Annotated in this window: 49 protein-coding genes and 1 tRNA gene (1 of these 50 running past the window's edge); 20 read left to right on the top strand and 30 right to left on the bottom strand. The window is 53.9% G+C overall.

Annotated elements, in window-relative coordinates:
- A protein-coding gene (locus DOQ08_RS05725) for an L-threonylcarbamoyladenylate synthase (RefSeq protein WP_114333961.1) crosses the window boundary here: on the top strand, positions 1–484 show its 3' portion. 140 nt of this gene lie to the left of the window's left edge; 484 of the gene's 624 nt are visible here — the last part of the coding sequence; its start codon lies off the left edge, out of view; it ends in the stop codon at positions 482–484.
- A 34-nt stretch (positions 485–518) separates the two neighbouring features.
- Here the strand turns inward: DOQ08_RS05725 and DOQ08_RS05720 are convergent, their stop codons facing one another.
- Positions 519–1,181 carry a hypothetical protein gene (locus DOQ08_RS05720; RefSeq protein ID WP_114333960.1) on the bottom strand — a complete coding sequence of 221 codons (663 nt, stop codon included), beginning with the start codon at positions 1,179–1,181 and terminating at the stop codon, positions 519–521.
- A 249-nt stretch (positions 1,182–1,430) separates the two neighbouring features.
- On the opposite strand from DOQ08_RS05720, the gene DOQ08_RS05715 reads away from it, so the two are divergent.
- Positions 1,431–3,044, top strand: coding sequence for a methyl-accepting chemotaxis protein (locus tag DOQ08_RS05715; protein ID WP_114333959.1), 1,614 nt, complete (start codon positions 1,431–1,433; stop codon positions 3,042–3,044).
- 16 nt (positions 3,045–3,060) lie between these two features.
- On the opposite strand, the gene DOQ08_RS05710 is transcribed toward DOQ08_RS05715, so the two are convergent.
- On the bottom strand, positions 3,061–3,708 hold the full coding sequence (locus DOQ08_RS05710) for an MBL fold metallo-hydrolase (protein ID WP_114333958.1): 648 nt from the start codon (positions 3,706–3,708) through the stop codon (positions 3,061–3,063).
- Between the two features lie 107 nt (positions 3,709–3,815).
- On the opposite strand from DOQ08_RS05710, the gene DOQ08_RS05705 reads away from it, so the two are divergent.
- From DOQ08_RS05705 to DOQ08_RS05675, 7 genes are all read left to right on the top strand, one after another.
- Entirely contained in the window at positions 3,816–4,598 is a 783-nt protein-coding gene (locus tag DOQ08_RS05705; protein ID WP_114334698.1) for a hypothetical protein, read from the top strand.
- Positions 4,591–7,530 carry a coiled-coil domain-containing protein gene (locus DOQ08_RS05700; protein ID WP_114333957.1) on the top strand — a complete coding sequence of 980 codons (2,940 nt, stop codon included), beginning with the start codon at positions 4,591–4,593 and terminating at the stop codon, positions 7,528–7,530. The genes DOQ08_RS05705 and DOQ08_RS05700 overlap by 8 nt, the downstream gene beginning before the upstream one ends.
- Entirely contained in the window at positions 7,523–8,959 is a 1,437-nt protein-coding gene (locus tag DOQ08_RS05695) for a hypothetical protein (protein ID WP_114333956.1), read from the top strand. The genes DOQ08_RS05700 and DOQ08_RS05695 overlap by 8 nt, the downstream gene beginning before the upstream one ends.
- On the top strand, positions 8,952–9,557 hold the full coding sequence (locus DOQ08_RS05690) for a condensin complex protein MksE (RefSeq protein WP_114333955.1): 606 nt from the start codon (positions 8,952–8,954) through the stop codon (positions 9,555–9,557). Before DOQ08_RS05695 ends, DOQ08_RS05690 begins: the two co-directional genes overlap by 8 nt.
- The gene (locus DOQ08_RS05685) at positions 9,544–10,533 is read left to right on the top strand and encodes a hypothetical protein (protein ID WP_114333954.1); all 990 of its coding nucleotides are present in this window, start codon (positions 9,544–9,546) and stop codon (positions 10,531–10,533) included. Before DOQ08_RS05690 ends, DOQ08_RS05685 begins: the two co-directional genes overlap by 14 nt.
- 191 nt (positions 10,534–10,724) lie before the next feature.
- Positions 10,725–11,333, top strand: a complete 609-nt coding sequence (locus tag DOQ08_RS05680; RefSeq protein ID WP_114333953.1) for a PEP-CTERM sorting domain-containing protein — start codon at positions 10,725–10,727, stop codon at positions 11,331–11,333.
- Positions 11,334–11,545: 212 nt separating this feature from the next.
- Entirely contained in the window at positions 11,546–11,848 is a 303-nt protein-coding gene (locus DOQ08_RS05675) for a monooxygenase (RefSeq protein WP_114333952.1), read from the top strand.
- Between the two features lie 9 nt (positions 11,849–11,857).
- Here the strand turns inward: DOQ08_RS05675 and DOQ08_RS05670 are convergent, their stop codons facing one another.
- The 10 genes from DOQ08_RS05670 to DOQ08_RS05625 all read right to left on the bottom strand — a co-directional run bounded on the left by DOQ08_RS05670 (position 11,858) and on the right by DOQ08_RS05625 (position 21,733).
- A complete protein-coding gene (locus DOQ08_RS05670) occupies positions 11,858–12,358 on the bottom strand; it encodes an ureidoglycolate lyase (RefSeq protein ID WP_114333951.1) in 501 nt (166 codons plus the stop codon).
- Between the two features lie 81 nt (positions 12,359–12,439).
- A complete protein-coding gene (locus DOQ08_RS05665) occupies positions 12,440–13,105 on the bottom strand; it encodes a FadR/GntR family transcriptional regulator (RefSeq protein ID WP_114333950.1) in 666 nt (221 codons plus the stop codon).
- A gap of 87 nt (positions 13,106–13,192) precedes the next feature.
- Positions 13,193–14,242 (bottom strand): tartrate dehydrogenase, encoded by a 1,050-nt coding sequence (locus DOQ08_RS05660; RefSeq protein WP_114333949.1) that lies wholly within the window; start codon positions 14,240–14,242, stop codon positions 13,193–13,195.
- Between the two features lie 40 nt (positions 14,243–14,282).
- On the bottom strand, positions 14,283–15,251 hold the full coding sequence (locus tag DOQ08_RS05655) for an asparaginase (RefSeq protein WP_114333948.1): 969 nt from the start codon (positions 15,249–15,251) through the stop codon (positions 14,283–14,285).
- Positions 15,252–15,261: 10 nt separating this feature from the next.
- Positions 15,262–16,521: a TRAP transporter large permease gene (locus DOQ08_RS05650; RefSeq protein ID WP_114333947.1), complete on the bottom strand. Its 1,260-nt coding sequence runs from the start codon at positions 16,519–16,521 to the stop codon at positions 15,262–15,264.
- On the bottom strand, positions 16,518–17,063 hold the full coding sequence (locus DOQ08_RS05645; protein WP_165823620.1) for a TRAP transporter small permease: 546 nt from the start codon (positions 17,061–17,063) through the stop codon (positions 16,518–16,520). The genes DOQ08_RS05650 and DOQ08_RS05645 overlap by 4 nt, the downstream gene beginning before the upstream one ends.
- Before the next feature lie 70 nt (positions 17,064–17,133).
- Positions 17,134–18,108, bottom strand: a complete 975-nt coding sequence (locus DOQ08_RS05640; protein WP_114333945.1) for a TRAP transporter substrate-binding protein — start codon at positions 18,106–18,108, stop codon at positions 17,134–17,136.
- A gap of 336 nt (positions 18,109–18,444) precedes the next feature.
- Positions 18,445–18,521 (bottom strand) — tRNA-Arg (locus DOQ08_RS05635).
- A gap of 42 nt (positions 18,522–18,563) precedes the next feature.
- Positions 18,564–21,401, bottom strand: a complete 2,838-nt coding sequence (locus tag DOQ08_RS05630; RefSeq protein WP_114333944.1) for an insulinase family protein — start codon at positions 21,399–21,401, stop codon at positions 18,564–18,566.
- Between the two features lie 35 nt (positions 21,402–21,436).
- Complete coding sequence (locus tag DOQ08_RS05625) at positions 21,437–21,733, bottom strand: hypothetical protein (RefSeq protein WP_114333943.1); 297 nt, start codon at positions 21,731–21,733, stop codon at positions 21,437–21,439.
- 389 nt (positions 21,734–22,122) lie between these two features.
- On the opposite strand from DOQ08_RS05625, the gene DOQ08_RS05620 reads away from it, so the two are divergent.
- Complete coding sequence (locus DOQ08_RS05620; protein WP_114333942.1) at positions 22,123–24,108, top strand: SDR family oxidoreductase; 1,986 nt, start codon at positions 22,123–22,125, stop codon at positions 24,106–24,108.
- A 71-nt stretch (positions 24,109–24,179) separates the two neighbouring features.
- Here the strand turns inward: DOQ08_RS05620 and rnt are convergent, their stop codons facing one another.
- Positions 24,180–24,836 carry a ribonuclease T gene (gene rnt, locus DOQ08_RS05615; protein WP_114333941.1) on the bottom strand — a complete coding sequence of 219 codons (657 nt, stop codon included), beginning with the start codon at positions 24,834–24,836 and terminating at the stop codon, positions 24,180–24,182.
- Positions 24,837–24,873: 37 nt separating this feature from the next.
- Positions 24,874–25,905 (bottom strand): dihydroorotase, encoded by a 1,032-nt coding sequence (gene pyrC / locus DOQ08_RS05610; protein WP_114333940.1) that lies wholly within the window; start codon positions 25,903–25,905, stop codon positions 24,874–24,876.
- 154 nt (positions 25,906–26,059) lie between these two features.
- On the opposite strand from pyrC, the gene DOQ08_RS05605 reads away from it, so the two are divergent.
- Positions 26,060–26,986, top strand: a complete 927-nt coding sequence (locus DOQ08_RS05605; RefSeq protein WP_206074797.1) for a flagellar protein MotY — start codon at positions 26,060–26,062, stop codon at positions 26,984–26,986.
- A gap of 12 nt (positions 26,987–26,998) precedes the next feature.
- Here the strand turns inward: DOQ08_RS05605 and DOQ08_RS05600 are convergent, their stop codons facing one another.
- Positions 26,999–27,925, bottom strand: coding sequence for a histone deacetylase family protein (locus DOQ08_RS05600; protein WP_114333939.1), 927 nt, complete (start codon positions 27,923–27,925; stop codon positions 26,999–27,001).
- Positions 27,926–28,145: 220 nt separating this feature from the next.
- Between DOQ08_RS05600 and DOQ08_RS05595 the strand changes: the two genes are divergently transcribed.
- A complete protein-coding gene (locus tag DOQ08_RS05595; protein WP_114333938.1) occupies positions 28,146–30,890 on the top strand; it encodes a bifunctional acetate--CoA ligase family protein/GNAT family N-acetyltransferase in 2,745 nt (914 codons plus the stop codon).
- Between the two features lie 27 nt (positions 30,891–30,917).
- Here DOQ08_RS05595 and rdgC read toward each other — a convergent pair whose 3' ends face one another.
- The 8 genes from rdgC to DOQ08_RS05555 all read right to left on the bottom strand — a co-directional run bounded on the left by rdgC (position 30,918) and on the right by DOQ08_RS05555 (position 36,744).
- The gene (rdgC, locus tag DOQ08_RS05590; protein WP_114333937.1) at positions 30,918–31,844 is read right to left on the bottom strand and encodes a recombination-associated protein RdgC; all 927 of its coding nucleotides are present in this window, start codon (positions 31,842–31,844) and stop codon (positions 30,918–30,920) included.
- 98 nt (positions 31,845–31,942) lie between these two features.
- Positions 31,943–32,143: a DUF2788 domain-containing protein gene (locus DOQ08_RS05585; RefSeq protein ID WP_114333936.1), complete on the bottom strand. Its 201-nt coding sequence runs from the start codon at positions 32,141–32,143 to the stop codon at positions 31,943–31,945.
- A 44-nt stretch (positions 32,144–32,187) separates the two neighbouring features.
- A complete protein-coding gene (gene yaaA, locus DOQ08_RS05580; RefSeq protein WP_114333935.1) occupies positions 32,188–32,961 on the bottom strand; it encodes a peroxide stress protein YaaA in 774 nt (257 codons plus the stop codon).
- A 13-nt stretch (positions 32,962–32,974) separates the two neighbouring features.
- Positions 32,975–33,208, bottom strand: coding sequence for a glutaredoxin family protein (locus tag DOQ08_RS05575; protein ID WP_114333934.1), 234 nt, complete (start codon positions 33,206–33,208; stop codon positions 32,975–32,977).
- On the bottom strand, positions 33,208–33,960 hold the full coding sequence (locus DOQ08_RS05570; protein ID WP_114333933.1) for a YciK family oxidoreductase: 753 nt from the start codon (positions 33,958–33,960) through the stop codon (positions 33,208–33,210). The genes DOQ08_RS05575 and DOQ08_RS05570 overlap by 1 nt, the downstream gene beginning before the upstream one ends.
- A gap of 65 nt (positions 33,961–34,025) precedes the next feature.
- Complete coding sequence (locus DOQ08_RS05565; RefSeq protein WP_114333932.1) at positions 34,026–34,706, bottom strand: HAD-IA family hydrolase; 681 nt, start codon at positions 34,704–34,706, stop codon at positions 34,026–34,028.
- The gene (ubiG, locus tag DOQ08_RS05560) at positions 34,681–35,397 is read right to left on the bottom strand and encodes a bifunctional 2-polyprenyl-6-hydroxyphenol methylase/3-demethylubiquinol 3-O-methyltransferase UbiG (RefSeq protein WP_114333931.1); all 717 of its coding nucleotides are present in this window, start codon (positions 35,395–35,397) and stop codon (positions 34,681–34,683) included. The genes DOQ08_RS05565 and ubiG overlap by 26 nt, the downstream gene beginning before the upstream one ends.
- Before the next feature lie 18 nt (positions 35,398–35,415).
- Positions 35,416–36,744 (bottom strand): TRZ/ATZ family hydrolase, encoded by a 1,329-nt coding sequence (locus DOQ08_RS05555; protein WP_114333930.1) that lies wholly within the window; start codon positions 36,742–36,744, stop codon positions 35,416–35,418.
- Between the two features lie 171 nt (positions 36,745–36,915).
- Between DOQ08_RS05555 and mtnA the strand changes: the two genes are divergently transcribed.
- Positions 36,916–37,974, top strand: coding sequence for an S-methyl-5-thioribose-1-phosphate isomerase (mtnA, locus tag DOQ08_RS05550; protein ID WP_114333929.1), 1,059 nt, complete (start codon positions 36,916–36,918; stop codon positions 37,972–37,974).
- Here mtnA and DOQ08_RS05545 read toward each other — a convergent pair.
- The 5 genes from DOQ08_RS05545 to DOQ08_RS05525 form a co-directional block, all read right to left on the bottom strand.
- The gene (locus tag DOQ08_RS05545; protein ID WP_114333928.1) at positions 37,963–38,727 is read right to left on the bottom strand and encodes a helix-turn-helix domain-containing protein; all 765 of its coding nucleotides are present in this window, start codon (positions 38,725–38,727) and stop codon (positions 37,963–37,965) included. The genes mtnA and DOQ08_RS05545 overlap by 12 nt on opposite strands.
- Before the next feature lie 4 nt (positions 38,728–38,731).
- Entirely contained in the window at positions 38,732–40,906 is a 2,175-nt protein-coding gene (locus DOQ08_RS05540) for a carboxy terminal-processing peptidase (RefSeq protein ID WP_114333927.1), read from the bottom strand.
- 238 nt (positions 40,907–41,144) lie between these two features.
- A complete protein-coding gene (locus tag DOQ08_RS05535; RefSeq protein WP_114333926.1) occupies positions 41,145–43,295 on the bottom strand; it encodes a 3-hydroxyacyl-CoA dehydrogenase NAD-binding domain-containing protein in 2,151 nt (716 codons plus the stop codon).
- Positions 43,296–43,322: 27 nt separating this feature from the next.
- Complete coding sequence (locus DOQ08_RS05530; RefSeq protein WP_114333925.1) at positions 43,323–44,531, bottom strand: acetyl-CoA C-acetyltransferase; 1,209 nt, start codon at positions 44,529–44,531, stop codon at positions 43,323–43,325.
- Between the two features lie 192 nt (positions 44,532–44,723).
- Positions 44,724–47,189 carry a DUF349 domain-containing protein gene (locus DOQ08_RS05525; protein ID WP_114333924.1) on the bottom strand — a complete coding sequence of 822 codons (2,466 nt, stop codon included), beginning with the start codon at positions 47,187–47,189 and terminating at the stop codon, positions 44,724–44,726.
- Positions 47,190–47,331: 142 nt separating this feature from the next.
- Here DOQ08_RS05525 and DOQ08_RS05520 point away from each other — a divergent pair, with 142 nt between their 5' ends.
- Positions 47,332–47,829, top strand: a complete 498-nt coding sequence (locus tag DOQ08_RS05520) for a regulatory protein RecX (RefSeq protein WP_114333923.1) — start codon at positions 47,332–47,334, stop codon at positions 47,827–47,829.
- On the opposite strand, the gene mltF is transcribed toward DOQ08_RS05520, so the two are convergent.
- On the bottom strand, positions 47,826–49,355 hold the full coding sequence (gene mltF, locus DOQ08_RS05515) for a membrane-bound lytic murein transglycosylase MltF (protein ID WP_114333922.1): 1,530 nt from the start codon (positions 49,353–49,355) through the stop codon (positions 47,826–47,828). The genes DOQ08_RS05520 and mltF overlap by 4 nt on opposite strands.
- A gap of 268 nt (positions 49,356–49,623) precedes the next feature.
- Here mltF and purL point away from each other — a divergent pair, with 268 nt between their 5' ends.
- Positions 49,624–53,529 carry a phosphoribosylformylglycinamidine synthase gene (purL, locus tag DOQ08_RS05510; RefSeq protein ID WP_114333921.1) on the top strand — a complete coding sequence of 1,302 codons (3,906 nt, stop codon included), beginning with the start codon at positions 49,624–49,626 and terminating at the stop codon, positions 53,527–53,529.
- A 430-nt stretch (positions 53,530–53,959) separates the two neighbouring features.
- Complete coding sequence (locus tag DOQ08_RS05505; protein ID WP_114334696.1) at positions 53,960–54,271, top strand: Nif3-like dinuclear metal center hexameric protein; 312 nt, start codon at positions 53,960–53,962, stop codon at positions 54,269–54,271.
- Here the strand turns inward: DOQ08_RS05505 and DOQ08_RS05500 are convergent.
- Positions 54,241–54,819 carry an NUDIX hydrolase gene (locus DOQ08_RS05500; RefSeq protein WP_114333920.1) on the bottom strand — a complete coding sequence of 193 codons (579 nt, stop codon included), beginning with the start codon at positions 54,817–54,819 and terminating at the stop codon, positions 54,241–54,243. The two genes, DOQ08_RS05505 and DOQ08_RS05500, sit on opposite strands and share 31 nt — an antisense overlap.
- Before the next feature lie 95 nt (positions 54,820–54,914).
- Here DOQ08_RS05500 and DOQ08_RS05495 point away from each other — a divergent pair, with 95 nt between their 5' ends.
- Genes DOQ08_RS05495 through purT form a run of 4 tightly spaced genes read left to right on the top strand, consistent with a single transcriptional unit; the run spans position 54,915 to position 57,446 of the window.
- Positions 54,915–55,496 (top strand): NUDIX hydrolase, encoded by a 582-nt coding sequence (locus DOQ08_RS05495; RefSeq protein WP_114333919.1) that lies wholly within the window; start codon positions 54,915–54,917, stop codon positions 55,494–55,496.
- A 17-nt stretch (positions 55,497–55,513) separates the two neighbouring features.
- The gene (locus DOQ08_RS05490; protein WP_114334695.1) at positions 55,514–56,047 is read left to right on the top strand and encodes a gamma carbonic anhydrase family protein; all 534 of its coding nucleotides are present in this window, start codon (positions 55,514–55,516) and stop codon (positions 56,045–56,047) included.
- Positions 56,044–56,226: a DUF1289 domain-containing protein gene (locus tag DOQ08_RS05485; protein WP_114333918.1), complete on the top strand. Its 183-nt coding sequence runs from the start codon at positions 56,044–56,046 to the stop codon at positions 56,224–56,226. Before DOQ08_RS05490 ends, DOQ08_RS05485 begins: the two co-directional genes overlap by 4 nt.
- Before the next feature lie 20 nt (positions 56,227–56,246).
- A complete protein-coding gene (gene purT, locus DOQ08_RS05480) occupies positions 56,247–57,446 on the top strand; it encodes a formate-dependent phosphoribosylglycinamide formyltransferase (RefSeq protein ID WP_114333917.1) in 1,200 nt (399 codons plus the stop codon).
- Positions 57,447–57,671 lie beyond the last annotated feature (225 nt).

Here is a 57,671-nt window from a genome sequence, read left to right as displayed (position 1 = left end):
GCAAGCTGCTGACCGAATCAAGCGCATTCGCAAGTTGGACGACAAACACAACTTCACCTTGGTGTGCCGTGATCTCTCTGACATCGGCGTGTACGCCAAAGTCGATAACACCCAATATCGACTCCTGAAAACCTTCACCCCAGGGGCTTATACCTTCATTTTGGATGCCACCAGTGAAGTGCCTCGCCGTTTGTTGCACCCCAAGCGCCGTACCATTGGTGTTCGTGTGCCCGACAACGCCATTGTGCGGGAATTGCTGGGTGAGCTGGGTGAGCCCATCATGAGCAGCACGCTGATGTTGCCGGATGAAACCGAGCCCATGACCGATCCCGAGGATATCCGAGACGCGTTGGAGAAGGAGTTGGATCTGATCATCGATGGCGGGTTCTGCGGTATGGAAGCCACAACTGTGGTGAACTTTACCGGCGATGTGCCTGAGGTGACTCGGGTCGGTAAAGGTGACCCGGCACCGTTTCAGGGGTAACTTTTAGCGGTGTGTTTGAGCGCCCGGCTTGGGATCAGGCCCGGGCGTTCAAATTAAAGGCATAGCGCTGTGAGTCGCCCGTCGCCATGGCTTGAGTGGCGCTGGTGTTTCGGCGAAGGCTATCGTAGCGATGAAGTACGTCCTGCAGGCCGTTAAATTGCTGGTTTTCACTCACCAGCGCGCTTAACAGAGAGTTGCGAACGCCATAAGCCTGATTCAGCTTCAGAGCGTTATCCATAAAATGCAACGTTGGCTCGCTGACGCTCAGACGATTGAACGCATCTGCGAAGTCCCGATTATTATTCAGGTCTAGTTCTATTTTGCCCCGGATCTCATCGGGAACCTTTCCTTCGACAAGCGTTTTTCCATCTTCGCCTTTGCTTACGTTCAGGGCGGTAGCGGGGTGTAAGTTGTACTCGGCAAGTTTGTGCCGCAGCGTGTCTCTGATGTACGAAAGGTCCTGCGCCACCGTTTGCTTATATTGATGCAACGGGATTTTTTGAACCTTCACGTCTGCAGGATCTTGTGCCGTTTGCTCCGATGGGGTGAAGCGGTCTCCGCCCGGACTACCCGCCGCTTCCAGCTTTTTGGGTTCATTGGTCACTCCGTCATCGGGCTTGCCCGAAGGTGTTTGACGGGTGTCCATGGCTTGCTGAAAGCGAGTGCTGGCTTGAATGAGAGATGTCAGCAAAGACATGGCGGGTTTCCTCCTGAGCGGCAATAATCTGCCGGAATTCTGTTGCTATGCAGTCCTAGTAAAGGGTTCAGCAGTTATCGTGCCAGCTCGTTGTGGGGGCGTTGAAATGTAAAACTTTGCACGGTGGCTAACGAATTAAGGGAAGGAATGATCTAGGTCACTGAAAAGCCGAATCATCACTATAAAGTTATGGGTCAGCTTGCCGTCATATCTCTTAGCCTCTTATCAATAACGCTCCGCCGGAGAATCATGAAAAAGCCTTATTCCATCCGTATTCTTTTGCTGGCCGCGCTGGCAACAGCGTTTTCGTTGATATTGGTTTTTACTGTGATTTTCAGCGCGCAATCTCAAAGGGCGCACTTGGAAGAGTACACTCAAAAATACGTTGATGGTTTGGCGAAATCGTATTTTGATGGCCTCAACACCATGATGCTCACGGGCACCATCAGTAATCGCGATATGCTGCGTGATAAAGCGATAGCAGCTGAAGATGTGCTGGATGTTCGTGTGATTCGAAGCGACCAGTTAAATGCCATGTTTGGTGCGGGTAGTTCTTCGGAGCGTCGGCGAGAAGCGCTGGATAAGCGAGCGCTGGCCGGGGAACGTGTGGAACAGTTCTCCAGTAACGAAAATGGCCGGGTGTATACGCTGGTTGAACCGGTGATCGCTCGATCAGATTACCAAGGTGTGAACTGCCATAGCTGCCACCAAAGCCAGGAAGGGGATGTGCTGGGCGCCATTCGGGTTGATTACTCTCTGGCTAAAAGTGATGCCCGGCTTCAGAAACAGCTGCTCTTAGGCGGTGGGGTACAGATCGTTATTTTGTTGGCGATCTTCATTCTGACGGCATTGGTGTTGGGGCGGTTAGTCTTTTCGCGTTTACGTCGTTTGCACGACAGCATGGATGAAATTTCCCGCAACTCCGATTTGTCGGTTGAGCTGGACGTGGCCCGGAATGATGAAATTGGCTCCGTCTCGCGGGCTTTCAATCGAATGATGACTAAGATTCGCGAGAGCATGCACACGGTCATGGAAAATGCGGCGGAAGTGGAGGCTGCGGCACGCTCCATATCTGCCAAAGCAGAAACCACTGAGCATGAAGTGCTTGCTCAGAAAGACAACACCGATCAAGTTGCCAGTGCGACTACTGAGATGGCGGCTTCTGCTGTTCAGGTACGCGAAAATGCCGCCGATACGGCGCGCAAGTCTGCGGATACTGCCGGTTCTGCGGAGGCGGGGGAGCAATTGGCTCGTGCCGCTGTCCAGGGCATTGAACGGCTGAACGCTGAAGTGCAGAACGGAGCCGGGCGTATTGAGCAGCTTGATCAGCGCACTAGCGAAATGGCATCACGCTTGGAGCTGATTTCTGAAATTGCCGATCAGACCAACCTTCTCGCTCTAAACGCAGCGATTGAGGCGGCTCGAGCGGGGGAGCAGGGGCGAGGCTTTTCTGTGGTGGCAGATGAGGTACGGGCTCTGGCCTCTCGTACTCAGGATGCCACGGAAGACATTCGCAAAACCATTGATGGTCTGAAACAGGAAGTTGTGGATTGCGTGGGCACGATGCGCCATGCCTCAGAACTGGCGCAGAACCAGGTAGACGCCATTCTTACAGTCGAAAGTGAGTTGCAAAGCATTGCCGCTGCGGTGCGAGAAATCACCGGCTTGAACGAGCAGATGGAAAACGCTTCGTACGAGCAAAGCTCTGTCTCTGAGTCGATCAATCAGAACGTCATCGAAATCAGCCGTTCAGCCGAGCAAACCTCCAGCGATGCGCAGGACACCGCCCGCATAGCCGGGGATCTGCTGAACATGGCGGAAACCCTGCGCAAAACCGTAGAACAATTCCGTTTGTCCCGGTAATAATCTGGCCGGGGTATTAACCCCGGTGATCAGAGACGAACGGATTCGTGGCTTTTTCGTGGCCAAATGTGGACATGGGGCCGTGGCCCGAGATGAAGCTCACACGGTCGCCCAGCGGGAAAAGCTTTTCGCGGATAGAACGGATTAACGTGCCGTGATCGCCTTTCGGGAAGTCGGTTCGGCCAATGGATCCGTTAAACAGCACGTCTCCGACCAGCGCCAGTTCAGAATTCCGGTGGTAGAATACGACATGACCCGGGGTATGGCCGGGGCAGTGCAGAACTTCTAATGTATGGTTGCCAACGGTGGCCGTGTCGCCATCCTCCAGCCAACGGTCAGGCGTGAACACTTCCGGCGTTGCGAACCCGAACATCTGGGCTTGCATGGGCAGCCCTTGAATCCAGAAATTATCTTCTTTCTGAGGCCCCACAATGGGAATGTCGGCGATCTTGGCTAACTCGGCCGTGCCGCCGGCATGATCAATATGAGCATGGGTTAGCAGGATCTTTTCAACGGCCACGCCTTCTTCTTCAATTGCTGCCTGAATACGGTCAAGATCCCCGCCGGGATCAACCACGGCGGCTTTCATGGTGTCTTCGCACCAGATCAACGTGCAGTTTTGTTCGAACGGCGTTACCGGCACAATGCGGTACTTAAGGGACATAATCGGCCTCAATTTGTATTTTGACGCTATGGTAATGGTATTTGGCCGCTGGCTCGAGTTTTCAAGTTGAAGCCGTGGCTGCGTTAACTTCGATAGTAGGTGCAAACTTGAAGACTTATCTGGACAAGATACGGAGAGGCGAGCCGGTTAACTACCCCGCGCTCCTGAAAAAGCTACCTGAACGAGCGCGTCGGGTGCACCGGGACCTCTTCGAGACTCGGAAGGTTTCGGTGAACCGGTGGTTAGTGACGGTGATCGATGATGCAGCTTTTTCTAAACTAGTTGAGACTGCAGAGGCGCCTGTCAATCGCTTGGAAGCGGCCAAACAGGGCGACTCTCACTGCCATGTAACGGCAGTGAGCTTTGTGCTTGCGTATCATCAGAGGCAACCCGGCCCTCGGCCAGATACAGTCGTCGTTGTCGGCGGCGACGTGGATATGGGTTTCGTGTCAGCCACCAATGTATTGGTGATCGAAAATGAGGAAAACTTCTATCGTTACCGGCGCATGCTCGAATTTTCCAGCGAGGTACTGGGTATTCCATTAACGCTGGCCAACTGTGATGTCGTGTTGGGTGGAGGTAACCGGATTACTCAGCCTTCTAGCCTGCAATGGTTGGCTGGGTATCGAAAGGTATATTGCGCCTTTGACTACGATATGGGTGGCTTGCAGATGTTCACTACCATGGATCGTGTGCTGGGCGACAAAGCGTGCTTTGTCCAACCGTCAGCGTGGAAGCCTTGGCTGAGCCGTTTCCGAATGCTGCCTAAAACCACCGAACGGTTTACAAAAGCCGTCTCGCTGGCGGAAGATCTGGGGTTTATTGGTTTGGCTCGGGCATTTCGCAGCACGGGTAAATTTATGGAACAGGAGATGATTCTGGATGACTGATTCACAGGCGAGCCCTAGCGCGTTCAACTTTGGTGTACGCCGCTTGGTGTTGGTGGATTCGGCCGGCTTCTGTTATGTGGAGATTCCCGTGACTCATCACGGCCTGATTTTGGGGCCGGGGAACTTGGGTAAGTCCAGTCTGTTGAATTCTTTACGGTTGTTCCTGTTGCCTGAAAACAACTTCAAGAACAGCCGGAAGAAGTTTGCGTTCCGTAATGCCAGCGCCGGTAGTTTCTACAGCAACGAAGAAAGCTATCAACACTATTTCCCCGGCAAGTTCAGTTTTCTGATCATGGAAGCTGAGAACCCCGCAGGTACCCATTGCCAGATTTTGTACCGGGATAACAGCAGCCAGCTGAGTTATGGCCGCGCGTTTGTGCCGGTGCCTTATGAGCAGCTACGACCACTTTTCTGGAATGGCGATGACCCAGACGGCATTGGCCAGGCGGTCCCGGAATTGTCTTTCAGTCGGCTGTCCGAATCTCTGAAAAAGCTGTCCAAAGACACTCGGTTCGTGAATGATCCAGTCCGCCTAAAGTCGATGCTCTATAGCAGCGAGCTGATGAACGCGGGCGCCGTTCGCTACTCCGTTCTGCCTTTGGGTGAGTCAGATGAACGTAAGGTGCAATCGCTGCGCACACTGATTCTGCTGCTGTTTGAAATGAAGGCGGATGATCGCGCCATGGCCAACGCGGTGGCCAGTATTGTCGAGGCTGACAAGAAGTTTTCGGACGATGCCTTTGACTTCAATATTGATGAATTTCTGAATCATCACGAACACCTTAAACAGCAACAAAATCAGCTCAATCGGATTGAAAAAGAGCGATCTCGCTTTGAAAAGCTGAACGGGGATTATCAAAAATATCAGACCCTGCTGCGAAGCCAGCATGACTTTGCCGCCTTCCGGGAGGGGCTCACCGCTGCATTGGAGCAAGTAGGCGCGCAGCGGCGAACCGCGGCCGAAGCCTATAACGAGCAGAACGAAATCCTGAAGCACGTTGTGCAAACCCTGAAAAAGCTGGAGCAGGAAACCAATAGCCTCAAAGGGGAAGTCCGTGCGGCCGAGCGAAACCTCAACCGTGCCGAGCAGGACAAGCAAAATGGCGAGTTGCTGATTGCCCAATACGGCACCATGACGCTGCAGGAAATCGAAGAGGTTCTGAAAGAAGACCGGGAAAACAAACAGGGCCATCTAAACGCGCTGAAGAGTGCGGCCCAAGCAGAAATCCGCCTCGCTCAGATGGATGCCCAGAAACGTAATCTGGAAAGCAAACTGGCAGCGTTGGCTGAGCGGGAAAGCAAACAGCAGTGGCAATTACAAAACCAGCTGGATGAGTCTGTCGCGGCACCCCTGCGTGCCGTGGACCCGAAGCTGATGATGGCAAGCCCTGGGCAAACGCTGGATGCGGCAAGTAAATCCACCATCGAAGCCTTTGCCAACTTGTTTGCACCCAACGGCAAAGGTTACGACTGGTTTGATATCGAATACCCGGGGCAGCCGGCTCGGCAGGAAGACTATGCGGAACAGCGCCGGCGTTTGGAAGGTGAGTTGAATGGCTTGGAGAAAGAGCGTTCTGAATTGGCCGACACCACGGGCAACGAACAAGATCGACCTAAGCTGATTGAACGCACGGAAAAAGAAATTCGGGCCATCGAAAAAGATCTGGAAACCCTGGCTCGTTACCCAGCCGCAGAAACCACCCTTCGGGACGCGACCGAAGAGCGCAAAGCTGCGGAAGAAACGCTGGCTAAGCTGAACGAGCAAGCTGGGCTGGAGCAGGAGAAGCTTGATGCGGTTCAGCAAAAGGCCACGACAGCCCGCGCCGAGAAAGAACGCATTGAGGAGCGGGAGCGGGAACTGGCGCAACTGAGCCGTAGCGTGGGCACGGCAGAGCACCGGTTCCAGCACCTGAAAGCGGTTCAGGCTGAGCAGCCATTAGCGGTGGAAAAGGTGTCCGTGGCTGCCTTTGATGACCTGCAAAACCAGCTGGATGAGCTGGACACTCTGCGCCGGAATATTCTCGATCACTTGCGCCAGTTCGTGTATCTGGGTGTGTATGAAGATACCGCCGGTGAACTGCAAAAAGATAGCCCATCCTCGGCGGTTATCCGCGACACCTTTAAAGGATTGTCTGACCTGTTTGCCGCGCTAACTGAGCGCTGGCGCGTGCTGAACGAGCAGATTTCGGTTCACAATGAAACCGTGGCCAGCTACGTGCAGGCGCTGACCTCCAACCACGAATTTATCAGCCGTTTCGAAGCCCAGCTTAACCGGGAGCTGGAAGGCGTGCAGATTAACGATCTGGTGGAAATTCGGGTGGATATTCACACCGACCCGAAGTTCCGCAATCTGGTGGAAGAAGCCAACAACATCGACCCTTACGGCAATCAGCTTCAGTCCGAGGCATTTTATGACCGGCTGCGGGTGTTCGTGGCGGACTTCTTCGGTGAACAAGGCAGTAAGCGCCTGACGATGGATAAGGTGATCACAGGTATTTCTTATCGAACCCGTAAAGAAAATGCCACCAGCCTGGATAAGAAGGGACAGTCCACGTCCACGACTGCGCTCATCAATCTGGAACTGGTGTACCGGCTGCTCAAGCGAGTGTTGTACCCGGGTGTGCAACTTTCGTTCCCGATGGTGCTGGATGAGTTGGCCAGCGTGGATGTCAGCCAGATGCCGGGGCTGCTTGATCGGCTCAGCCAGCAGGGCTTTAACCTGTTCTCTGCGGCCACCCACAGTGCCAGTGCTGAAGTGATTTATCTGATTGGTCGCCATTTAGAAGTAGGGCAGATGCGTACCTCGCGCCCCTATAGCCCGCAACGAACGTTGGTGTTCTGGGGCGGAGCTGAAGGCTTCACCAGCGGTGAGCCAGTCAGCCATTGGGCGGATCATACCCAGAACAGCCTGTTGGAGCTGGCGGATGAGTAAGCGTTTCAGCACGCTGGATACTACCCGGCTGTTGTTTGATCACCCGAAGATTCTGTTTCGGTTGATTGAACGCATGGACCGGCACGAAGCCCGTTACGTTCGTGAAAGTGACCTGGTTGCCGAGGTGATGGAGTACACCCGCAGCCTGTCCGGTGCAGATCGGGATCGGGTGCGGCTGGCGATGAACACCGACAACCTGTTTCGATCGGGCTTGGTGATCGACATCATCAAAGCCGAAGGCGAACGTCGGTTGGTGTTTCAGGATGCGCTAATTAACCTGATGCGCGCCTGCAACGCCTCTCTGTATCAGGAGTTGACCGACGCACGCCTGCGAGGCCATTTGGTGACCTTGCGGGACGTTCGAAATCGGCTGGAAACCAGCAGCTTTAGTGAAGCCGACCCGGATTTTACCGAACTGCGGGATGACCTGAACGAGCGAGTCAGTCAGCTGATCGGCCTGTTACGTCAGAATGTTCTGCGCATGCAAACCATCAGCGCTCAATTTGCGGAGTTGTCCGGTGATGCCAGCCGGGCACCGGAGAAGTTTCTGGAGTTCCGGCAGAACCTGCTGGAGCAGATCGTTACCCTGTATGAACGCCACATTAAGCCCACGTTGGTGTTTCTGAATCCTGATACACGACTGCCCGACGGCAGCAACTTGTTTGAAACTCTGGAAGCCATGGTTCGCTTGTTGGAAACCCACGGCGATCACAGTCTGGCGGATCAGCTGTTTCGATCATCGCTCAGCCTCAATGCGCTCTATAAACCGATTCAAGCCGTGGCGCACGAGGTGGAGCATTTCCTGCGCAAAACGCGCCGGGGCATGGTGCAGTACAACGCCATGGAGCATTTCTACGGCAAACTGCGTGAACTCAAGGGTGAAACCGAAACCTTGAGCTTGCGCCGGAAGTGGCTGGAAGGCGGCGATTTTGCCCGGAGCACCGGCTTTCTGGTGGGGCTAAGGGCGCAGCAGCGCCCGAAACATCATGCCTTTGGCAATTCGCCCAGCTATTACCAGTTGCTATTCAGTGAGCTGGATTTACGCCTGGCGGATTTGCGCCGCAAGGCAGAAGTGCCGGAGCTGCAAGAGGTGGAGGGCAGTGGCCGCGCGGCTCGAGTGGATGTGCAGCGCATCAACCAGCTTTATCAATGGCTGGAAACGCTGGAGCTTCGACCAACCAACGATTTAGTGCGGGAGCTTCATGGCCGGTTAGATGGGTTTATTCCGGGGTACCGGTTCCCGGACTTGCTGGCGGCCCTTAATCGTATGGTGAACACTCCGCCGGACGGCTTTCAGGTGGTCACCACCAACCGTTTCCGCGCACTGGAAACATCGCAAGAAGCAACGGATACTGCAGAGCCTCCCCCTGAACAGTTTGTGTACCGTAAGCGCCGATTGGAATTACAAGCAGAGAAAAACCATGACTGACCTGAACAGCCCACAGCAGGATCAACCCACCAGCAGCTTCGATGAAGTTCTGCCGTCGCACAGTGCTGCTTTGTACCGGGAGTTTCAGGCGGGCCGTGTCATTGTTCGGGAACTGTGGGACAACAACCGCTCCGAACTGGTGGCGAACCCTTTGTACAACCTGCTGTACAACCACCTGTCCCATTTCAGGACCTTCTACGAGCACTTGGGTTGCGAGCTGGTTTTTAACGATGAAGGCTCTTTCTTTTTCCTGAAAGAAAGCAGCGACGATGAAACCGAAGAGCACGATGAAAACGCCTTCCGGGTACAGGTGGTTCTTCTTTTGATAGGTCGTTATTTTGCTCGAAGTGGCCGTGATCTTGAGTATCTGGCGCGCCCGGATGCGGGGCTCGGTGAGCAGGATCTGGAGGCGATGGGCGCGGATGAGGAATATCTGGAAATTCTGCGAGCGGCTCGATTCGAGAAAGGCTTACCGGACGCTCTGGACTATTTGGGCAAACGTAATTTGATGTTCCGCAGTGGAGCGAACCGATACTTTTTGAGCTCGGCCGGGATGCACTTTCTGGAAGAGCTGGTCAGGGAATATGAGCAGGCATAGGCTTCTTTGGCCTGCGGCACTGGCGTTGCTGGTTGCCGCCGTGATTGCAGCCTTTGCTAAGCCCATGATGGTTGAGGAACGGCTGATCACCATTTCTGCCCATGATCAGTTTGGGCAGCATCCCGAATTACTAGAGCAGCCCTTGGCCATTCAGGCGCTGCTGCTGGATTACCAAACCGATTCCTTGTTGTGGCTAAAAACACTCTCCGCCATGCATGTGTACCCCGAACACACGACCTTGCTGCTTGGGCTTTTTGGTGAGGAACCAGAATTCAGGCAGGCACTCAGAACGCAGGGCGAGAGCCTTATTCCACCGGTTATCCACTTCTATAAAAACCCCGTAACCAGCATTGAAGTATTAAACCGCATTACCGGTGGCGAGGGCGCGTTGAGCCCTGAGCAGAGAGCTTGGTACGCCGTGAACTTTGCCAACCAAGAGGGTGATGATTTCACCGGTCAGTTTCGCGTGGCACCGGATGGCGCCATTGAATGGATCTGGACCGAGCGAATCACCGAAGGGATTGCCCAGTTCTTCACCAGTGGCATTCGCACGCTGGAAACCCGATACCGCACCGATCAGGAGATCCGCGCCAGCGATTTGGGCTGGGCGGCGGTAGACGCGGTGATCATTGGTAGCGCAGTGAAATTTCTCAAAGCGGGCAGGTTAGCGGCGAACACAGCGCGATCGGCTTCTGTAACCACACGAACAGCCAGCTATTCCGCCAGACTGGCTCGTGCTGGCCAAGTAGCATCGGCGATGGTCAGCAACGCAAAATGGCCTGCCTTGATCGCACTGGCGTATGTGACGGTAAAACACCCCGCCATACTCAACGACCTGTTCGCCGGAGCGGCAGCGGTGTTGGGTGTGCCGGCGTGGATGGTGCAAATTCCGGGCTGGTTTCTCGTCTTTTTGCCGCTTTTTATTGTTCTTCGATCCTTACTGCGCAAAGCTCGTATCATTATCGCAACGCTTTAAGCTCTGTTAGTTTTTTTTACACTTTCTGTCAGCGAATTTGTGTTTGGATTTTTAACACGTTGTTTTTATCCGAGTTTTCGTTCTTGGCATTATTGGTGCTTCGGATTCGTTACCTAGGGCTTGGTTTGGTTTAGCTATCAGTCAAAGCGGCCCTGAATTTCGAAGGAACGACGTAAAACGAGGACGAAGTCATGAAAAAACACAACAAGCTTCTATCCGCCGTGGCAGTAGGTGCCATACTGGGCGCCGCCTCTCTTCCAGCAAGCGCCCACTTGGTGTCATTTGGTTGGAAAGATCAGGGTAATGGCACCATCATCATGTACGGGCAGCATTGGCATGGTGATCAACTCGGGCCATCTACCGCTAATGGCGGTGTACGCATAGGTGTGTTTGGCACCGACCATACAACATGGCAACTGTTCCAATGGACAGGCCATATCAACAACTGGGGGGGCAATACAGCCCAAAACGATGCTCTGGTTACTAATGGGGAGTTAGATGGATATGCAGTTGACCCTGGTAACTGGACGAATTCGAGCTTTGATAACGACTGGTTCTACACAGATCCTTTAGTGCTTGGCGATGGCACCTGGGGGCTCTTTACCGGTACAAATTGTTGTATCGATACCATGAGCTCACCGGGTGAATTTGTGATATCTGGCATTGGTAGTGTTGACCCGGGTACCGGGCCGGGAACTGATCCTGGAACACCACCGTCACAAGTTCCAGAGCCAGGAACAATCGGGCTTCTTGGTGCTGGACTATTGAGTTTGCTGGCGATTCGTCGGCGTAAGCAGTAATTTGTATTTTGAGAGCGGGTATATACCCGCTCTTGGATTATCTACCGCACAGTTTTCTCACCTGTTGTCTTCCGAAAAGTTTAGCGACCTTCATGCTAGTCTTGTTTAGGGAAAACAACTTTGGTCGCCCCGTCTGTGACTTCCTGTTCTTCATTCCCAATAACATGCAATGATTGCAAGCGAATTCGTCTTCTCAAGAGGAGTGTTTTTTCATGAAAACTTTGTTACAGGTTGATTTCCCCTTCGACGGACCTTTCGGGCAGGAAATGGCGAATGCGATGAAGGATCTTGCAGAATCCATAGCCAAAGAGCCCGGGCTTATCTGGAAAGTCTGGACCGAAAATCCGGCTACCAACGAAGCCGGGGGAATTTATCTGTTTGAAGATTCAGACAGCGCCGATAAGTACCTGGAAATGCACACTGCGAGGCTCAAGAGTTTCGGTGTTCCTGCGGTGAATGCCAAAGTATTTAAGGTGAACGAAGCGCTCACGAAGATTGATCACGGGCCGGTATAACGTTAGTCCTTAGCCGAGCGTTACCTGCAAGTTGATTGGGTACTCTTCGCAGTTGTGGCCTTCACCACCGCGATCGACAACCAGAAAGCGGCCCTCGGAGTTGAGTACCGATTGAATAGCATGCCAGGTACCCACCCGGTAGTTTATACCTTGGTTTCCATCGGTCACGAATGCGCGTACTTGAGCTGGGTCGATAACGTCACCTGCCGGGGCGACGACAATCACAAAGCGTTCACCCTGCAGAGGCATAAAAGCTTGGCTACCGAGGGGGTGACGCTCAAGAAAACTGAGCTGGAGCGGTATTTGGACCGGCTGAGTAATGAAAATGCTGATCAGAGGGCGAGCCTCCTGGCCGAGAGTTTCTACCTGGGCTAAATCATGATAACGGCGGGTTCGTCCTCCGTTAATCATGAAGTAGTCGCTGTCGCGGTGATCAATCACCTCACCGAAGTCAGCAAATGCCTCTGCCGTTAAAGGCTCGGCAATCAGTTGCAGGGCAGATTCACTCATCTCCATTCTCCGCTATATTGTTACTCGTCGGTGGTTTGGCCGAAATGTTTGAACGTTTTATAGATTAAGGGCGGCCTGCTGTTAAACGTCGTTGTCCTGCAAACCGCCTCTGAGGGCCGCCGCACGGATGTGATAGGCCATGGCGGCGCTTGCACGTTCCGGTGATTGAGCTTCGATCGCTGCAATGATCTCCTGATGCTCTTCCAGTGGCTTCAACAGTTCTTCCTTGTTGCGCAGCGGTTTGCACTGTGCCGTATGAATGTCGGTGGCTAGGCGCCGACGCGTGTCGGTAAAAATGGAGTTCTGAAGAATCGAGAAGATGATGTGGTGAAAGTTAAAATCTTCCTGAACCGCATCGATCAACTGCCCTTCATCGAGCGCATAGCGCATGCGATAAACAGTGCCCTTCAAACGTTCCAGATCTTCGTCCGTGCGCAGGCGGCTGGCCATGGCTGCCGCATAGGGTTCAGCTGCTAAACGAAACTGGAACACCTCTTTGTTTCGACGATTTGTTCGGTTATCGCTATTGCTGGTGCTGTGTTTCGGGTCAGGAACAAACACACCTCGCGCCTGACGAATGTCAATTAGACCCAGAGTCTCGAGAATGCTCAGCGCTTCTCTGAGAGCTGGGCGACTAACGCCCAGCTCGGCTGCCAGTGCACGCTGCCCCGGGAGGGCTTCACCCGGGGCGTATTCGCCATTCAGTATCTTGGTCTGAAGCGTTTTTGCTATCGCATTGTTGAGCATTTTCTGTCTATGTGCCTCTCGAACATGCTTTAAGAGTGATTGTTATTGGCAGAAGTTTATCAAAGTGCAATTCCGGGAGGCGATTGACTAGATGGCCTTCACAATCGCCTCGGCCACTTCTGACGTCGTCGCCTTGCCTCCCATATCTGGCGTGCAGTTGTCAGGAGACGCCAGGACGTCGTTCAGTGCGGCCATGATAGCCTGTGCCGCTTTCGTTTCGCCAAGGTGCTCCAGCATCATCGCGCCTGACCATACGGCGGCCACGGGGTTGGCTTTACCCAGGCCTGCAATATCTGGCGCAGAGCCGTGCACGGGTTCGAACATTGATGGCAATTCACGGCTTGGATTGATGTTGGCAGATGCTGCGAATCCGAGGCCGCCTTGAATGGCCGCGCCGATGTCACTGAGAATGTCACCAAATAGGTTAGAGGCAACGATCACGTCAAAGCTTTCAGGGTGGGTAATCATACGGGCAGCCGCGGCATCCACGTGGTAGCGCTCCACCGTAACGTCGGGATATTCGGCAGACAGCTCTTCCGTGATTTCATCCCAGAACACCATTGAGTATTTTTGCGCGTTGGATTTGGTGATAGAGGCCAGCTTCCCGGAGCGCTGTCTAGCTTGTTCAAAACCAAATCGCAGCAGACGTTCCACACCGTGGCGCGTAAAGACTGACGTTTCTACCGCCACCTCGTGCGGGTTGCCTACATGTACACGACCGCCAGCGCCGGAGTATTCACCTTCGGTGTTTTCGCGAATGCACAGAATATCGAACTTGGTTTTCTTCAGCGGTCCAGAGGTGCCCGTCAGCAGGCGGTGAGGGCGCATATTTACAAACTGATCGAACTGCTTGCGAATTGGCAACAAAAGCCCGTGTAGGGACACACTGTCACAGACCTTTTCGGGCCAGCCTACGGCGCCTAAGTAAATGGCATCGCTTTTTTTCAGTTGTGACAAACCGTCTGCAGGCATCATTTCGCCGTGCTCAACGTAATACTCGCAACCCCACTCGTATTGGGTTGGTGCCAGATTGAAACCAAATTTTTCGGCCGCGGCCAGAAGAACTTTAAGGGTGGCTTCGGTGACTTCAACACCAACACCGTCACCGGGTATGACAGCAATATTATAAGAATTCATTTTGGCTCCTGCGTATTAACTTTTTGCGACTGCGGGGTCGTTAGGCAAAGATGGATTGCTCGATAGGGGTGTTCCCAGATAAGGCGCACATCAACCTCAGGCGGGCCTTTCGAGCGTTCAGGTGATTTGCTTTCAGGGCACCCAGAGAAACCTGTTCTGCCAGCGATCCAGGGTATTCATAGACCTCGGCAATGCGGCCCCAGTGAGTTGATGATGCAACCACTACCGGGATACCTCTGCTGATTGCATTACCCAGCGGCTCAATCCAGCTGGGCGGAATATGGCCTCGGCCGATAGCATCAAGCACAAGGCCTTGCGTACCACTGGCCACCGAGGCTTCAAGCAGTGCCGGAGATGCGTCGATAGCGACCGGTAAAATATCAACCCGGGGCAGTTGCTCACCCGGGACAATCGTGGACGAACGTTGTAGTCGATGATTCAGGCGGACTTCATCGCCGTCGACGAATCCCAGAGGACCAACGCCGGGGGAAGCAAAGCCGTTAAGCTGATAGCTGCTGACTTTGCGTACAGAGGCTGCAGAATGGATTTCTTCATTGAATACAACCACTGTACCCGCGCCCCGGGCTTCGGTGGAGCCCGCTACTTTGATTGCATCGCGAAGGTTGGGACCGGCATCGGAACCGGGCGCATAAGGTACGCGTTGGGCGCCTGTTACCACCAAAGCAGTGTCTGTCAGAGCCAGCGTTGTATCCAAAAAATAAGCCGTATCTTCCAGCGTATCAGTGCCTTGCGAGACTACCAATCCCGCAACCTCAGGGCGCTCTGCCTGCTCTAAGCATAAAGTTCGTAGCTGCAGCAGGTCAGACGTGGTAAGGGCATTACTGGGTTTCTGGAAGAGAGTGATGACTTCAACCTGGCCATCACTCTCGATCTTTAGGGTATCCATTAACTCTTTACCCGACAGAGCACCAGCAACGGCGCGTCCGGAGCTGTCAGGAAGACTGGCGATAGTGCCACCCAGAGAAATAAGTACAACGGTATTTTTCATAGTCATATCGTTAAGAGAACAGAGTTAAGAGATTCGGGAACGCGACAAAAATCAGCAGAGCAGTCACGTACACAGCAACGAACGGAAGCACTGCCAGGCTGATCTTTTCCACGGATTCGTTCGCAATATTGGCGGCGATATACAGGTTCAGCCCAACTGGAGGGGTGAACTGGCCAACCGCCAACGCGATGATGGTGAACACACCGAAATACATGGGATCAATGCCGACCGCTGAGGTGATGGCCACGAGCGTTGGCACCAACAGAACCAAAGCAGAAACATTGTCCAGGAATGTACCAACCACGATCAGTAGTCCCAGCATCATGAGCATGACCATTGTTGGGTCTGTAGTGATGCTCATCACCCATGCTGAGAACAACTGAGGAACACGTTCCGTGGTTATCACGAAAGCGAATACGTTGGCGCAGACCATCAGAAACATAATGACGGCAGTTGTTGCAGCTGTGCTCATGAAAGCGCGTTTAATTTCGGTCAACCCCAAGCTTTTATAAAGGAAGATTCCGATCAACAAGCCATAAACACAGGCCACGGCCGCCGACTCGGTTGGCGTAAAGGCGCCTGAATAAATCCCGACAATAATAATGACGGGCATCAGTAGTGCCGCTAGGTTCTTAAAGCGCTCGCCAGGAGAGGGGTTTTCGGAATCGAGGTTGACGTTATCGACGTTCTTTCTGCCGCGCCACCAGTTCAACAAGCAAATGGCGAGCGTTAACAGGATTCCGGGAATAATGCCGTTGATGAACAGTTCACCAATGGATACACCGGAAATTACGCCGTAAATCACCATGGTGATACTCGGAGGAATGATCAGCCCAAGCGCACCCGATGCAGCCACAACGGCACCAGAACCCGCAGCGGTATAACTGGTTTTCTTCATGGAAGGGATCAAGACAGTACCAACCGCGGCAGTCGTTGCCGGCGCTGAACCTGATATTGCGCCAAAGAAAGCGGAAGAGGTTGTCGCAACGTTCGCCAATCCGCCAGGGCGTCGTCCCACCAGACGACTGGCCATGCCAACCAAGCGTTCTGACAACTTGGCTTCATACATGAGAGCGCCGGCGAGCAGGAACAAGGGGATCGCAAGGAATGAGAAATTATTCAAACCTTGAAACATCTTTTGTGCGACGACCAGCAGCGGAATGTGGCTTCCGAAATAGATGGCAAGAGTACTGGCCGCACCCAGCGCGATGGCTACCGGGACACCGATTAACAAAAAAGCGATAAATGTGAAGATAAGAATTTCAATCATGATACTTGTTCCGCGATGACAGCATTTTCGTCACTGATGGTGTCGTGGCGCAGCACGGTTTTGACTGTTAGGAGGAACGCAGCAATAAAGCAGCCTCCGGTTAGGAAAAACTGGACATAGCCAACAGGGATCCCCGTGGTTGGTGAAACTTGCATCATGGCTCGGAGCGCAAGTTTATAACTGAACCAAACCACTACGGTTAGAAAGGCGATCGTGACCAGTTGTGAGACAAAACCGAAAATCTTGCCGACGATTGTTGGCAGCTTGTCGGCGATAACCGAGACCTTGAAGTGTTCGCCACGCCAGAACGCCACAGCCATGCCTGACATAACTGCGAGCATCATTGAGAAGACGGAGATTTCCTGAGTCCACCCGATTGGCGTGTTGAGCAAATATCGAAACACCACCTGAATCACTACCAGAGATAACATCACGCAGATGGCAACTGCGGAAATCACATGGCAGACCGCCGCGATCATGTCACACAGCGAGATGAGTGATTTTCGAAGACCTGATGAGGATGGGTGATCTTTTTTGTTCATAAACCGGTCCTTTGACCTCCGCTGGAACATTCGATTAGTGGTTACAGCGGGGGTCTGGGTGCTGAGAAAGTTACTGGGTGAGCTGGTTGAGAATCTCTGGACTGAACCGGCCCTTGGCATCGTCGTACACCGGTTGAACGGCCTTACGGAATTCTGCCTTGTCTACGTCATTGAGTTTCATGCCGCGCTCTTGAACAAGCTGCCATTGTTCGGCTTCGAGTTCTGCTATTAAATCAATGTGTTTTCGGTTGTACGCATGGCCAACTTCCATCAGTGTTTTCTGAATGTCTTCCGGCATGCTGTTGTACAAATAAGCGCTCATGATCAGCGGTGATCCCATATGGATGTGACCGGTCCGCGATACGTAATCCTGAACCTCATTGAAGTTTTGAGTCAGGATGTGTGCCGGTGGGTTTTCCTGGCCGTCTACCACGCCTAGTTGCAGGGCGGAATATAGTTCTCCGAAGGACATAACCGTCGCACCCGCGCCAAGGGTATTGAATGTGTCAACAAACACTTTGCCTTCAGGGACCCGGATTTTAAGCCCTTTTAGATCTTCGGGATGGTTAATCGGGCGAACAGAGTTGGTGACATGGCGCATGCCATTGCCCCACCAGCCAAGGATTACCGCACCTTGTTGTTCCACTTTTTCGCTCAGCATTTCGCCAACCGGACCTTCGACTACATCAAGGTACTCATCCATATCCTTGAATAGGAAAGGCAGGTTCAGTGCCCCCATATCCGGAACCCAGTTAGAAAGTACTGTATCTGATGCCAAGGTCATTTCCAGCGTGCCGATCATGGTGCCTTCCACGGATTCCAGCTGATTTCCCAGCTGATCAGCCGGGAAAATTTGAATCTCGACCGCACCATTCGTTTTCTCTGCGATTTCTTCAGCAAATTGTTCGGTAATAGTTTGGTAGTGGTGGCCAGGAGCACCGGTATGACTCAGACGAAGCGTGTAGTCTGCGGCGTATGCCATTCCAGATGACAGCGCCATGGAAGCTGCGAGTGCAGAAATTAATGGAGTGAAGGCTTTTTTCATTGGGAGCTCCTATTCGATTGTCTTGTCACCTGCCGAAAGCCCCGGGATTGTGAGCGTGAAGGCTGACGCTGACTTTTTGTTTTATGTAAATAAATGGCTGCCGAAGGGTTATGGCCACCGAGTTACGTGCCGGCTTGCTGTTTCAGAATGATCTGGTCAAACCGGTCAGACCAGTTGAATGGTAGAACAACAAATAATGCCGAACAAGAGGTTTTGGAGATTTTTTCTGCGACATAAGTCGTAGGGGGCGTAGTACACGAGAGTGGCTTGTTGCTCGAAGCGCGATAGGGAAAGCGCGCGTGGAGTGGCTACGAATGGTGCTAAGGGAAGGTAGAATGGTACCCCCGACAGGACTCGAACCTGTTACCTTCCCCTTAGGAGGGGGACGCTCTATCCAGATGAGCTACGGAGGCATTTCAGAAGAGGCGGTATAATAACGGGCATCAGCCCGTGGCTCAAGGGGCCACAGGCTGACGCTCACGCAGCTGGTTCAGAATTGCTGGCTGATTGGATTCTCCTTTTCCCGTCAGCACCTTAAACGCTCGTTGCCGTTCAATCATCGCTTCTTCAAAGGTATTGACCAGCTCATCCAGTGAAACCTCCCGAATCGCTGCCGCCAGTTTTTCGCGGCTATTGAATGCGCTGTTTTCCCGGTCGATCTCCCGCCAGTAGCGGCCGGATACATCACCCAGCTGCCGGTCGCGGGCCATCATTTTGCTGATCACGGCTTGTTTTTCACGGCTCAGTTGCTCGGGCGACAGCTCGGCGAGCCTGCCTTTAAAGCGTTCAGCAAACTCGGTTACTGCACCGTCTATCTCAGCGCCACTGGCTTCCGGGGACTGAACAACCAACCCAAGAGCGGGGGTTTCCAGAATTTCGAACGCGGTGGCATACACAATGTAGCCGAGCTGTTTGGTGGTTCTTATGTTTTCATAGAACGGACTGCTGATGATCTGGGCCAACAACCGGTAGCGGGCGCGTTCTTCGTATGACCTGTCTTTGCCTTGCAAGTACAACGTGTAACCCGTGTCTGGGTGTTCTACGTTGAGAACCGCTTCAGTTTCGCCCGAAGGTAACTGCCGGACCTGGGCGCGTTGTACGTCTACCTGTTCACTGTTTCGAAGCACAACCGCTTGTACCTGTTTTGCCAGGTTGAGAGTGGTCGCTTCGGTCAGGTTGCCGTGTGCCAGCATCACCGGGTCCATGGCTTTGGTGAACTCTGATCCAAAATGCATCAGTTCATCGAGGGTGACGGCTTTAGCGGCCGCGAGTTTCTCGCTTACCGGGAAAGTACCGTTCAACAAGGCGGTTTGAATAAACTCTGAGGTTTGCTGAACCGGGCGATTTTTCGCTTTATTTTCAAGGCCGTCGATCAATCGCTGGCGGGCAATCCGAAAACGCTGCTCGGTGATCATCGGGTCGGCAAATTCCAGCAAAATCCGATTGAGTAATTCGTGGAGTTTGTCGTTGTATCCGCCCACGCGAATGGTCACGCCGCGTAGGTGGGGGTACACGCTGTAATTAAGGCCCGCGAGTTGCGCGGAGTAAGCCCAGGCATTGAGGTTGGTTTTAATGGCATCGACCAGTAATTGAGTCAGCACCGTGTTGCGTGCGGAGGCGCGAGCAATGGGGCTGCGCAGGCTGATGAACACGTTGGCTTTCGGGGCGTTGAAGCGGGTGTCCCGGGCGTACCACACCTGCATGCCCTCAGAGCCATGGAGTAAAGTGGGGTGGGGCATGCTGTTGCCGGTCACCATTTCCAGATTCTCGGGTACAAGTGGGTTGGCGGGAGGCAAAGCCAACTGGTCAGCCAACGTTGGATTGGCTGCTGCCGGTATTTGCAACGCCTCCTGCTTCCAAGGGGTTTCATACCACTGGGTCAGCTCGGGATCTTCTAGGTTTTGATCCGGTGCCGAAACCATGACCGCGAGATTGTCGGGTGTCAGTCGATCCAGAATCTCCTGGTACTGCTTCGGTGCATAGCGCTCCATTAAATAGGGGGCGCTCAAAATGTCGTTTGCCGGATAGTCTCTTAACAGACTGGACAAGCGCATGGCTTCGCGTACCGGTTCACCGCGTTCGTGGAAGCGGAAATCGATAAGCGCCAATTGCTTCATCTCGTCAAAACGTTCGTGGCTGATGCCGTTTGTTTTGATTAAGTCGATGTAGCTGAAGACCAGAGCCAGAATGTCATCTCGCCGCTTAAGTCCTTCACGGGTTAGCGACATGCTGATGTTAAACGTTGCGTGACTGCCGGTGTCCATGCCCAACCCCGCCGAGAGGGTTTCTACCAGGCCGGCGCGCTTGAGTACATCAAATAGGCTGCCAGGGCCCTCGTGGCCTAACAAATTGGCCACGTAAGAGGCGGGTTTTGTCGCGTAGTTGGCCCGTTGCGAGGGAACCGGGAATGAGAGTGATAAGCTCCGGCTGTCTTTGAGGGTTTCGGCGAGAATACGTTTCGGCAGCTGTTCGGGCTTGTGAAGAGGTTCAGGATGTTTGATCACTTCCAGGTTGCGGTTCGCTACGGCGTTGAAGCGCTGCTTCACCATGCGTTCAAGTTCATCCAGAGAATGAGGACCGTATACGGCCAGAGACATTACGTTAGCCGAATAATTTTGCTCCCAAAACCGTATAAGGTCGGGGCGCAGAGGATTAGCATCGGTATTCTCGAGCGTCGTCAGGTTGCCCACAGCGAATTTGCTGAAAGCGTGATCCGGATTGCCCGCGGCTTTCCTGACCGAAAGCAAACGCCGCCCGTCCTCTTTCAGTTTGGCGCTGAATTCGGAATGAACGGCGTTGCGTTCACGGTCCACCAACTCGGGCGTGAAGAGAGGGTGTGAAAACTGCTGTGCAAAACGATCCAGAGCGGCTTCCAGAAACTCACTTTCAACATCGAAAAAATAGTTGGTGTTTTCAAATGCGGTGAAGGCGTTGTGGCTCCCACCGTGGCTGCGAATAAATTGCTGATATTCCCCAGCATCGGGGTACTTTTCTGTGCCCAGAAACAGCATGTGCTCGAGGAAATGGGCCATGCCTGCGCGGTCTTCAGGATCATTGCCGCTCCCGACGGCTATGTTAAGAGAAGCGGCGGCTTTATCCGCCTCTTCGTCCGATACTAAGATGACGCGCAGGCCGTTTTCCAGTTCCAGATATCGATAGCTATTGGGGTCATTAGGGCTTTTGCGGGGCTCGGTTTCCGCATGGGTGTATGCGCTGGGCAACAAGCTGGCCAGTAAAAGCAACAACGGGGGCAATCGATACAAACGTCGGAACAGGGGGCGTTTAACGGTCATGGGGCCTCATCTAATCGGAGTTCGTTTGTTGTGACTTAGTGAACTTGGCCGGAATTGCTGTCGGGCTTCTGCGACAGGGTTTTCTTGGCCAGGTCAGCTGCTTGGTCTGCATTCAGGTCACCGGAAGCAATGCGCTCTAGCACGGTAGCCATAATGGCAACGGATTGGCGGTAGTCAGCAAATTCTTTCTGAAACGCTTTGTCGATCGCCTTATAAACGGCTTCGATTTTTTCTTCTCTTGAGCCTTTGTCGGCGGCGGTATCGTTGATCGCCTTCAGGCAGGCGCGGGCAATAGCAATGTAGCGTTCGGTGTTTGGGTTGTCTTTCGGCATGGCTGCTTTGGTAAACCTTGGAATGATTGGGTGACTGTTAAAGACGCCGAAAGGCGTCGGAAGTTCCCGATTATCGCATTGCCAGCGGTTGGTTGCATTGCTCCGCAGTAATTTACGAAATTCGGGCCATCAGTGGTGAATTCCTGTGCTAGTCTCAAGTTCAGTGTGTCGGATAATTGGGCATGATTTCGTTCGGGTTTTTGTTAGAACTAGAGTAATAGCTCTAGTAAAAACAATAAGTTAAAGAGCAAAAGCTCTAATAAAGTTCGATACATGTAAGCTGCAATTAAGTAGAATGCGTGCGTTCCATAGCCGGACTACGACTTTTGTCGTAGTGGCGTGGTGTGGCGATATGACAACAAATAAGTAACACGTAGGACGGATCTTCTATGAATTATTTCCTTACAGGTGGCACCGGTTTCATCGGTCGTTTTTTGGTAGAAAAGCTGTTAGCCCGTGGCGGTACGGTGCATGTTCTGGTGAGGGAACAATCCCGGGGCAAGCTGGACGATCTCCGCGAGCGTCTGGGTGTGGACGATAGCCGGATCAAAGCGGTTGTTGGCGATTTGACCAGCAACAGTTTAGGTATCGATAGCGCTGCCATGGATGCCTTGGAAGGAAAGATTGATCACTTCTTCCATCTCGCCGCTGTTTACGACATGGGCGCAGACGAAGAAGCTCAGGCTGCCACTAATATTGAAGGCACCCGCGCGGCCGTGCAGGCGGCCGAAGCGATGGGTGCTAAGCGCTTCCATCACGTATCGTCCATTGCGGCTGCGGGTCTTTTCAAAGGCACCTTCCGGGAGGATATGTTCGAGGAAGCGGAAAAGCTTGATCACCCTTATCTGCGCACCAAGCATGAATCCGAAAAAGTGGTGCGTGAAGAGTGCAAAGTTCCGTTCCGCATTTACCGCCCGGGTATGGTAATTGGCCATTCCAAAACAGGTGAAATGGATAAGATTGACGGGCCTTACTACTTCTTCAAGATGATTCAGAAGATCCGTCATGCCTTGCCTCAGTGGGTCCCGACCATTGGTCTGGAAGGCGGCCGACTGAACATCGTTCCGGTGGACTTCGTGGTTAATGCCATGGATCACATTGCGCATCTGGACGGTGAAGACGGCAACTGCTTCCACTTGGTGGATTCGGATCCTTACAAAGTCGGTGAGGTTCTTAATATCTTCTCCGAAGCTGGCCATGCACCGCGCATGGGTATGCGCATCGATTCCCGGATGTTCGGCTTTATCCCCCCGTTCATTCGTCAGAGTGTGAAAAACTTGCCGCCGGTAAAACGCATCACTGGCGCGCTTTTGGATGATTTGGGCATTCCGGCTTCTGTGATGTCCTTCATTAATTATCCGACCCGCTTTGATACCCGTGAGCTTGAGCGTGTTCTTAAAGGCACTGACATTGAAGTTCCGCGCCTGCCCAGCTATGCAGCCGTGATCTGGGATTTCTGGGAGCGTAACCTCGATCCCGATCTGTTCAAAGACCGTACCCTAAAGGGCACGGTTGAAGGTAAAGTTTGCGTGGTGACCGGTGCAACGTCGGGTATCGGTCTGGCAACGGCTGAGAAGCTCGCCGAAGCTGGCGCGATTCTGGTTATTGGTGCCCGAACCAAAGAAACGTTAGACGAAGTAGCGGCACAGCTTGAGGCTAATGGCGGCAATGTTCACGCGTACCAGTGTGACTTTTCTGACATGGAAGACTGCGACCGTTTCGTAAAAACAGTTCTGGATAATCATGGGCACGTGGACGTGCTGGTGAACAATGCTGGTCGTTCCATTCGCCGCTCTTTGTCGCTGGCGTTTGACCGTTTCCACGATTTCGAGCGCACCATGCAGTTGAACTACTTCGGCTCTGTCCGTTTGATCATGGGCTTTGCGCCAACCATGTTGGAGCGTCGTCGTGGTCACGTGGTGAATATTTCATCCATTGGTGTGCTGACGAACGCGCCTCGTTTCTCGGCGTATGTGGCCTCCAAGTCGGCACTGGATGCGTTCAGCCGTTGTGCGGCAGCGGAGTGGTCAGATCGTAACGTGACGTTTACAACCATCAACATGCCGTTGGTGAAAACGCCGATGATTGCCCCGACCAAAATCTATGATTCCGTTCCGACTCTGACACCGGAAGAAGCGGCAGACATGGTGGCTGATGCCATTGTGCACCGTCCGAAGCGCATTGCGACTCGTTTGGGTGTGTTTGCTTCGGTACTGCACTCGCTGGCACCGAAGGTGGGTGAAATCGTAATGAACACCGGTTATCGGATGTTCCCGGATTCAGCCTCGGCTGCGGGCACCAAGACAACCGAAAAACCGAAAGTGTCTACAGAACAGGTTGCGTTCGCAGCCATCATGCGAGGCATTCACTGGTAAGGTGGATGGCTGTGCAACAAAAAACCCGCCTTGTGCGGGTTTTTTGTTGCCACTAATAATGTCTTTTACAATTACTCGTCGCTGCTTGGCACCGGTGGTGGCGGAAAGCCACCCAGTTCCTGCCAGCGATTCACAATGCCGCAAAACAGGTCGGCAGTTTTTTCGGCATCGTAAGCGGCGGAGTGCGCTTCTTTGTTATCAAACGGAATTCCGGCCAGTTTGCACGCTTGGGCCAGAACGGTATGGCCGTAAGCCAGCCCTGCCAGGGTGGCGGTATCAAACGTCGAAAACGGATGGAAGGGGTTGCGTTTGATGTCGGCGCGCATGGCAGCGGCGAAGACAAAATTGTGGTCGAAGGTGGCGTTATGGCCCACCAATACGGCTCGTTTGCAGTCAAAAGCTTTTACTGCTTTGCGGATCGGCGAGAAGATTTCGCTCATGCCTTCGCGCTCAGGAACCGCTTCGCGCTCGGGGTCCCACGGGTCGATGCCGGTGAAGTCCAAGGCGGACTGCTCGAGGTTGGCGCCTTCGAACGGGTCGATTTGCTGAAGATGGGTTTCGCCACGGTGTAGTTTGCCGTCTTCATCCATGGTCAGCATGACAGCGGCGATTTCCAGCAGGGCGTCTCTTTCCGGATTGAAGCCGGCAGTTTCGACGTCCACCACGACGGGCAGGAAGCCCCGGAAACGCTGGGACATAGGGTGAAGCGGTTTGTTTTCGTCAGACACGCGAACTCCAATGTTCGTGTTGTAAATTAATAGATGCTCAGGCCATACGCCAGTGAACGGTTTCACCAGCTTTCAGCGGTACGATGGTTCCGTCTGCCAGTGGCAGTTGTTCGGGCATGGTCCATGGGTCACGCACCAATGTAATGGTGTCCGTGTTCCTTGGTAAGCCGTAGAAGTCCGCACCGTTAAAGCTGGCAAAGGCTTCCAGCTTATCGAGAATTCCCAGCTCTTCAAAGATTTCCGCATACAAGCCGATAGCGCCGTAGGCAGAGTAGCAACCGGCACAGCCGCAGGCAGCTTCCTTTTTGTCTCGGGCATGGGGCGCAGAGTCGGTGCCTAAGAAGAATCTTGGATCGCCACTGGCCACCGCTTCCCGCAGGGCTTCCTGGTGCTTGTTGCGCTTGAGAATGGGCAAACAGTATAAATGCGGGCGAATGCCTCCGACCAGCATGTGGTTGCGGTTGTACATCAGGTGCTGCGGCGTCAGTGTTGCGGCCAGGTTGTCACCGGTATGGCGGCGTACAAATTCCGCAGAGTCCGCGGTTGTGATGTGTTCCAGTACCACTTTCAGGGTCGGGAAGGCTTGGAGTGTAGGTGCCAGTACACGTTCCAAAAATACCTTTTCTCGGTCGAAAATGTCGATATCCGCATCGGTCACTTCGCCGTGTACCAGTAACAACATGCCACATTCGGCCATGGCTTCCAGTACGGGGTAAATGTTGCGGATATCAGTCACGCCCGATGCGGAATTAGTCGTTGCGCCAGCAGGGTAGAGCTTCGCCGCCACTACGCCCGCAGCTTTGGCTTCGCGGATGGTTTCCGGCGTTGTGCTCTCGGTAAGGTAGAGCACCATCAAAGGTTCAAAGTTTGTGCCTTTTGCCGCTGCCAGAATCCGTTCCCGATACGCGGTAGCGGCTGCCGCATCGGTTACCGGTGGTACCAGATTCGGCATGATAATGGCGCGGCCGAAACATGCGGCAGTCGCGGGTACAACACTGTTCAGTACATCGCCATCGCGGACGTGCAAATGCCAGTCGTCCGGGCGTGTGATGGTCAGTTGTTTGCTCATGAGATATTCGCCAGGCAGCTCTGAAAATTTGGCGAATTATATCAGAAGGTCGCCTCGAATGTTTTCGATCTGAATGTGTTTCCGGAGCTCAAGTATTGTTTAAGCTGGCCGATAGCTAATAAGCAACTGAGTTTACGTGCGTCGGGGCGTTTCTATGATGAAGTTTAAACGTAAGTCTACAAAAGAAGGGGGCACTGCTGTTGCCGGTGTGCTTCTGTTGTGGACGTTTGCTTCCTCGACGGTGGCGTCCAGTTATGGCGCAGGTATCGAAAACAGCCGTTGGTACCTTTCCGAATCGGTCTTTGAGTGCTCGTTGGTGCAGGAAGTGCCGGGGTTCGGGCGAGCGGTCTTTAGTCATCGTGCAGGAGAAGATCTCGCGTTCTATCTTGAGTCCACGGTCGCCCTGATGGAGCCGGGCAGGGCGCAGCTCGTGGTGGAAGCACCGGTATGGCGACCTGGCGTAGCACCCAGGCCCGTGGGTGCGGTTACTGTGTCGGATGACAAGCGCGTTGTCAGTGTCGGTGCCAGAGAAGCGAGCATCATGGCTCAGGGGCTGCTGAAGGGCATGCAGCCAACGCTTACCCGGGCATCGCGCTATGATCAAGGTCCGGTGCGAATCTCACTTTCGAATGTGAATTTTTCAGCGCCCTATGCGGGATACATGCAGTGTGTTTCGGGTTTGTTGCCGGTGAACTATGACCAGATTCGTCGCTCCCGAGTCCCCTTCGCCAGTGGTGGCGCTGTACTTTCAGAAGCAGATCAAACGTTGTTGGATAACATCGTAACTTACGTGATGGCCGATTCCACCATTGAGCGTATTTTGATCGACGGCCACTCGGACAGCGTGGGGAGCAGAATAGACAACCGCGCCCTGTCAGAAGAGCGAGCGAAGGTGGTGGCGGAATATTTAAAAGCTCAAGGCCTTGATGAAGAGTTACTGATTGTTCGCAGTCACGGCGATCAGTTTCCGGTATCACGCCGCCACCGGGATAACCGCAGGGTCACGATTCGCTTGCAGCGGCAGGGAGAGCGCCCTGAGTTTCAGCAAGCAAGTGGAAACGGAGACACCTTCTCTGGTTGAGTCGCCAGCTGCTTAATAAACCGCGTCCAATACCTCTAGGTGAGCAACCACGCTTTCACCGAGAGCCCTCAGATGATAGCCGCCTTCCAGCGTCGAGATTACTCGATCGTTGGCATGATCGTGGGCGACATTCACGATCATTTCGGTCAGCCAGCGATAATCCTCTGTTTCCAGATTTGTTTCCGCCATCGGGTCTAGCCTGTGGCCGTCGAAGCCTGCCGACACAAGCACCAGCTGTGGACGGAAATCCTGAAGCTTTTTCAGCCAAGCCGATTCAACCCGTTTGCGATACTCGGCGGAAGAGCAATTTGCTTCGATGGGTGCATTGATGATGTTGTCGGGCTGGCGGTGCACATGGCTGTGTGGGTACAGCGGATGCTGGAAGCTTGAACACATCATAATACGTTCGTCACCGCTGACGATATCCACGGTTCCATTCCCTTGGTGCACATCAAAGTCGATGATGGCAACCCGCTCCAATTGATGAAAATTCAGCGCCCTTAATGCAGCCAACGCAATGTTGTTATAGAAACAAAAACCCATGGATTTTGTGCGTTCGGCATGATGCCCCGGTGGTCTTGCACAAACAAAGGCGTTGGTTACCTGGCTGCTCATGACCATATCAACGGCTTGCACGTTCCCGCCGGCAGCCAATCTGGCCGCACGCAAGGTGTCGGGCATCAGCGAGGTGTCCGGATCGGTAAACACCCGGCCCCGAGTGGGTGCCATTAAATCGAGTTGCTGCAGGTAAGACTCGGGGTGGACCATCAGCAACTGGTCCCGGGTGATTTCTTCGGGCCGCACCCAATCGAGGTTTTGCTGCAGTTCTGTGTCAGCAATGTGCGCCAGAATGCTTGCAATACGTTCCGGGCTTTCCGGATGTTCCGGGCCCATGTTGTGTTTCAGGCAATCATCGTGGGAAAAGAATGCGGTGGTCATGCTGAGAGTCTAAGCCTGAGTCCGGTTGCTAGTCTCATCATGTTAACAAGGATATTGGTGTGATGGGGGCTACTTTCGTCTAATAAAAGCGGGATGACAGGCCGGATCGACGATTTACATCAGCAAATACCGATCTAAGATAAGGTATACATTGATAAGTAACCTGTTTTGCTGAGATTCTTATTCTACGTAGCCACTGCTTGGATCAGGGAGAGTTCTCTTGAGTACCCGTTATCTGGAAAGTTTGTTCAATCCTGAGTCCATTGCAGTCATTGGTGCCTCCGAGCGCTCGGACAACCTGGGCGGTATGGTTTTGCGGAACATGCTGGGGGGCGGTTTTCCGGGGCGCATGGTGGTGGTGAACCAGAACGACTATGACAATGTTCATGGTGTTCCCTGCGTTGCCAAGGTGTCCCAGCTGGATTTCACTCCCGACCTCGCGATTGTGTGTACTCCGCCCAACACAGTTCCCAAAATGATTCGGAAACTGGGCGAAAGTGGCGTAAGAACGGCGATCGTAATGACCGGCGGTATGTCTCGTACCCACAGTAAAACCGGCCAGCCATTGATGTACTCCGTGCGCGATGCAGCGAGAGAAACCGGCATACGCGTATTGGGGCCAAACACCATTGGTCTGATGGTGCCGGCCCGGCATCTGAACGCGACCTATGCGCACATGGGGGCGATTCCCGGGCGTGTGGCGTTTATCGGTCAATCGGGCACCATAGCCAGTTCGGTGCTGGACTGGGCGTTTGCTCGGGGGGTGGGCTTCTCCTATTTCCTGACTCTGGGCGACGGCATGGATATCGATCATGATGACTTGATTGATTATCTCGCTCAGGACAGCCAGACCCGGGCCATTCTGTTGCATATTGAAAGTATTCCCAATCCTAGCCGGTTTATGTCTGCGGTTCGGGTCGCTTCCCGCACGAAACCGGTCATTGCGGTTAAATCCGGACGCGTGCCCGAATCGGAATGGATACCTCACGATCTTCCCGCCGGAGTCTGCCACAGCGACCCTATATACGACGCTATGCTGCAGCGTGGCGGTGTGCTGCGGGTGGATGGATTAGGGCAGATGTTTGATGCTTTGGAAACCCTGACCCGTATGAGGCCGTTGCGGCGGGAATCCTTGGCTATTATCGCGAATGGCGTGGGTCCCGGTGTGCTGGCGGTAGACCGGTTATCTCACCTTGGGGGTGAGTTGGCGGAGCTGTCGGATACAACCATCGAAGAGCTGGGAAAACTATTGCCTCCCTATTGGACGCGCAAAAACCCCATCGACTTGAACTACGACGCGTCGCCCGAGCTTTATGGTAAAGCCGTCAAAATATTAGCCAAAGACCCGAACATTGCGAACGTTCTGGTGATGTATGCACCGACTTTGGTTCAAGACAGTCTCCAGATTGCCGATGCCGTTGTACAGGCATCGAAAGGCACCCGGTTGAATATTCTCACCTGTTGGCTGGGGCAGAGTACCGTGATGGACTCTCGTGAAGAGTTTTACCGGGCCGGCTTACCGTCATTCTTCAATCCGGAAAAAGCCGTTAACGCGTTCATGCAGCATGTGAAGCATCAGCGGGTACAGCGGCTTTTGAGTGAAACGCCCGAGTCGTTCACTGATCATTTTGCCGATCGGGCAAACACCCGTTCTCTGGTCGCCAAAGCACTTCGTGATGGCCGCAAGCATTTGTCCAGCCGTGAAGCACGGCAGGTGATCCGGGATTACGGCATAAACGCCATCGAAACCGTTTATTGTGACGATGTAGAAGAAGTGCTGGAGATGTTTGCGGTCGAACGCCGGCCAATTGACCTGACCATTGTGCATGAGCAAGTCTGTTACCCGTTTCTGGAGCTGACCCCTACGCAGCGCCGCTATAAAGGCACGATCAAAAATCTGAATAGCGAACAGGCGATTATCGATGGTTGTCGGTTCCTGGTTGACGAGTACAAGAAGCATTTTCCCGATAGTGGCTTCTTGGGCTTTGGTATGCAGCACTCCTACCAGCATATCGGTGGCATTGAGTTCAGTGTGGGTATCACGCGGGACGAGGTGTTCGGTCCTTTGGTGGTTTGTGGTGCTGCGGGTGCCCAGATCAACATCACAACCGACCGCCAGATTGCCCTGCCGCCGTTGAATATGGTGCTGGCGCGGGAATTGCTGCGCCGGACCTATATGTACAAGCTACTGAAAGAGCACAGTTTGCGGCCCCAGGAAGACATACGGGCGGTGTCCGAAACACTGGTGAAACTATCGCAAATCGTCATCGATATACCCGAAATTCGCGGCTTGGAAATCTCACCACTGTTGTTCAACGATCAGGGTGCGATTGCCGTCAGTATTGCCGTCGATCTGGATGAAAAACCCAGCCGGCCGATTATTCAGGCCTATCCGAGAGAGCTTGAAGAATGGATTGTGCTGCCCAAGTCCGGGAAGCGAGTCATCATTCGTCCGGTTTTGGCGCAAGATGAGCCGGCGCATCGCGCGTTCCACGAATACCAATCGCCGGAATCGATTCGCTACCGATTCTTCCAGTATCGCAAGCATTTTTCGCGTGAAGACGTTGCCCAGATGGTGCAAATCGATTACGACCGGGAGATGGTGTTCATTGCTAATGCCAAAAAAGAAGACGGTGATGGAGAGGAAACACTCGGCACGGTGCGAGTATGGACGGATGCCGATAATCTTCGCAGCGAGTTTGCGGTCATGGTTGATGATCGAATGAAGGGCGAAGGCTTGGGTGTTGCTTTGATGCAGAAAATGATCGAATACTGCCGGAGCCGGGGAACCATGGAAATGGTCGGCGATGTGCTGCCCGAAAACCGCCCGATGCTGCAGTTGGCGGAACAGCTTGGGTTTGACATCAGGTTCAACCCGGTGGAAGAGGTGATGGACCTCAGGCTGGTATTGAACGAGCCAGAAAAAGACTGGCAGAAAGAACGGCTGAAGAAGCGCGGGGGTTAACCCCCGCGGATTTCAGGTGCTTATTGCTTAGTCTTCGACAATAGCGGACCTGTCTTCGCCACCAAGGGCTTCCAAGAGCCCGGGAATCATGCGTGACAGCTCCAGCGTCATGATGGTAAAGGCCGCATCGAACTTGGCCACGGCATCGTCTACATCGACATCGTCCAGTTGCTCCTGCAGCGTCTCACCAAACTTCAACCGGCGAATACCCAGTTCTTCATCCAGCACTAAGTGCACGTTGTTGTCCCAGGTTACCGCCAGCTTGGTTACCTGCATGCCGGTTTCCAGATGATTGCGGATTTCGTCGGCCTTCAGGTCCAGGCCCTTGCAGCGAACAACACCGCCGTCTTCGGATGGGTCTTTCAGTTCGCATTCGTTGCCCAGTTCAATGGTGGCCGGAAGGTCGATGGTTTCGGTCAGCCAGCCGGTAAAGGTAAACGCTGGCGCCTGCTCAACCACGGGCGGGCGCACGGGCAACGAACCCAGAGTTTTTCGTAGCGTAGAGGCCAGATCTTCCGCTTGCTTGGCGGAACCAGCGTCTACCACTAGAACACCGTCTTTCGGTGCCAAGTAGGCGTAACACCGACGATTGCGGGAAAAGGCCTGTGGCAGCATTTCCAGCATGACCTGTTCTTTGATTTCGTCTTTTTCTTTACGGCGAACTTTCCGGCTTTGTTCCAGCTCTATGGCTTCAGCACGCTCTTCTACGGCTTCTTTAACCACAGGTCCGGGTAGGATCTTTTCTTCTTTGCGTAGCGCAATCAGATGATAGCCGTTGGCGCTGTGCACCAGCAGTTCGCCGTGCTTACCGAGTGGCGGAACCCAACCCTGGCGCATGGTTTCTTGCGGGCCGCAGGGCTTGAACGCATCGGCTTGCAGTTTCTCTTCGAGATCTTCAGCCGTAATGTCGAAGGGTTTGGTAAAGCGAAAAACTCGGGCGTTGCGAAACCACATGGGGTTTATGTCCTTGCTAATTGTTTGGGGCGTTTCGGAAAAGGGGGAGGATGATACGGCTACCCGCAGGCAGCCGTAAAGTTACCAGTAGGGCATGTTCAGATTTGAAGAATCTCGACTACGACCGTTTTTATCACAAAGCCGATAACACCGGTCCCAAGAACCGCAAACAACGCAATGGTGCCAAATTTGCCCGCTTGTGATTTTTTGGCAAGATCCCAGACAATGAATCCCATCCAGCCAATAAGACCCGTCACCAGAACCGCCATGGCGATCTGGGAAAATAGTGCTTCGTTCATGTTTACTCCGATATCAACAGAAATGTACGAGTGCGAGAGATTGATCAGTTCTGTTCATCGCGCAAGAAAACCCAGTTGTTTTTATCGGATTGTTCTTCACTGAAGTAATAACCATCCAGGTCAAAGCCTTTGAGGCTTTCGGCTTGTGTGATGCGGTTTTGGATGGCGTAGCGACACATCAAGCCGCGCGCTTTCTTGGCATAAAAACTGATGATCTTGTATTTGCCGTTCTTGAAGTCTTTAAACTGAGGCGTGATCAACTGGCCTTGCAGATTCTTTTTCTGAATGCTCTTGAAGTATTCATTGGATGCGAGATTCACGAGTACCTGATCGTCTTTCTCCAGCAGGAGGTTCAAGGCTGATGTTAGCTTGTCCCCCCAGAACGCATAAAGATCTTTGCCGCGCTGGTTCTCGAACTTGGTACCCATTTCCAGGCGATACGGCTGCATCAGGTCCAGCGGTTTGAGCAAACCATAGAGGCCCGACAGTATGCGTAAGTGCTTTTGGGCGAAGATGAAGTCGTCTTGGCTGAAGCTTTCGGCATCCAGACCTGTGTAAACGTCACCTTTAAAAGCCAGGACGGCTTGGCGTGCGTTCTCGGGCGTAAAGGGAGTGTGCCAGTTGCGGAAGCGGTCGGCGTTCAGTTGGCCCAGTTTATCGCTGATGCTCATCAGGTTGCTGACCTGATGGGGTTCCAGTTCTTTCAGTTGATCAATCAGTTCACACGCATCGTCCAGATAGTCCGGTTCAGAGTAGGTTTCTGTGGCCAGAGGACTCTCGTAATCCAGAGTTTTAGCGGGGGAGATGATCATCAACATGCTAGCGGATCCTTTATTGCAAAAACGTGAGTAGCTGGGCTTGGGTAAAGGGCCAGCCAAGTTCGGTGCCGGTGTCTTGCCGGCGCAGAACCGGAATGCGGGTACCGTACCGTTCAACCAACGCTTCGGACTGGGCGATATCCACCACATCCACGGGAATGGGCTCCGGCATCGGGGTATTCACCAAGAGTGCTTCGGCCAATTCACACAGGTGGCAGTTGGATGTGGTGTAGAAGATCAGTTCCATTAGTTCTTTGGCTGCGCGTCAATTTGCTGGCCGGTGACACCTTCGCTGTCTTTCCCCATCAAGTAGAGATAAACAGGCATAAGCTGTTCCGGATCTGGGTTTTTCTTCGGGTCTTCCGCAGGGTACGCGAGCACGCGCATTCCTGTGCGGGTCGCGCCCGGGTTCAGGCTGTTGACGCGAATGTTGTTGCGCTCGTCGTCCAGCTCGTCGGCCAATAATTGGGAAAGCCCTTCTACGGCGAACTTCGATACCGCATAGGCACCCCAGTAGGCGCGTGCCTGGCGGCCGACACCGGAAGAAGTGAAGATCATGGAGGCCGCATCCGACTGCCTGAGCAGTGGAATCATGGCCCGACTAAGCATGAAGGGAGCAGTGGCGTTCACCTGCATGACCTTGTTCCAGGTTTCCGGGTCATACAGCTCTACCGGGCTCCGCGCGCCCAGAATGCCAGCGTTATGGAGCAGGCCGTCAAGGCGTCCGAAGTTTTCTTCGATGGTCATGGCCAGCTCTTCGTAGTCCTTCATGGCTGCGCCTTCGAAATTCATCGGCACGAGCGCAGGTTGTGGGTGCCCGGCGGCTTCGATTTCATCGTACACTTCTTCCAGTCTGGATAGCGTGCGCCCCACCAGAATGACGGTGGCACCATGAGCCGCGTAGGTTTTTGCGGCCGTTCGGCCTATGCCGCTACCAGCTCCGGTAACCATGATAATACGGTCTTTTAGAAGATCGGCGGGTGCCTGGTAATCATGCATAACCTGTCTCCGATATCTGGCCAATTCCGGCCACATACTGGCCGGTCAATGAAATAATTTGAGCGCTATTGTAACAGCTTTGCCAGGTCGCTGACGGTGTCGGCGATGGCATCGGCTTGCCACAGATCAACGGTTTCCGGTTCTTCAATGTAGCCGTACTTTACCGCAATGGTGTACATGCCTGCGTTACGACCGGCTTCGATGTCACGTACATGGTCGCCCACGTAAATAGCGTGTTCGGGCACTGCATCAATTTCTTTGCAAGCCAGAAACATGGGTTCCGGGTGGGGTTTTCGCTCGGTTACGTGATCCGGGCAAATCAGAGTGGCGCAACGTTCCTGCAAACCGAGGGCTTCAATCAAAGGTGCCGCGAATCGCACTGGCTTATTGGTGACGATGCCCCAGGGGATGTCTCTGGCTTCGAGTTCCAGCAGCAGATCATTCATGCCCTCGAACAGTGTGGTTTCCACGGCCACTCCCGCTTCGTAGAGGTCCAGGAAGGCAGTGTGCTTATCCAGGTAGCCTTCGTGCTCTGGTTCCAGGTTAAAACCGAGGCGCACCATGGCCCGGGCACCGTTGGAGACCGATCGGCGAATATACTCGGCTGGCAGTGGCTCCAGATCGTGTTGTTGGCGCAATTGATTGAGGCATCGGATGAAGTCCGGCGCGGTGTCAATCAGTGTGCCGTCCAGATCAAACAGTACAGCCGAGGGTTTCTGTTTAATCTTCACGGATATCCTTGGCATGCATCAGGTAATTGACGTCTACATCACGGCCAAGCTTGTAACTTTTGGTGATGGGATTGTAGGTCATACCGGTGAGTTCGCGGATGTCCAGACCAGCCTGACGCAGATAATCCGACATCTCCGAAGGACGGATGAATTTTTTCCATTCATGGGTGCCCTTGGGCAGCATGTTCATGATGTATTCGGCGCCCACAATGGCGAAAAGGAACGACTTGGGGTTCCTGTTAATGGTAGACACAAATAAGTGACCACCCGGCCGCAACATGGCGGCACAGGATTTAATCACCGACGCAGGGTTGGGGACGTGCTCAAGCATTTCCAGGCAGGTTACTGCATCGTATTGGCCTGCATGGTCCGGGTCTTTGGCCAGATCTTCGATGGTGGTCTGGCGGTAGTCGACTTTTACTCCGGATTCCAGACCGTGCAGTTTGGCCACCTGCAGGGGCGCTTCACCCATGTCGATTCCGGTCACGTGGGCACCGCGCAGTGCCATGCCTTCGGATAACAAGCCGCCGCCGCACCCTACGTCCAGCACGCGTTTTCCGGCTAGGGAAACCCGTTCGTCAATGAAGTTCAGACGCAGAGGGTTTATATCATGCAGTGGCTTGAATTCACTGGTCGGATCCCACCAGCGACTGGCGAGCGCCTCAAACTTGGCAATCTCGTTCTGATCTACGTTTTCGTTGCTCATGCTTGCCCCTGAGAAAAATTAACTGAGAATATGTCGTTGCCAATCGCGAACCCGCAACATCAGGTCCGGGACATCAATTCGGGTTAAACGGCCGTCCTGCAATTGAGGTACGCCATGAATCCAGCTATGACTAACGGCCCGGCCATGGTTGCTGTAAACCAGATGCGAGGCGGGGTCGTAAACGGGCTGAATGAACGGGTCGCTGAGATCGACTGCGATCAAGTCAGCCAGCTTGCCGGCAACCAGGGAGCCAAGCTCCTGATCCCGGCCAAGGGCACGGGCACCGTTCAGGGTGGCCATTTCCAACGCCTTGTGGGCTGAAAGGGACGTGGCATCACCGGCAACGGCCTTTGCTAGCATCGCTGCTGTTTTGAGTTCACCAAAGAGATCCAGATCGTTGTTGCTGGCCGCACCATCGGTACCGATGGTGACGTTCAGGCCATGATCTATCAACGTTTGAACCGGGCACAGACCGCTGGCGAGCTTTAGGTTCGACTCGGGGCAGTGAACAATGTGGCCGCCGGTTTTCGCCAGTAGATCCAGATCGACTTCATTTAACTGAGTCATGTGCACATATTGGCTGTTGGTGCCTAATACGCCCAGGTCCGCCATGCGCTCGGTCGGCCGTTTGCCTGTCAGCTTTAAAGCTTCCTCTACTTCAAATGCCGTTTCGTGCAGGTGGATCTGAATCGCAGCATCGGTTTGCTCCGATAATGCCACAGCCGCTGTTAAGGGGCCGTCTGAAACGGTATAGGGTGCATGGGGGCCGATGGCGGGCATGATGAAGTCATCTCCGCGCCACTGTGCAATCAGGTCAGCGCCTTTCGCCAGATACTCGTCCGGGCCAGAACCCCACATGGTGGGCATATCCATTAGCGGGAAGCACACCTGGGCGCGCATGCCGGTGTCGTGAGCGGCTTGGGCTGTCGCTTCCGGGAAGAAATACATATCGGAGAAGGTGGTGGTGCCAGTGCGCAGCATTTCCGCCATCGCCAATCGGCTGCCATCCTGTACAAATTGCTCACACACGAATCGCCCCTCGGCGGGCCAGATGTGTTCGTTAAGCCAAGTCATAAGTGGCAGATCATCAGCCATGCCACGGAATAACGACATGGCAGTGTGACCATGAAGATTGATTAAGCCGGGGAGAACAACGTGATTTGGAAGATCAATGGTCTCTCGTGTGCGAAACTTTTGGTCTGCGTCCGCTTGGGGAAGCACAGCTGTAATCCGGCTGCCTTGGAGTATGACGGCCTGATGGTCGAGTACAGCGCCAAAAGGTTCGATCGGGATCAGCCAGCGGGCGTTGATCCGGGTATCGGCTGCGATGATGGTGTTTGCCGTCATTAACCTGCCTTGGAGGGTCGGGGGCACAGAGTCTGTATGCCGGGAAATTCAACTGGGAAGTATAGCGAGCCACCACCTGCAGAACTACCCCGCTTGTCGTGCCAATGAAGGTATAAACCTGCAAGTAACGCGCTATACTGCGCTTTTTTTCGCGTGCAATCGGAGCAGATGATGGCAAATTCCTCAGACCAACGATCTTTGGGTACACAACCGGTGCGCTGGCACGGCGACAGCTTGGAACTTCTGGATCAACGGTTGTTGCCTACCGAGGAGCACTGGATTACGGCAGAAGGGGCATCGGCGGTTGCCCAGTGCATTACCGATATGGTGGTTCGTGGCGCGCCGGCAATCGGTATCAGTGCTGCTTATGGCGTCGCCTTGGCTGCGCGTCATGCCGGTGGCAGCGAAAACTGGCAGGTTGAAGTGAGACAGTCGATTGAGCAGTTAGCGAAATCGCGGCCGACAGCGGTGAATCTGTTCTGGGCACTGCAACGGATGGAAAAAGTGTTTCTGGCTTGCTCTGAGCTGGATGAGGCCGTTGAACGTCTGGCCGCTGAAGCAGTTTTGATTCATAAGGAAGATATCGCCGCCAACTTGGCCATGGCAGACCATGCGCTTGATGTGATGAGCCCGCAGCAAGCGATTGGGGTGTTGACCCACTGCAATACAGGCGCGCTGGCTACGGGGGGATACGGCACAGCCCTTGGCGTAATTCGGCGACTGCACGAGCGCAACCTGCTAAAGAAAGTGTATGCGGATGAAACCCGGCCTTGGCTTCAGGGCAGCCGCCTGACGGCCTGGGAGCTAAGTCGTGACGAGATTCCTGTGACGTTGAATGCCGATGGCGCTGCCGCTGCCATTCTGGCCAGCGGCAAGGTGAATTGGGTCGTTGTTGGCGCGGATCGGATTACCGCCAATGGAGACGTGGCGAACAAAATCGGTACCTATAGTCTGGCGGTATTGGCCCGGCATCATAATGTCGGGTTTATGGTCGTCGCGCCTTCCAGCACGGTGGATATGACGTTGCTAGAGGGTGCTCAGATTCCGATCGAAGAGCGCGAAGGCACAGAGATTCGGGAAATTCGCGGGATTCCGCTGGCCCCTGCCGGTGTCGAGGTGTTCAATCCGGTCTTTGATGTGACACCGGCCAACCTGATTGACGCGATCGTGACCGAAAAAGGGGCTGTGCTGAAACCGGATCTTGCCGGCATGAAAGCGTTATTTGCCTGAAGAAGGCTCTGAGTCTTCGGGGTTGCGGGGCTGAAAGCCGGCTTTCAGTTCCGCCATTTCCATTTCTTGCTGCTCGATGAAGTGCATCGACATTTCAAAGCTGTTGCGGGTGAACTCCAATACCTTCTTGAAGCCCTCGTCCGACAGGTTTCGTGCGTTGTCATGTCGGCGGAAGATGTTGATGAACTCCCGCTCACGCTCAAACTGCAACGGAATCCGGCCAATGCCCCAGTCGTTCAGGATCTGCCAAACCTCTGGGTTGTAGTTCCGCGTGGTGCGCATGATGAAGGGGATCGGGTCGTTTCTGGCAATCAGCGCCGCAAACCGTAGGATCAGCTCAAAGGACAGGGTTGCTGTGCCGTTCTCAATGGCTTCCAGCAAGGATTTGTCTTTCAGGTTGAGCGCTTCGCTCATTTCTGAAAGCGTGAGGCCAGCTACTTCCCGTATGTCTTTTAGCGATTGGCCCGTGGCCAGCATGGCCCTGAGCTGGTCCTGGGAATTGACCAGTACCCGGCCTACTTTGAGTGATGTGTCGGTTGCACGGGCGCCGAGTTTGAGGGCAGAGCCAGTAAAGCCGACGATACGGTCCAGAATCCGGTCGGAGGATTTGGTGCGGGCATCGGGAGTCGGCGCCATGCTCTCCGCTTCCTCCATGGATCGCATGGCGTGTAATGCATCGAGCAGCATGCTCTGGAATACCTGAGCTTTTTTGAGGTTCTCTCGTTGACCTCCTGAGGGTGTCTTGTCCGACATGTTTCTATGGAACCTCAGTTTTTACCGCAAATTGTGTGGGCGTAAGAATGGAAGCCATGCGCTGATCCAGTTCGAGCAAGTCAGCCATGATGTGGCCGCCCTCACGAATCACGAAGTCCAGTTCGTCGTCGCCATTGTCGGGATCAGCGACTTGCGCATCTTGCCAGTCTTCCAAGTCTTCCAGTGTTTCGAAGGGCGCTTCACCGCGAAGCTCCCGGCGAGCGTTGGCGATGGTTAGGCGCGTGCTTTCGATCTGGTTGTGGTGTGCTGTCCGTTCGTCGAGATTGAGACTGACGTAGTCAATCTGGCGCTGCTGGTTCAGGAAATCGATTTCCTTTTGCAGCAGGCTGAACTCCGGGTTGGTGTTGAAGCGATCATCGTGCCGAGTGCGAAGTTCATCAATCACGCCGCTGAAGTCGAAATAGCGCGTGTGCGGCACGGCTTCAATCTGGTCCCAGGGCAGAGCGTGGTCGAGGGCATCTTCGCCGATTCTCGATTTATCGATACGGGAAGGGATTTCGATATCTGGAATCACGCCCTTGTGCTGGGTCGAGCCGCCAGACACCCGGTAGAACTTGGATTGGGTGATCTTTAACTGGCCATGGTTAAGGGGGCGTACAGCCTGAACCGTGCCTTTGCCAAAGGTTTGCGAACCCACCACCAAGCCGCGGCCATAGTCTTGTATGGCACCCGCAAAAATTTCGGAAGCGGAGGCGCTCATACGGTTCACCAGAACCACCAGTGGGCCATCATAGCTAACGGTTGGGTCTCTATCGTCCAGGACCTGAACATCGTTGTTGGCGTTGCGGATTTGTACGGTTGGCCCCTTATCGATAAACAGTCCGACCAGATCGTTGGCCTCGTGCAAGGCACCGCCACCGTTGTTACGCAGGTCCATCACAATGCCGTCAACACCGTCCTGTTTCAGATCGTCTATCAGCTTGCGAACGTCTCGGGTGGTGCTCTTGTAGTTCGGGTCGCCCGCTTGCATGGCTTGGAAATCAGCGTAAAAGGTCGGAATGGTGATCACCCCGATGTTATAGGTGGCACCGCTGCGCTCCAGTTGGATGATGTCTTTGCTGGCGCTTTGTTCTTCCAGCTTTACCTCATCACGGTTGATGGCAATGCTGCGAGTGATGGTTTCATCAGAAGCGTTTGCCGGGATGACCTCCAAAGTCACGACCGAGTTGCGCGGGCCCCGGATAAGGTCAACGACCTCATCAAGACGCCAGCCAATGACGTTCACCGGCTTCTCGTCTTCCTGAGCAACGGAAACAATGCGATCTGCAGGCTGCAGTTGCCCTTGCTTGGATGCAGGGCCACCCGGAACCAGTCGAACGACCTTGGTGTATTCGTTATCGGATTGCAGAACCGCGCCAATGCCTTCCAAGGACAGGCTCATGTTGATGTTGAAGTTCTCCGAGGTGCGCGGAGAGAAGTACGATGTGTGCGGGTCCCACATGCCGGTAAAAGCGTTCATGTAGGCCTGAAATGCGTCTTCGCTACGGGCTTGATAGGCGCGCTTGAGCTGGCCTTCATAGCGACGCAACAAGGTTTCTTCAATGGCTTCGTCGTCGGCGCCATTGAGGCGCTGAGCCAAAACGGCATTTTTGATGCGTTTGATCCAGAGCTTATCCAAGGCTGCTTTATTGGCTTCCCATGGAGCTTCTGAGCGATCAACCCGGATTTTTTCGTTGGTGCTGAAATCCAGTTCGGAGACACCGGCGCTGATGACCTCTTTGGCAAACTTGAGGCGCTCGATCATGCGCTGCTGAACCAGGTTGTAGATGTCGAAGCCGGGTTGCAGTTGTCCGGTTTTTAAGGCCGAGCCAAGGCGACCTTTTACTTGGCTGAGCGCATCGATGTCTTGCTGCGTGAGGTAAACGCGCTGGCTGTCGAGGTAATTGAGGTAGGCGTCAAACACATCGCCAGAGAGCTCATCGCTAATGCCTAAGTCGCGGAAATGAGTGAACTGCAGCTGGCGGGCAATAAGAATGTTGGCCCGAGCTTGATCAATGGTGGGGGAAACCGGTTGATAGCTTGCTGGTTCTTCAATCTTTGCGTGTAGGCCGGACAATCCGGGTACAAGCAAAGCAAGGCCTAACGCGGCACTCAGTCCTGCAACTTTCAATAAGGAGGAGCGGTGGTTACGCGTGACGGCTTTTTCCGCAATGGTCATATAAGCATACCTGGCGATACTGGGTTGTTTTATGCCTGCCGAGTCATCTGACAGTGTTATTTACCCGTGACTAGTTAATTTATTGTAGGCAACTGCAACACCCGTTGCCATAGGCTAGGCACGGAGCTTAGTGACAATATGTCCATATACATTGCAGTATTACGCACTGAGTGCGGGAGTAGATGAGTAAAGCGGAGAGGAGCGACCGGAGGCGGGGCCTCCGGTCGGCAGGAGCAGTTTAAGAGAAGGCTTCGTTTTTCTCTGCCTTTTCCAGAAGCAGTGCAGGCGGCGTGAACCGCTCGCCGTATTGAGTGGTCAATTCCTGCGCGCGCTCAGCGAAATTCCGCACGCCGTATTGGTTGACGAATTGGATGGCACCGCCGGTCCAGGGCGCGTAGCCAATGCCAAAAATGCTACCAATGTTGGCATCTGCCACAGTGCGTAAAACGCCTTCTTCAAGACAGCGAATGGTTTCAATGGCTTGAATGAACAAGATTCGGTCTTTCAGATCCTGCAATTTTACCTCGCGAGCCTTGCCCTGATCGACATACAGGTTCTCAAGTTCCGGCCATAGGTATTTCTTGCCTTGCTCCGGGTACTCATAGAAACCGGCACCGGCTGCTTTGCCTTTGCGGCCGTGGGTATCAACCATGGCATCGACGATGGCTTCAGCCGGATGTGGCTGCCAGGTTCGACCTGCAGCTGCCGCATCTTTCTGGGATTCTGCGCGAACGTGTTGCAACAGGGTTAAGCTCACCTCGTCTGAAATAGTCAGAGGGCCAACCGGCATGCCGGCCAGTAACCCGGCGTTTTCGATGCTGGCCGGGTGGATGCCCTCGGCCAGCATGCCGATGCCTTCATCAACGAACGTACCGAACACTCGAGAGGTGAAGAAGCCGCGGCTGTCGTTAACGACGATGGGCGTTTTGCCGATCTGCTGTACGTAGTCAAACGCACGGGCCAAGGTTTCATCGGAGGTTTTTTCGCCCACAATGATTTCCACCAGTTGCATCTTGTCCACCGGTGAGAAGAAGTGCAGGCCGATAAAATTATCGGGCTTGGCCGAGGCTTCTGCCAACTGGGTGATGGGGATGGTCGAGGTATTGGACGCGAAGATGCCGTTGGCGGCCATTTTAGGTTCGGCTTCTTGTGTGACCTTGGCTTTCAAGTCGCTGTCTTCGAAGACGGCTTCGATGATGAGGTCACAGTTCTCCAGGTCATCTGCTGAGGCTGTCGCGGTGATGCGGCTCAAGATGGCTTCTTTTTCGGCTTCGGTCATCCGGCCACGGCTGACTTTCTTGGCCAGTAGCTTTTCGGAATAGCTTTTACCTTTTTCGGCACTTTCAACCGACACATCTTTCAGTACTACATCGATGCCGCGGGTTGCCGTGGAGTAGGCAATACCCGCGCCCATCATGCCAGCACCCAGAACCCCCACTTTTTTGAACGATTCCTTATCGACGCCCTTGGGACGGCTGCCGCCGGCTTTGATGGCGTTCAGCTGGAACCAGAAGGTGTTCGTCATGTTCTTGGCGACTTGGCCGGTCACCAGTTCGGCGAAATAACGGGTTTCGATCAGGCTGCCGCTGTCGAAGTCCACTTGAGCGCCTTCGACTGCGGCGGCGAGAATTCGCTCTGGCGCAGGGTAGCAGCCTTTGGTTTTCTCTCGCAGCATAGCAGGGGCAATAGAAAGCTTCTGTGCCATTGCCGGGTGACTCGGCGCACCGCCCGGTATTTTGAAGCCTTTTTTGTCCCACGGCTGTTCGCACTTGGGGTTGGCTTCAATAAAGGCTCGTGCTTTGCTGAACAGCTCCTCGGGTGAGCTGGCCAGCTCATCGATAATACCGGCTTTCAGGGCCGCTTTCGGGGCCAGTTTTTTGCCTTCCATGAGCAGCGGGAAAGAGGCTTCCAAGCCGATCATTCGCGGCAGACGCTGAGTGCCGCCACCGCCGGGAAGCAAGCCAAGGCTGACTTCCGGCAAGCCGAGCTGGATGCTGTCGTTGTCCAGAGCTACTCGGTGATGGCAGGCCAGCGCGATTTCCAAGCCGCCACCCAGAGCTGATCCGTTAATGGCTGCAACCACGGGTTTACCGCAGGTTTCCAGAATACGCATGTTGGCTTTCAGGCCATCCACCATGTCTTCAAATTCTTTGGCTTGTTCCCGGGTAACCTGGTGAATTTCGTTCAGATCACCGCCGGCAAAGAAGGTTTTCTTGGCGGACGCGATGATGATGCCTTTGATCTTGTCCAGATCTGCCTGCACCTTGGTGGCCGTTTCTGTCAGAGCCGCCCGGAATTCTCGGTTCATGGTGTTGGCGGACTGGCCCGGCATGTCGATGGTCAGGGTTAGAATCTGGTCTGAACCCAGGTCGTACTTGATACCTGTCATGGTCTGTTCCTTATTTTGAAAGTGGGTTCAAACGCGTTCGATGATAGTGGCAATGCCCATGCCGCCGCCGACACAAAGAGTGGCCAGGCCGTAGCGGAGTTCGCGGCGCTCGAGTTCATCGAGCAGGGTGCCGAGTATCATGGCGCCGGTTGCGCCCAGAGGATGGCCCATGGCGATGGCACCACCGTTTACGTTCACTTTCTCGTCCGGAACGGACAATTCTTTCTGGAAGCGCATCACTACCGAGGCAAAGGCTTCGTTCACTTCAAACAGGTCGATGTCGTCGATGGACAGTCCGGCTTTTTCCAGAGCTTTGCGAGCAGCCGGCGCCGGGCCAGTCAGCATGATGGTGGGGTCGGCACTGGTCACGGCGGTCGCCACGATGCGGGCGCGAGGAGTCAGGCCCAACTCTTTGCCTTTGGCTTCGCTGCCGATCAGGAGTGCTGTTGCGCCATCCACGATGCCCGAGGAGTTACCTGCGTGGTGGACGTGGTTGATTTTCTCAACATAGTGGTATTTTTCACGAGCGACGCTGTCGAAGCCCATCTCACCCATCATCTGGAACGAAGGCTTGAGGCCGGACAGTGACTCCACGGTGGTGTTGCTACGAATGAATTCGTCGTGATCCAGAATTGTAACGCCATTCTGGTCCGTTACCGGCACGATGGACTTGGCGAAGTAACCGTTAGCCCAAGCGTTCGCTGCTTTTTGTTGTGACTGAACGGCAAAGTTATCGACATCTGTCCGGCTGAAACCTTCGAGGGTAGCGATCAGGTCGGCGCCGATGCCCTGTGGCATGAATCCGGTTTCGAGGTTGGTGGCTGGGTCAGTTGCCCAAGCGCCGCCGTCAGAGCCCATGGGTACGCGAGACATGGCTTCAACGCCACCGGCGACCACTAGGTCTTCCCAGCCCGAACGTACTTTCATGGCTGCGAGGTTCACAGCTTCCAGCCCGGACGCGCAGAAGCGGTTTAGCGTAACACCCGCTACCTTCTCGTCCCAGCCAATGGCAAGCGCAGCGGTTTTGGCGATATCAGCACCCTGATCACCTACGGCGGTTACGCAGCCCATCACAATGTCATCAACGTGCGCGGTATCCAGTTGATTGCGCTCCCGAAGGGCTTCAAGGACAGAGCCCAATAGAGTGATGGGTTTGACGCTGTGCAGTGAACCGTCTTTCTTGCCGCGCCCACGTGGGGTGCGGACTGCATCAAAGATATACGCCTCGGTGGACATGCTCGTTCCTCTGTTCGTTGTTTTGTGGGATACGTCAGTTATCTAACCATAGCCGTTATGGTGTGTGGGGAGTAATGACAGCGGCTGCCAATCCAATTGGCCTATTTGCTCAGGAAGAGTGTTGCCGTAAAAACAAAAAAATCCCTGAGCGGGGCCGCTCAGGGATTGGCAGAGGAAATCGAGAGATTGTGGTTAGCTGATTTGTGTCAGGCTGGTCAGTGCCTGATTCAGGCGTTCCGCATTTTCGTGCGATGTGTCTTCAATGTCCGGGTGCAGGCACCAAAGTGCTACCAGCTTCTCCAGCTCTTGGGTGGGGGAGGCGTTATCCGTGCTTCCCATACCGTCGCTCAAGCGCTGCACCTGAATTTGCATCCGGCGTGGTTGGTCTTGCTCCGGGGTTGGTGTGCCGGTCAATATCTCCGCTCGGATGGCCAGGTCTCGACCGTTTATCGGGCCGGGAGCTTTGGCCAGATTGAACCAGTGTTTAGGTGCGGTTTCGTCTGACAGCTTCTGCTCAACTTTGTCGCTGATGAACGCTTGCCAGTCGGCCACTGTTTGCTGGAACTTTTTGAGCTCCGCTGCTCGGTTGAGCTTTTGCTTCAGCTGTTGAACCTGCTCTTTGATCGCCGGAGATAAAGGTTCTCCCGACAGCGGCTGAATGGCTTCGCGGGCTTCGTTCAGAAGCGCTTCATCGGTATTGGAATCAACACTCTGATACTCGCTCAAGATTTTCTGAGCTGCTTGATCGGCCAATTGACTGGCTTGTTGTTGCTCAGTGCGCTGGGCATCACGGCGGGCGAAAATCTGATCGCAAGCTTTACGGAATGCCTGCCACATTTTGCGGTCTTCGCGGTGGCGGGTGATGCCAATGCTGGTCCACTCAGTTTGCAAGGATTTCGCTTGGTCCATTGCTTCTTGCAGGGGCTCGTGGGTAATCAGGGCCTGAGCCCGTTCTACAATCGACTGCTTCAGGGCTTCGTTTTTTTTGCGTTCTTCGTCCAGCGGCTGTTCCAATCGTTTTAGCAATTCATCGAATTGCTTCTGCACGGAACGGTTGTGTCTGAAGTCTACGGGCCAGGCTTCTTTCCATTCTTGTCTTGCAGTCTGGTAAATACGTTCGATGGCTTTCCAGTCAATGGATGCCCAGTCGGCGTTTTCCAGGAAGTTGGAGAGTTCATCGCAAATCGCTTTGCGTTTATCAAGATTCGCCTGCTTCAGATCGGACTTGGCTTCAAAGTATGCCTTGCAAGGCTCGTAAGCCTGATCGGAAGCGGCTTTAAATCGAGTCCACAGTGTTCGGTCTGAAGATCCACCCAGGCTGCGCCATTCGCCTTGCAGCTCTTTTATCCGCTCTGCTTTGGCCTCCGGGTCCATGGGCTGCTCGGCAAGGTACTCCATCTGCTCGCAGAGGGCGATTTGCTTGGGCTCGGTCGCAAAACCTTGCCAATCGCTCAGTTCGCGGAATTGCCCCGACAATAGCTGCATGCGTGCCTGCAGGGGCTTCCGGTGAGTGTGGTCCAGCTGCTGAAAGAGGTTTTGAGCCGTTTTGAACAGTTGTTTGGATTCTTTAAACTGGCGAGCCTCGAGAGCAGTTTCCAGCTCGGGCAGTGTGGCTGTTAGCTTGTCTGCAATTTCTTGCTGCTTTTCACGCTGGCCGTCGTTTTGCTTTGGAGCCTGTCGTTTGCCGGTGAGTTTGCGAACCTGAATCAGGCTAACTGGCTGGGGCAGCTCGGCCGGCCATTCCAGCTGTTGGATCAGCTCGGCTGCCTGTGTGCGCTGCTCGTCTGTAACCTCGCCCGATTCGGCCGCCTGCGCCAGTTCACTAATCGTGTCTTTTTCCTGCGCCAACCAGCGTACGGCGTTCAGGTAGCCACGAAGGGTCTGCATCTGTTGCTCGTACGCTTTTTGCTCATGCTTCTGAACGGTTGTGTCTCTGGTTGCTTCCAGCCAACGGTTCTCTTGTGTTTTCTGGAGGGCATCAAGGGATGACGGCGCGGGCAGATCGTTCGCGTCTTGCTGCTTTAGATCGTCAAGAGTGTTTTGGAGCAGATCGAGAGTTTCGCTACGTTGGCGTGCCTGCTCTTGCTGGCGAGCCTCTTCCTGTTGTGCTTGTTCAATCTGCTGCAATCGTTTCTGGCATTCGTGCACCGCTTCCAGAAAGTGTTGTGATTGCTCTGCGCTGGCTTCGTCTTTTACCGCTTGCCATTGCTCTTGTAGTGCGTCTAGGCGTGCTTTGAACAGCTTGGTGTTTTCACTGATAGCCTGATCTTTGGCTTGTGCGACCAAGTCGCTTATGCGCTGGCGGGTCGCGGCTTGCTGAGCTTGCTGTTCGCGCAAGCGCTGAAGTGATTGCCGAACGGTCTGGTACACGCTCTTATCCCGACCTTTCGAGTTTTTCTGCACCTGCTGGAGCAACGCTTCGTCTTGCAATCTTTTTGCAGCTTCAAGCCGGATCGATGCGGTAACACCGTCTACCGCAAGCGTCGCTAAAACCGATTGCTCAGGGGCATTTGCAAGCTGTTGTTGCTGTGCTTCCCGACGTTTGTTGCGTTGGTCTACCTCGGCAGGCTGTTTTACTTCAGGCTTTGCCTGAGGATTGGAACTGGAGGTCGCTTTGGTTTTGCGGGACTTGAACAGTTTCTGAATAAATGCAGCCATAAAAGGTATCCTTCGGGATTGAAACCAGTCTGCGGTGGCGGCAGAGTGCACACCACCGGCCATCGGCATGAGTTGCATGCCGGATAGTTGTAATATCGGGCGCTAGTCTAGCGTTTAGCTGGCGCATGCGGGAAGGGGCTATATGGGAAAAGATTCAAAACACGATGATCCGGAGTACAAAGCCCGTTCGGTAGCGCTGCGCTTGTTAGCCCGCCGGGAGCATAGCCGCCAGGAGCTTGCGTTGAAATTGCGGCAAAGGAAACTGGAGCAGTCGGTGATCGACTTGGTGCTTGATGAATACGAAGAGGAAGGCTGGTTGGATGATCGCCGCTTTGCGGATGTTTTCAGTCGCCAGCGCATCGATGCCGGCTACGGCCCGGTGCGTATCATGGCCGAGTTACAGCAACGAGGCGTTCATGTTCGCCCGGAGTGCCTTGAGGAAAAGAGTGATGCTGATTGGGCTAGGGTGGCGGCAGAACTGCGGGAAAAGCGCTTCGGGCTTTATCGTTTAAGTGACGATTTGTCCGAAAAGCTCCGGCAGGCCAGATTTCTGGCCCGTCGCGGCTTTTCTTCCGCTCAGGTGGAGAGAGCGCTGAAGCTCGACAGCGCCGATCAGCTTTGGGGTGACCACGAGCTTTAAAGTGTAGGCGGTATCACGCTGAGTTCAGGGGGCAAAGCGGCCCTGAGATCTTCTCTGTTGTCAGCTGAGGTCGGCTCGGAATCTTCAGTTTCCGCGAGTCGGCCTGAGCTATCCAAAGTGGGCGGTTGCTCCAGCGGGATTGGGCTCTCGTTGTCGAGCGCCGGAACTCTAGCCAACACGTCGTAGTAGCGTCGAATATTTTGAACGTAAGCCACCGGCTCGTGCCCTCTGGCATAGCCGAACCGGGTTTTCGAATACCACTCTTTTTTGGCCAGCAATGGCAGGAATTCTTTTACGTCCATCCAGCGATCCGGATTCCGGCCCGCAGATTCGGTCAGCCTTCGTGCATCCTCAAGATGACCATAACCTACGTTATAGGAAGCCAACGCAAACCAGGTGCGGTCGGGTTCGGGAATGCGGTCGGGAATGCGCTCATGCACCATGCGGAAATAACGAGCGCCCCCTTTTATGCTTTCTTCGGCATCCAGGCGGTTATTGATGCCGATGTATTTAGCGGTGGTCCGCGTTAGCATCATCAGGCCACGGACGCCGGTAGGGGAGACGGCGTTTGGTCTCCAGTGGGATTCCTGGTAACCGATGGCGGCAAGGAGTCGCCAATCCATACCAATGTCTCTGGCATGACTCTCAAACAAGGCTTGGTATCGTGGCAGCCGGTTTTCCAAGTGGTGCATGAAGGTGCGGGCACCTACGTAATTGAGGCGGTCCAGATGCCCGTAGAAGCGTTCCGCCAACTGAGCCTTGGAGCCATCCTCGTTGGCGCGCTCCATAAACTGCCGGGCTGCATTAGCGAGAGTTTCATCCTGTTGGGGCGGGAAAAGCCAGACGAGTTCTTGCGGGTCGTTCAGGGCGAAGGCTTCTTTCACCATTGGAAAGAAAACATGGTTCAGGTCGAGTTCATTCGACGAAATGACGGCGTAGGGCAATTCGCCGGAGTTTACCTTGTCTAGTAATGCTTCTGCGTCCAGACCGGGATGGACCTGTGTCTCCGGTTTGATGTCTCCCGCGGCGATTTCGATGACGTGTTCGTGATTACTGTCGGCAAGCAGGTGCAGCGTTTGGCCAGATAAATCGTCAATCGAATCGGGGGCCGGGTGGTCGCGGTGATAGACCACAATGGATTGCGCGTTGATGCCCGTTGGAACCGGGTGGAATTCGGCGGCAAAATCGGGGCGGTTTACCAGTCCCGCCAAGCCGATATGAGCGTAGTTGCGCCTGAGAATCGAAAGAATTTCGGAGTTGTCTTTTGCCACCCGAACCCGCAGTTCGACGTCCAGTTCATCGGCAAATCTGCGAGCAAGTTCGTAGTCGTACCCGGTAGCGCCACCCTCGTCCTCGTAATAAACAGAAGGGGCTGTACGGGTAATTACGTGCAGCACGCCTTCGTTCTTCACTTCTTGCAGGGTGCTGGGTTGAGTGCATCCGCTGGCAGCCAGAATGGCAGCCAATGCTAAGGCTAATACCGCACGACTACCGTGGATCTTCTTAATTATCTGTGACAAATCCATGCGCTCCGCAAAGCCCAATGTTCAGGAAACTGCGTGACTTAAGCCGCTTACCTGTTGTTTGATGCCTGATGCAATCCATGCTCAAAACTGATGATCTCTTCTTGCGCCTCTGTGGTCAATTGGTAAGGAGGCCTGATCAGTGAAACCGGTTTGATTATACACCTGCGAAAGGCATGAGCTTACCCTGTATCCTTGCGCCAGTTTCAAGTATCATTGCCGCCTTTCAGAAAGACGTCCCCCGATTCTTCGCGCGATACAGGTTGATATCATGCTTGAACTTCGCGGCGCGCCAGCGCTCTCGCCCTTTCGTTCCCGCAAATTGCATTCTCGCATTCAGGAAATGGTTCCGGATGTAAAGCATGTTTATGCGGAGTTTATGCACTTTGTGGATCTAGATGACGACCTGTCCGATACCGAACAGGCGATTCTGGACCGGCTGCTTACTTATGGGCCCAGTGTTGAAGTAGAAGCGCAGGATGGAGTTTTATTCCTCGTGGTTCCACGCCCCGGCACTCTGTCTCCTTGGTCCAGTAAAGCGACCGATATTGCCCGTAACTGCGGCCTGCGACAGATTCGCAGAATCGAGCGGGGCATTGCTTATTACATCCGCTCCAGCAAAAAGCTGGGGTTGGAGCAGCGGGAAAAAATCGCTGCACTGTTGCATGATCGAATGACCCAGAAAGTGTTCCACGAAATGGGTGGAGCCGAGCTGCTGTTCAGCAATGAAGAACCTCGGCGGTTAGGTCGGGTTCCGATTGTCTCCGGTGGCCGCGCAGCATTGGTTGAAGCCAATGCCCGCTTGGGGCTGGCCCTGGCTGATGATGAAATTGATTATCTGGTCGAGTCTTTCATTAAACTTGAGCGTGATCCGACTGACGTTGAGCTGATGATGTTCGCACAGGCGAACTCAGAGCATTGCCGCCATAAGATTTTTAACGCCTCTTGGGATATCGACGGTGAAGCGCAGGAAAAATCCCTGTTCGCGATGATCAAAAACACCTACGAGATGAACAGCGAAGGCGTTCTGTCTGCTTATAAAGACAACGCATCTGTGATTGTCGGAAGTGTGGCTGGCCGTTTTTACCCGGCTCCGGGTACCGGTGTGTACAGCTACAACCGTGAGCCCGTGCATATCCTGATGAAGGTGGAAACTCACAACCACCCGACGGCGATTGCTCCTTTTGCCGGTGCCGCGACGGGTTCGGGCGGTGAGATCCGCGACGAAGGTGCTACTGGCCGTGGTTCTAAACCCAAAGCAGGCCTTTCTGGCTTTACCGTATCTAACCTGAATATCCCGGGCGATGAACAGCCATGGGAACTCGGTTACGGGAAGCCAAGCCGTATCGCTTCGCCACTGGACATCATGATCGAAGGTCCAATTGGTGGCGCCGCTTTTAATAACGAATTTGGCCGTCCGAATTTGACCGGTTACTTCCGTACCTTTGAGGAAAAAGTCGCGGGAGCAGCTGGTGAGGAAGTTCGCGGCTACCACAAACCGATCATGATCGCCGGTGGTATGGGTAACATCCGTGAAGAGGATGTGGAAAAGGGCAACATCCCCGTTGGCGCGAAGCTGATTGTGTTGGGCGGCCCGTCCATGCTGATCGGTCTGGGTGGCGGCGCAGCCTCATCCATGGATTCCGGTTCCAGTAATGAAAACCTCGATTTCGCCTCTGTTCAGCGGGATAACCCTGAAATGGAGCGCCGCTGTCAGGAAGTGATCGACCGTTGCTGGCAGTTGGGCGAACAGAACCCCATTTGCTTTATCCACGACGTGGGTGCTGGTGGGTTGTCTAATGCCATGCCTGAGCTGGTCAAGGATGGCGGCCGTGGCGGTAAGTTCGAGTTGCGTGACATCCCCAGCGACGAGCCGGGTATGTCGCCGTTGGAAATCTGGAGTAACGAATCCCAGGAGCGTTACGTTCTTGCGGTAGCGCCGGAAGACCTTGAGCGTTTTGATGCGCTGTGTCGTCGTGAGCGTTGCCCGTACGCAGTCATTGGCGAAGCGACTGAAGAACACCATCTCGAGCTGGCTGATTCGTACTTTAACGACAAGCCTGTTGATCTTCCGATGGATGTCTTGTTCGGCAAGCCGCCGAGAATGCATCGCAGTGTGACCCGTGCGTCCTTTACCAAGCCGATCTTCGATTCTTCGAAAATCGATCTTCAAGACGCCATCCGCCGTGTGCTGCGCTTACCGTCAGTAGGTTCCAAGAGCTTCCTGATCACCATCGGTGACCGTACGATCACAGGTTTGGTTGCGCGCGATCAAATGGTTGGCCCTTGGCAGGTGCCAGTCGCTGACGTGGCTGTGACTGCCGCGTCTTTCGACGTTCGCGCCGGTGAAGCGATGGCTATGGGCGAGCGCACACCGCTGGCGGTCATCGATGCCCCAGCATCCGGCCGTATGGCCGTGGGTGAAGCCATTACCAACTTGGCTGCTGCACCGATTGAGAAGCTTTCAAATATCCGGCTTTCCGCCAACTGGATGGCCGCTGCGGGGCATCCCGGTGAGGATGAAAACCTCTACGAAACCGTTAAGGCGGTGGGTATGGAGTTGTGCCCGGCATTGGGTATCACGATTCCGGTCGGTAAAGACTCCATGTCCATGAAGACCACATGGGAAGAGGAAAACGGCGAGCAGAAGAGTGTTACGTCGCCTTTGTCCCTCATTGTGAGTGGTTTTGCTCCCGTAACCGACGTTGCTCGTACGCTGACGCCTGAGTTGCGCACAGACGCTGGTGAAACCGACCTGATCCTGATTGACCTGGCTGCCGGCCAGAATCGTCTGGGCGGTTCGGCGTTGGCTCAGGTTTACAGCCAGGTTGGTGCAGTGGCACCTGACCTGGATGATCCGGAAGATATCAAAGCCTTCTTCGCGGTGATTCAGGGTCTGAACTCTGACGGTAAGTTGCTGGCATACCACGACCGCTCTGACGGTGGTCTGTTCGTGACCTTGGCAGAGATGAGCTTCGCCGGCCGCACCGGTGTCAGCGTCAAGCTGGATGGTTTGGCAGAAGACAGCTCTCAGTTCGCTCGCGAGCTATTTAATGAAGAGCTGGGTGCTGTGGTTCAGGTTCGTCGTGAAGATACAGAGTTTGTGCTTCAGCAGTTCTCGGCTGCCGGCCTTGGCGATCATACCGGTGTCATCGGTACGTTGAATGAGTCCGACCGCATCGAGCTGACGTTCGCTGGTGAGAGCGTTGTTGATGAGGCACGCGTTGATCTTCAGCGTTTGTGGGCAGAAACCAGTTTCCAGATTCAATCGCTGCGTGATAACGCAGATTGCGCCAAGGAAGAGTTTGATAATCTGCTCGATGCTGAAGATCCCGGTCTGAACGTTGACCTGACGTTTGATATCAACGAAGACATTGCAGCGCCGTTTATCAATGCAGGTGCTCGCCCGAAAGTGGCAGTTCTGCGAGAGCAGGGTGTGAATGGTCAGATCGAAATGGCAGCCGCTTTTGATCGCGCAGGCTTCGAAGCAGTCGATGTGCACATGAGCGACCTGTTGTCTGGCCGCATTTCGCTAGAGACCTTCCAGAGTTTGGTGGCGTGTGGCGGCTTCTCTTACGGCGACGTGTTGGGAGCGGGTGAAGGTTGGGCTAAGTCCATTCTGTTTAACGACCGTGTTCGTGACCAGTTTGCTGCCTTCTTCAACCGTGAAGATACCTTGGCGTTGGGTGTGTGTAACGGTTGTCAGATGCTGTCCAACCTGCACGAACTCATTCCTGGTAGCGAAGGCTGGCCGCGCTTCGTGCGGAATCAGTCGGAGCAGTTCGAGGCGCGCTTGGTGATGGTGGAAGTGGCTCAGTCTCCTTCCGCTTTCCTTGATGGCATGGCGGGATCACGTATGCCGATCGCCGTGGCTCATGGTGAAGGTCGCATCGAGTTTGCCTCAGGTAACAGTGCGGATGCTCTGGTTGAGAACAAGCTGGCGGCGTTGCGTTATGTGGACAATCGCGGTGAAGTAACCAGCCGTTACCCATACAACCCGAATGGATCAGAAGGCGGTATTACCGGCGTTACCAACCGGGATGGTCGCGTAACCATTATGATGCCCCACCCTGAGCGTGTATTCCGCGCGGTGCAGCATTCGTGGCGGCCGGATGGCTGGCAGGAAGATGGACCGTGGATTCGGATGTTCAGAAATGCGAGGCGTTGGCTAGGCTAATGTAAGTGGCTTAGGTTCGCGAAAATGCCGGCCGGGTAGTGCTCTTTCTTTGAGGAGTATTAGTCGGTCGGCTTTTTTGTAGTGTAAGTGTTTGTCTGGTCAATAAATGTACTGTATATCTTGAAAAAATATGCTGAAACTGGCGAATAGGGGCTTGACTCAAATTTTTTATGCACATTTGAGGGGGCGCGTTGGTGGAACTATGAACAAACAAAAGGATATGCGTTCATTTTTTGATCTTTTTGTTTAAGTTGTTGAATTTTATATGTTTGTTGTAACGGGTGAATTTCTCGTCAATTTGAGGTGAGGCCAGTATTCATAAGGGTTTAGAGTAGATTCCCTAATCCTTTCCCCAGAGTTATCCACAGATTTTGTGGGTAAGTCGAAAAAGTCTCGATTTGAACAAAACTTGTACGATTTGAGGTGGCTGATGTTTAAGCTTTGTTACTTTGTTCCCGAGAGTCATCTGGACATTACCAAGCAGGCGCTATTCGACGCCGGTGCAGGGAAGATCGGTGATTATGATAGCTGTGCTTGGCAGTGTAAGGGGCAGGGTCAGTTTCGTCCGTTGGAGGGCAGCGATCCTTTTCTGGGGCAGAAGGGCGAATTGGAAGTGGTTAACGAGTTTAAGGTAGAGCTGGTTTGTTCGGAGGAGAAGGTACAGGGGGCCATCGAAGCATTAAAGCAGGCCCACCCGTATGAGGAGCCGGCTTACGAGGTGTTCCGGCTGGAAGCATTCTGATCGACACGCTTGGTGCTTGGCGGACGGATGTCGGTAACGTGCAGGCCAAATTTCCCGGAAGGCATCTCCGAAAGGAAAAATTCCAATGTCCGTTTCACGGTCGGAAAGGAAATTTCGTCCCACGGGATCTCGTTCGCGGCGAAGAGACGGGTTTCAAGCGACTCTTCGCCCGCCCCAAAGCTCCCATCTACAAGTGTTGCACGATAGAACATGTGCACTTGGTTGATGTGGGGTACATCAATGATGGAGTACAGGCCGTCAATGGTTACGTTGGCCAGGGCTTCTTCTAAAGTTTCCCTAGCCGCCGCCTCAATGGTTGTCTCCGCGTTCTCCATAAACCCTGCGGGTAGGGTCCAGTACCCATAGCGAGGCTCAATCGCTCGCCGGCACAACAAAATCTTCCCGTCCCACACGGGTACGGTTCCCGCAATAATTCTAGGGTTCTGGTAATGGATGGTTTCGCAGCCCACGCACACATAGCGGTAGCGGTTGTCGCCCGCCGGAATCTTTTGTTCAACCTGTTGGCCGCATGTGCTGCAATACTTCATCGTTTTCCCCGTATACTGAGAGTTCAATAGTAGCCAGTTTAACCATCGAGGCTGCTTGTGTCTCATTCAATGTTGCTATTTGGTTGGAGAGCAGAGTGCAGGAACTGTTGCAGGAAAAGCTGCTAAATTACGCGCCTAGGCAATTGACTTTGGATTATCCCGAGGCGGGAATACTGGTGCCGGTTACTGACAATGTCAGTAATCCCGAAATGATTTTTACTCTTCGATCGGCCAATCTCAAAACTCATCGAGGGCAGGTGGCTTATCCAGGGGGGAAGCGTGATCCTGAAGATTCGTCGCTGGCTGCCACTGCCCTGCGAGAAACTCACGAAGAGATTGGCTTGCCGCCAGATCAGGTTAACGTTATTGCGCCGCTGAGCCAGGTGGTTTCCCTGCACCGGATTCTCGTCACGCCCTATGTCGGCGTTGTTCCGGAAGAGCATTCTTATGAGCCCAACCCCGATGAGATAGAAAGTGTTTTTCGGGTGCCCATCGACTTTTTTCTGGAAGACAAACGAGAGCGCACCGATGCCCTGGGATTTCAGAACAGTACCTTGTATGTGCCCTGTTATAAGTGGGAGCGTTTCCAAATCTGGGGGTTGTCAGCCATCGTGTTGGTCGATTTTCTGAATACCGTATACGATGCCGGAATCGACATTCTTGAGCCGCCACGTTGAATCCAATGGAGGAAGTGATGTTTTACAGTCTCGATGAGCGAACACCTGAGTATTGCGGGGCCGGGCAGTTTGTAGCGAATAACGCCACCGTGATCGGCAGCGTTAAGCTGATGGAAAAATCCAGTGTCTGGTTCAATGTGGTGATACGGGGTGACAATGAATTGATCACGATTGGCCCCGAGGCCAATGTGCAAGACGGTTCTGTTCTGCATACTGATCCAGGTATACCGCTTACGCTGGGTCGTGGCGTGACTGTAGGCCACAAGGCAATGCTCCACGGTTGTGAAATTGGAGATTACTCACTTATCGGCATCAATGCGGTTGTTTTGAATGGTGCCAAAATTGGCAAGCACTGTCTGATTGGTGCCAACACCTTGATACCGGAGGGTATGGAGATTCCTGATGGATCGATGGTGATAGGCTCTCCCGGGAAGATTCGCCGAGAGCTGACCGACAACCAGAAAAAGATGCTGGAGATGAGCGCGCTTCATTATGTTCACAATGCCAACCGCTATCTGGCGAAGCTAAAAGAGGTTGATCTGAAGCAATGAAGGTTCGGGATAGAGTGCGCTCACCCTGCGTAGCAGTCTGCGCATTGAATGATGATGACATCTGCATTGGCTGCCAGCGAAGCGGCGATGAAATTCTGCGCTGGAGCTCGATGACGGATGACGAGCGTCGGCAAGTTCTCAAGAATGTGGCAGAGCGTGAAGAAAAATTTCAAATCTAAAGAATAGGAAGTACACGGGAATGACTGTAACCGATGAATTCGTGCGTATCGGCACACCTCTGACTCCGAATGCTACGCGGGTTCTGTTTTGTGGCTCGGGAGAGCTGGGTAAAGAGGTTGTTATTGAGCTTCAGCGTTTTGGTGTGGAAGTGATCGCCATCGATCGCTATGCCAATGCGCCCGCCATGCAAGTGGCACACCGCAGTCATGTCGTTGATATGTTGGACGGGTCAGCGTTAAGGCAAATTGTTGAGCTGGAGAAGCCCGATCTGATTGTTCCTGAAATCGAAGCGATAGCGACGGCAGAATTGGTAAAGCTCGAGCAAGAAGGCTATCGAGTGGTACCCACTGCGCGAGCGGTCCACCTGACCATGAATCGGGAAGGTATCCGTCGTTTGGCTGCAGAAGAGTTAAAGGTGCCGACATCACCATACCGTTTCGCGGGAAGCCATGAGGAATATCTGGCTGCGGTAAAAGAAGTGGGAATGCCATTGGTCGTCAAGCCGGTTATGAGTTCCTCGGGTAAAGGCCAGAGTACTGTTAAAACTGACAGTGATATCGAGCCTGCCTGGGAATACGCTCAAAGTGGCGGTAGGGCTGGCCGTGGTCGGGTGATTGTCGAGGGGTTTGTAGATTTCGATTACGAGATCACCTTATTAACGGTCAAGCATCGGGACGGGATTTCCTTCTGTGATCCTATCGGTCATTTGCAGGAAGATGGCGACTATCGGGAGTCGTGGCAACCTCATCCAATGTCGCCAACGGCGTTCGAGCGTTCCACGGAAATTGCACGGTCGGTGGTGAACGACCTCGGCGGGTACGGCATTTATGGTGTCGAGTTGTTCGTTAAAGGTGACGAAGTCTGGTTTTCCGAAGTATCTCCTCGGCCGCACGACACCGGGCTGGTGACGCTGATGTCCCAGGACCTGTCGGAATTTGCCTTGCATGCAAGGGCGATACTGGGGTTACCTGTTCCCGCAATTAGGCAACAAGGGCCAACGGCATCTGCGGTCATTCTTCCAGAAGGTGACTCGGAATCCGTGTCCTACACCGGACTGGGTGACGCGTTATCGGAACCGGATACGCAGATACGGCTGTTTGGTAAGCCTGAGCTTAAAGGAAGAAGGCGAATGGGTGTGGCGCTGGCGCACGGTTCTACTATCGATGATGCCAGGGCAAGAGCGGTGGCTGTAGCGAGTAAGGTTAAGGTAGAGGTTTAGCGCCTGGTATCGGGGCGCCAAAAGCGGGTGATTTGAAGAAATTTTAGAAAGTTTCAGATCACCCGTTGACACCTTCAGGGATGTCTGTAGAATGCGCATCTCGCTTGAGGGGCTAGCCGCTAAACACGGTCAGCAACGAAGCGGTAACTGCTTGAAAGATTTGAAGAAAACGTTTTAAAGATTCTTCAAAAAGCAGTTGACAAGGTGGCGGTTCAGTGTAGAATG

The sequence above is a fragment of the Marinobacter litoralis genome, from assembly GCF_003336705.1.
Classification (GTDB): Bacteria; Pseudomonadota; Gammaproteobacteria; order Pseudomonadales; family Oleiphilaceae; genus Marinobacter; species Marinobacter litoralis.
This window is presented reverse-complemented; position numbering and strand designations above follow the sequence as displayed.

What these genes read in the sequence shown, in the direction of transcription:
- DOQ08_RS05685 (WP_114333954.1), top strand. Translation starts at nt 9,544, where the DNA reads ATGAGCAGGCATAGGCTTCTTTGGCCTGCGGCACTGGCGTTGCTGGTT.
- DOQ08_RS05665 (WP_114333950.1), bottom strand. Translation starts at nt 13,105, where the DNA reads ATGCTCAACAATGCGATAGCAAAAACGCTTCAGACCAAGATACTGAAT.
- DOQ08_RS05575 (WP_114333934.1), bottom strand. Translation starts at nt 33,208, where the DNA reads ATGGAACTGATCTTCTACACCACATCCAACTGCCACCTGTGTGAATTG.
- DOQ08_RS05585 (WP_114333936.1), bottom strand. Translation starts at nt 32,143, where the DNA reads ATGAACGAAGCACTATTTTCCCAGATCGCCATGGCGGTTCTGGTGACG.
- yaaA (WP_114333935.1), bottom strand. Translation starts at nt 32,961, where the DNA reads ATGTTGATGATCATCTCCCCCGCTAAAACTCTGGATTACGAGAGTCCT.
- DOQ08_RS05655 (WP_114333948.1), bottom strand. Translation starts at nt 15,251, where the DNA reads ATGAAAAATACCGTTGTACTTATTTCTCTGGGTGGCACTATCGCCAGT.
- DOQ08_RS05490 (WP_114334695.1), top strand. Translation starts at nt 55,514, where the DNA reads ATGTTTTACAGTCTCGATGAGCGAACACCTGAGTATTGCGGGGCCGGG.
- purL (WP_114333921.1), top strand. Translation starts at nt 49,624, where the DNA reads ATGCTTGAACTTCGCGGCGCGCCAGCGCTCTCGCCCTTTCGTTCCCGC.
- DOQ08_RS05695 (WP_114333956.1), top strand. Translation starts at nt 7,523, where the DNA reads ATGAGTAAGCGTTTCAGCACGCTGGATACTACCCGGCTGTTGTTTGAT.
- DOQ08_RS05565 (WP_114333932.1), bottom strand. Translation starts at nt 34,706, where the DNA reads ATGCCAAGGATATCCGTGAAGATTAAACAGAAACCCTCGGCTGTACTG.
- DOQ08_RS05625 (WP_114333943.1), bottom strand. Translation starts at nt 21,733, where the DNA reads ATGCCGAAAGACAACCCAAACACCGAACGCTACATTGCTATTGCCCGC.
- DOQ08_RS05605 (WP_206074797.1), top strand. Translation starts at nt 26,060, where the DNA reads ATGATGAAGTTTAAACGTAAGTCTACAAAAGAAGGGGGCACTGCTGTT.
- pyrC (WP_114333940.1), bottom strand. Translation starts at nt 25,905, where the DNA reads ATGAGCAAACAACTGACCATCACACGCCCGGACGACTGGCATTTGCAC.
- DOQ08_RS05710 (WP_114333958.1), bottom strand. Translation starts at nt 3,708, where the DNA reads ATGTCCCTTAAGTACCGCATTGTGCCGGTAACGCCGTTCGAACAAAAC.
- DOQ08_RS05570 (WP_114333933.1), bottom strand. Translation starts at nt 33,960, where the DNA reads ATGCATGATTACCAGGCACCCGCCGATCTTCTAAAAGACCGTATTATC.
- DOQ08_RS05505 (WP_114334696.1), top strand. Translation starts at nt 53,960, where the DNA reads ATGTTTAAGCTTTGTTACTTTGTTCCCGAGAGTCATCTGGACATTACC.
- mltF (WP_114333922.1), bottom strand. Translation starts at nt 49,355, where the DNA reads ATGGATTTGTCACAGATAATTAAGAAGATCCACGGTAGTCGTGCGGTA.
- DOQ08_RS05715 (WP_114333959.1), top strand. Translation starts at nt 1,431, where the DNA reads ATGAAAAAGCCTTATTCCATCCGTATTCTTTTGCTGGCCGCGCTGGCA.
- DOQ08_RS05720 (WP_114333960.1), bottom strand. Translation starts at nt 1,181, where the DNA reads ATGTCTTTGCTGACATCTCTCATTCAAGCCAGCACTCGCTTTCAGCAA.
- DOQ08_RS05660 (WP_114333949.1), bottom strand. Translation starts at nt 14,242, where the DNA reads ATGAATTCTTATAATATTGCTGTCATACCCGGTGACGGTGTTGGTGTT.
- DOQ08_RS05500 (WP_114333920.1), bottom strand. Translation starts at nt 54,819, where the DNA reads ATGAAGTATTGCAGCACATGCGGCCAACAGGTTGAACAAAAGATTCCG.
- DOQ08_RS05630 (WP_114333944.1), bottom strand. Translation starts at nt 21,401, where the DNA reads ATGACCGTTAAACGCCCCCTGTTCCGACGTTTGTATCGATTGCCCCCG.
- DOQ08_RS05485 (WP_114333918.1), top strand. Translation starts at nt 56,044, where the DNA reads ATGAAGGTTCGGGATAGAGTGCGCTCACCCTGCGTAGCAGTCTGCGCA.
- DOQ08_RS05700 (WP_114333957.1), top strand. Translation starts at nt 4,591, where the DNA reads ATGACTGATTCACAGGCGAGCCCTAGCGCGTTCAACTTTGGTGTACGC.
- DOQ08_RS05650 (WP_114333947.1), bottom strand. Translation starts at nt 16,521, where the DNA reads ATGATTGAAATTCTTATCTTCACATTTATCGCTTTTTTGTTAATCGGT.
- DOQ08_RS05520 (WP_114333923.1), top strand. Translation starts at nt 47,332, where the DNA reads ATGGGAAAAGATTCAAAACACGATGATCCGGAGTACAAAGCCCGTTCG.
- DOQ08_RS05535 (WP_114333926.1), bottom strand. Translation starts at nt 43,295, where the DNA reads ATGACAGGTATCAAGTACGACCTGGGTTCAGACCAGATTCTAACCCTG.
- DOQ08_RS05645 (WP_165823620.1), bottom strand. Translation starts at nt 17,063, where the DNA reads ATGAACAAAAAAGATCACCCATCCTCATCAGGTCTTCGAAAATCACTC.
- DOQ08_RS05680 (WP_114333953.1), top strand. Translation starts at nt 10,725, where the DNA reads ATGAAAAAACACAACAAGCTTCTATCCGCCGTGGCAGTAGGTGCCATA.
- DOQ08_RS05545 (WP_114333928.1), bottom strand. Translation starts at nt 38,727, where the DNA reads ATGTCGGACAAGACACCCTCAGGAGGTCAACGAGAGAACCTCAAAAAA.
- mtnA (WP_114333929.1), top strand. Translation starts at nt 36,916, where the DNA reads ATGGCAAATTCCTCAGACCAACGATCTTTGGGTACACAACCGGTGCGC.
- DOQ08_RS05675 (WP_114333952.1), top strand. Translation starts at nt 11,546, where the DNA reads ATGAAAACTTTGTTACAGGTTGATTTCCCCTTCGACGGACCTTTCGGG.
- DOQ08_RS05540 (WP_114333927.1), bottom strand. Translation starts at nt 40,906, where the DNA reads ATGACCATTGCGGAAAAAGCCGTCACGCGTAACCACCGCTCCTCCTTA.
- rdgC (WP_114333937.1), bottom strand. Translation starts at nt 31,844, where the DNA reads ATGTGGTTTCGCAACGCCCGAGTTTTTCGCTTTACCAAACCCTTCGAC.
- ubiG (WP_114333931.1), bottom strand. Translation starts at nt 35,397, where the DNA reads ATGAGCAACGAAAACGTAGATCAGAACGAGATTGCCAAGTTTGAGGCG.
- DOQ08_RS05525 (WP_114333924.1), bottom strand. Translation starts at nt 47,189, where the DNA reads ATGGCTGCATTTATTCAGAAACTGTTCAAGTCCCGCAAAACCAAAGCG.
- DOQ08_RS05555 (WP_114333930.1), bottom strand. Translation starts at nt 36,744, where the DNA reads ATGACGGCAAACACCATCATCGCAGCCGATACCCGGATCAACGCCCGC.
- DOQ08_RS05670 (WP_114333951.1), bottom strand. Translation starts at nt 12,358, where the DNA reads ATGAGTGAATCTGCCCTGCAACTGATTGCCGAGCCTTTAACGGCAGAG.
- DOQ08_RS05640 (WP_114333945.1), bottom strand. Translation starts at nt 18,108, where the DNA reads ATGAAAAAAGCCTTCACTCCATTAATTTCTGCACTCGCAGCTTCCATG.
- DOQ08_RS05530 (WP_114333925.1), bottom strand. Translation starts at nt 44,531, where the DNA reads ATGTCCACCGAGGCGTATATCTTTGATGCAGTCCGCACCCCACGTGGG.
- DOQ08_RS05620 (WP_114333942.1), top strand. Translation starts at nt 22,123, where the DNA reads ATGAATTATTTCCTTACAGGTGGCACCGGTTTCATCGGTCGTTTTTTG.
- DOQ08_RS05600 (WP_114333939.1), bottom strand. Translation starts at nt 27,925, where the DNA reads ATGACCACCGCATTCTTTTCCCACGATGATTGCCTGAAACACAACATG.
- DOQ08_RS05690 (WP_114333955.1), top strand. Translation starts at nt 8,952, where the DNA reads ATGACTGACCTGAACAGCCCACAGCAGGATCAACCCACCAGCAGCTTC.
- purT (WP_114333917.1), top strand. Translation starts at nt 56,247, where the DNA reads ATGACTGTAACCGATGAATTCGTGCGTATCGGCACACCTCTGACTCCG.